This window comes from Lysinibacillus sp. FSL K6-0057, assembly GCF_038630885.1.
Lineage (GTDB): Bacteria > Bacillota > Bacilli > Bacillales_A > Planococcaceae > Lysinibacillus > Lysinibacillus fusiformis_F.
The window spans coordinates 4144136-4201806 of the sequence record NZ_CP152047.1 but is presented as its reverse complement, the minus strand read 5'-3'; the positions used below and the strand labels follow the sequence as shown (position 1 = coordinate 4201806).

58 protein-coding genes and 1 tRNA gene (1 of these 59 cut by a window edge) are annotated in these 57671 nt (G+C 38.2%); 53 read left to right on the top strand and 6 right to left on the bottom strand.

Features of this window, described 5'->3' with window-relative positions; all coding sequences use genetic code 11:
- A protein-coding gene (hemY, locus tag MHB40_RS20990) for a protoporphyrinogen oxidase (protein ID WP_342533407.1) crosses the window boundary here: on the top strand, positions 1 to 45 show its 3' portion. The gene continues 1377 nt to the left of window position 1, outside the view; the window shows 45 of its 1422 coding nt (coding positions 1378-1422); the start codon falls outside the window, past its left edge; the stop codon is at positions 43 to 45.
- 95 nt (positions 46 to 140) lie between these two features.
- Here hemY and MHB40_RS20985 read toward each other — a convergent pair whose 3' ends face one another.
- Together MHB40_RS20985 and MHB40_RS20980 are read right to left on the bottom strand one after the other, a co-directional pair.
- A complete protein-coding gene (locus MHB40_RS20985) occupies positions 141 to 1973 on the bottom strand; it encodes a collagen-like protein (RefSeq protein WP_342533406.1) in 1833 nt (610 codons plus the stop codon).
- Positions 1974 to 2152: 179 nt separating this feature from the next.
- Positions 2153 to 3238, bottom strand: a complete 1086-nt coding sequence (locus tag MHB40_RS20980; RefSeq protein WP_342533405.1) for a glycosyltransferase family 2 protein — start codon at positions 3236 to 3238, stop codon at positions 2153 to 2155.
- A gap of 159 nt (positions 3239 to 3397) precedes the next feature.
- Between MHB40_RS20980 and MHB40_RS20975 the strand changes: the two genes are divergently transcribed.
- The 6 genes from MHB40_RS20975 (at position 3398) to MHB40_RS20950 (ending at position 10003) form a co-directional block, all read left to right on the top strand.
- The gene (locus tag MHB40_RS20975; RefSeq protein ID WP_342533404.1) at positions 3398 to 4390 is read left to right on the top strand and encodes a YncE family protein; all 993 of its coding nucleotides are present in this window, start codon (positions 3398 to 3400) and stop codon (positions 4388 to 4390) included.
- A complete protein-coding gene (locus MHB40_RS20970; protein WP_205445479.1) occupies positions 4390 to 5073 on the top strand; it encodes a response regulator transcription factor in 684 nt (227 codons plus the stop codon). The genes MHB40_RS20975 and MHB40_RS20970 overlap by 1 nt, the downstream gene beginning before the upstream one ends.
- Positions 5070 to 6458, top strand: coding sequence for a HAMP domain-containing sensor histidine kinase (locus tag MHB40_RS20965; RefSeq protein ID WP_205445477.1), 1389 nt, complete (start codon positions 5070 to 5072; stop codon positions 6456 to 6458). The genes MHB40_RS20970 and MHB40_RS20965 overlap by 4 nt, the downstream gene beginning before the upstream one ends.
- A gap of 3 nt (positions 6459 to 6461) precedes the next feature.
- Complete coding sequence (locus MHB40_RS20960) at positions 6462 to 6986, top strand: FixH family protein (protein WP_342533403.1); 525 nt, start codon at positions 6462 to 6464, stop codon at positions 6984 to 6986.
- A 121-nt stretch (positions 6987 to 7107) separates the two neighbouring features.
- Complete coding sequence (locus MHB40_RS20955) at positions 7108 to 7680, top strand: TetR/AcrR family transcriptional regulator (protein ID WP_205445474.1); 573 nt, start codon at positions 7108 to 7110, stop codon at positions 7678 to 7680.
- A gap of 133 nt (positions 7681 to 7813) precedes the next feature.
- The gene (locus MHB40_RS20950; RefSeq protein ID WP_048390815.1) at positions 7814 to 10003 is read left to right on the top strand and encodes a YhgE/Pip domain-containing protein; all 2190 of its coding nucleotides are present in this window, start codon (positions 7814 to 7816) and stop codon (positions 10001 to 10003) included.
- A gap of 474 nt (positions 10004 to 10477) precedes the next feature.
- Here the strand turns inward: MHB40_RS20950 and yhfH are convergent, their stop codons facing one another.
- The gene (gene yhfH / locus MHB40_RS20945; RefSeq protein ID WP_004230455.1) at positions 10478 to 10603 is read right to left on the bottom strand and encodes a protein YhfH; all 126 of its coding nucleotides are present in this window, start codon (positions 10601 to 10603) and stop codon (positions 10478 to 10480) included.
- 144 nt (positions 10604 to 10747) lie between these two features.
- Here yhfH and MHB40_RS20940 point away from each other — a divergent pair, with 144 nt between their 5' ends.
- From MHB40_RS20940 to MHB40_RS20870, 15 genes are all read left to right on the top strand, one after another.
- On the top strand, positions 10748 to 11740 hold the full coding sequence (locus MHB40_RS20940; protein ID WP_342441547.1) for a lipoate--protein ligase: 993 nt from the start codon (positions 10748 to 10750) through the stop codon (positions 11738 to 11740).
- Between the two features lie 100 nt (positions 11741 to 11840).
- Positions 11841 to 12545 carry a response regulator transcription factor gene (locus MHB40_RS20935; protein ID WP_004230457.1) on the top strand — a complete coding sequence of 235 codons (705 nt, stop codon included), beginning with the start codon at positions 11841 to 11843 and terminating at the stop codon, positions 12543 to 12545.
- The gene (locus tag MHB40_RS20930; RefSeq protein ID WP_342441546.1) at positions 12545 to 13528 is read left to right on the top strand and encodes a sensor histidine kinase; all 984 of its coding nucleotides are present in this window, start codon (positions 12545 to 12547) and stop codon (positions 13526 to 13528) included. Before MHB40_RS20935 ends, MHB40_RS20930 begins: the two co-directional genes overlap by 1 nt.
- A gap of 11 nt (positions 13529 to 13539) precedes the next feature.
- Complete coding sequence (locus MHB40_RS20925) at positions 13540 to 13965, top strand: hypothetical protein (RefSeq protein ID WP_205445467.1); 426 nt, start codon at positions 13540 to 13542, stop codon at positions 13963 to 13965.
- Between the two features lie 12 nt (positions 13966 to 13977).
- Positions 13978 to 14754: an ABC transporter ATP-binding protein gene (locus MHB40_RS20920; RefSeq protein WP_004230460.1), complete on the top strand. Its 777-nt coding sequence runs from the start codon at positions 13978 to 13980 to the stop codon at positions 14752 to 14754.
- On the top strand, positions 14726 to 16660 hold the full coding sequence (locus MHB40_RS20915) for an ABC transporter permease (protein ID WP_342533402.1): 1935 nt from the start codon (positions 14726 to 14728) through the stop codon (positions 16658 to 16660). Before MHB40_RS20920 ends, MHB40_RS20915 begins: the two co-directional genes overlap by 29 nt.
- Positions 16661 to 16802: 142 nt before the next feature.
- Positions 16803 to 18350: a fatty acid--CoA ligase family protein gene (locus MHB40_RS20910; RefSeq protein WP_342533401.1), complete on the top strand. Its 1548-nt coding sequence runs from the start codon at positions 16803 to 16805 to the stop codon at positions 18348 to 18350.
- Between the two features lie 249 nt (positions 18351 to 18599).
- Positions 18600 to 19247 (top strand): VTT domain-containing protein, encoded by a 648-nt coding sequence (locus tag MHB40_RS20905; RefSeq protein ID WP_205445461.1) that lies wholly within the window; start codon positions 18600 to 18602, stop codon positions 19245 to 19247.
- 164 nt (positions 19248 to 19411) lie between these two features.
- Complete coding sequence (locus MHB40_RS20900) at positions 19412 to 20641, top strand: HDOD domain-containing protein (protein ID WP_342533400.1); 1230 nt, start codon at positions 19412 to 19414, stop codon at positions 20639 to 20641.
- A 164-nt stretch (positions 20642 to 20805) separates the two neighbouring features.
- A complete protein-coding gene (locus tag MHB40_RS20895; RefSeq protein WP_205445458.1) occupies positions 20806 to 21648 on the top strand; it encodes a YitT family protein in 843 nt (280 codons plus the stop codon).
- Between the two features lie 48 nt (positions 21649 to 21696).
- Complete coding sequence (gene cccB, locus MHB40_RS20890; RefSeq protein WP_205445457.1) at positions 21697 to 22014, top strand: cytochrome c551; 318 nt, start codon at positions 21697 to 21699, stop codon at positions 22012 to 22014.
- A 142-nt stretch (positions 22015 to 22156) separates the two neighbouring features.
- Positions 22157 to 23092: an HPr(Ser) kinase/phosphatase gene (gene hprK / locus MHB40_RS20885; RefSeq protein ID WP_131521124.1), complete on the top strand. Its 936-nt coding sequence runs from the start codon at positions 22157 to 22159 to the stop codon at positions 23090 to 23092.
- A gap of 47 nt (positions 23093 to 23139) precedes the next feature.
- Positions 23140 to 23961, top strand: a complete 822-nt coding sequence (gene lgt / locus MHB40_RS20880; protein WP_205445455.1) for a prolipoprotein diacylglyceryl transferase — start codon at positions 23140 to 23142, stop codon at positions 23959 to 23961.
- 13 nt (positions 23962 to 23974) lie between these two features.
- Positions 23975 to 24616, top strand: a complete 642-nt coding sequence (gene ppaX, locus MHB40_RS20875) for a pyrophosphatase PpaX (RefSeq protein WP_342441542.1) — start codon at positions 23975 to 23977, stop codon at positions 24614 to 24616.
- A 5-nt stretch (positions 24617 to 24621) separates the two neighbouring features.
- Entirely contained in the window at positions 24622 to 25164 is a 543-nt protein-coding gene (locus tag MHB40_RS20870) for an acyltransferase (RefSeq protein WP_205445451.1), read from the top strand.
- A gap of 679 nt (positions 25165 to 25843) precedes the next feature.
- Here MHB40_RS20870 and MHB40_RS20865 read toward each other — a convergent pair.
- On the bottom strand, positions 25844 to 26047 hold the full coding sequence (locus MHB40_RS20865) for a hypothetical protein (protein WP_054549571.1): 204 nt from the start codon (positions 26045 to 26047) through the stop codon (positions 25844 to 25846).
- 563 nt (positions 26048 to 26610) lie between these two features.
- Between MHB40_RS20865 and MHB40_RS20860 the strand changes: the two genes are divergently transcribed.
- From MHB40_RS20860 to MHB40_RS20795, 14 genes are all read left to right on the top strand, one after another.
- Positions 26611 to 27783 carry an ATP phosphoribosyltransferase regulatory subunit gene (locus tag MHB40_RS20860; protein WP_342533399.1) on the top strand — a complete coding sequence of 391 codons (1173 nt, stop codon included), beginning with the start codon at positions 26611 to 26613 and terminating at the stop codon, positions 27781 to 27783.
- Positions 27776 to 28411 (top strand): ATP phosphoribosyltransferase, encoded by a 636-nt coding sequence (hisG, locus tag MHB40_RS20855; protein WP_342533398.1) that lies wholly within the window; start codon positions 27776 to 27778, stop codon positions 28409 to 28411. Before MHB40_RS20860 ends, hisG begins: the two co-directional genes overlap by 8 nt.
- A 37-nt stretch (positions 28412 to 28448) precedes the next feature.
- Complete coding sequence (gene hisD / locus MHB40_RS20850) at positions 28449 to 29723, top strand: histidinol dehydrogenase (protein WP_205445445.1); 1275 nt, start codon at positions 28449 to 28451, stop codon at positions 29721 to 29723.
- Between the two features lie 4 nt (positions 29724 to 29727).
- A complete protein-coding gene (gene hisB, locus MHB40_RS20845) occupies positions 29728 to 30327 on the top strand; it encodes an imidazoleglycerol-phosphate dehydratase HisB (RefSeq protein ID WP_342441539.1) in 600 nt (199 codons plus the stop codon).
- Complete coding sequence (gene hisH, locus MHB40_RS20840; RefSeq protein ID WP_342533397.1) at positions 30324 to 30956, top strand: imidazole glycerol phosphate synthase subunit HisH; 633 nt, start codon at positions 30324 to 30326, stop codon at positions 30954 to 30956. The genes hisB and hisH overlap by 4 nt, the downstream gene beginning before the upstream one ends.
- Positions 30950 to 31711, top strand: coding sequence for an imidazole glycerol phosphate synthase subunit HisF (hisF, locus tag MHB40_RS20835; RefSeq protein WP_342533396.1), 762 nt, complete (start codon positions 30950 to 30952; stop codon positions 31709 to 31711). The genes hisH and hisF overlap by 7 nt, the downstream gene beginning before the upstream one ends.
- The gene (gene hisIE / locus MHB40_RS20830; RefSeq protein WP_342533395.1) at positions 31708 to 32325 is read left to right on the top strand and encodes a bifunctional phosphoribosyl-AMP cyclohydrolase/phosphoribosyl-ATP diphosphatase HisIE; all 618 of its coding nucleotides are present in this window, start codon (positions 31708 to 31710) and stop codon (positions 32323 to 32325) included. Before hisF ends, hisIE begins: the two co-directional genes overlap by 4 nt.
- A 90-nt stretch (positions 32326 to 32415) precedes the next feature.
- Positions 32416 to 33939, top strand: coding sequence for a tetratricopeptide repeat protein (locus tag MHB40_RS20825; protein WP_342533394.1), 1524 nt, complete (start codon positions 32416 to 32418; stop codon positions 33937 to 33939).
- A 162-nt stretch (positions 33940 to 34101) separates the two neighbouring features.
- The gene (gene trxB / locus MHB40_RS20820; RefSeq protein WP_205445435.1) at positions 34102 to 35046 is read left to right on the top strand and encodes a thioredoxin-disulfide reductase; all 945 of its coding nucleotides are present in this window, start codon (positions 34102 to 34104) and stop codon (positions 35044 to 35046) included.
- A gap of 348 nt (positions 35047 to 35394) precedes the next feature.
- A complete protein-coding gene (locus MHB40_RS20815; protein WP_342441534.1) occupies positions 35395 to 35862 on the top strand; it encodes an 8-oxo-dGTP diphosphatase in 468 nt (155 codons plus the stop codon).
- Positions 35863 to 35871: 9 nt separating this feature from the next.
- Positions 35872 to 36765: an RNase adapter RapZ gene (gene rapZ / locus MHB40_RS20810; RefSeq protein ID WP_054549566.1), complete on the top strand. Its 894-nt coding sequence runs from the start codon at positions 35872 to 35874 to the stop codon at positions 36763 to 36765.
- Between the two features lie 4 nt (positions 36766 to 36769).
- Positions 36770 to 37765, top strand: a complete 996-nt coding sequence (locus MHB40_RS20805) for a YvcK family protein (RefSeq protein WP_205445432.1) — start codon at positions 36770 to 36772, stop codon at positions 37763 to 37765.
- A gap of 65 nt (positions 37766 to 37830) precedes the next feature.
- Positions 37831 to 38778 (top strand): DNA-binding protein WhiA, encoded by a 948-nt coding sequence (gene whiA / locus MHB40_RS20800; RefSeq protein WP_004228019.1) that lies wholly within the window; start codon positions 37831 to 37833, stop codon positions 38776 to 38778.
- Positions 38779 to 38890: 112 nt separating this feature from the next.
- Positions 38891 to 39148: an HPr family phosphocarrier protein gene (locus tag MHB40_RS20795; RefSeq protein ID WP_004228023.1), complete on the top strand. Its 258-nt coding sequence runs from the start codon at positions 38891 to 38893 to the stop codon at positions 39146 to 39148.
- 54 nt (positions 39149 to 39202) lie between these two features.
- Here the strand turns inward: MHB40_RS20795 and clpP are convergent, their stop codons facing one another.
- Entirely contained in the window at positions 39203 to 39793 is a 591-nt protein-coding gene (gene clpP / locus MHB40_RS20790; RefSeq protein WP_004228025.1) for an ATP-dependent Clp endopeptidase proteolytic subunit ClpP, read from the bottom strand.
- 305 nt (positions 39794 to 40098) lie between these two features.
- On the opposite strand from clpP, the gene MHB40_RS20785 reads away from it, so the two are divergent.
- From MHB40_RS20785 to MHB40_RS20770, 4 genes are all read left to right on the top strand, one after another.
- A tRNA-Arg gene (locus MHB40_RS20785) sits at positions 40099 to 40173 on the top strand.
- A 498-nt stretch (positions 40174 to 40671) separates the two neighbouring features.
- Positions 40672 to 41469, top strand: a complete 798-nt coding sequence (locus tag MHB40_RS20780) for a basic amino acid ABC transporter substrate-binding protein (protein ID WP_205445430.1) — start codon at positions 40672 to 40674, stop codon at positions 41467 to 41469.
- 87 nt (positions 41470 to 41556) lie between these two features.
- Entirely contained in the window at positions 41557 to 42267 is a 711-nt protein-coding gene (locus MHB40_RS20775; RefSeq protein WP_205445428.1) for an amino acid ABC transporter permease, read from the top strand.
- The gene (locus tag MHB40_RS20770; protein ID WP_205445427.1) at positions 42264 to 42986 is read left to right on the top strand and encodes an amino acid ABC transporter ATP-binding protein; all 723 of its coding nucleotides are present in this window, start codon (positions 42264 to 42266) and stop codon (positions 42984 to 42986) included. The genes MHB40_RS20775 and MHB40_RS20770 overlap by 4 nt, the downstream gene beginning before the upstream one ends.
- Positions 42987 to 43073: 87 nt before the next feature.
- On the opposite strand, the gene MHB40_RS20765 is transcribed toward MHB40_RS20770, so the two are convergent.
- Positions 43074 to 43688 (bottom strand): spore coat protein, encoded by a 615-nt coding sequence (locus MHB40_RS20765; RefSeq protein ID WP_205445425.1) that lies wholly within the window; start codon positions 43686 to 43688, stop codon positions 43074 to 43076.
- Between the two features lie 133 nt (positions 43689 to 43821).
- Between MHB40_RS20765 and MHB40_RS20760 the strand changes: the two genes are divergently transcribed.
- The 13 genes from MHB40_RS20760 to MHB40_RS20700 all read left to right on the top strand — a co-directional run bounded on the left by MHB40_RS20760 (position 43822) and on the right by MHB40_RS20700 (position 57647).
- Entirely contained in the window at positions 43822 to 44403 is a 582-nt protein-coding gene (locus MHB40_RS20760) for a LemA family protein (RefSeq protein WP_342441533.1), read from the top strand.
- Positions 44403 to 45152 carry a TPM domain-containing protein gene (locus MHB40_RS20755; RefSeq protein WP_342533393.1) on the top strand — a complete coding sequence of 250 codons (750 nt, stop codon included), beginning with the start codon at positions 44403 to 44405 and terminating at the stop codon, positions 45150 to 45152. Before MHB40_RS20760 ends, MHB40_RS20755 begins: the two co-directional genes overlap by 1 nt.
- A gap of 148 nt (positions 45153 to 45300) precedes the next feature.
- Positions 45301 to 47574 (top strand): S9 family peptidase, encoded by a 2274-nt coding sequence (locus tag MHB40_RS20750; RefSeq protein ID WP_342533392.1) that lies wholly within the window; start codon positions 45301 to 45303, stop codon positions 47572 to 47574.
- 305 nt (positions 47575 to 47879) lie between these two features.
- Positions 47880 to 48113, top strand: a complete 234-nt coding sequence (locus MHB40_RS20745) for a glutaredoxin family protein (protein WP_342533391.1) — start codon at positions 47880 to 47882, stop codon at positions 48111 to 48113.
- A gap of 261 nt (positions 48114 to 48374) precedes the next feature.
- Positions 48375 to 48497, top strand: a complete 123-nt coding sequence (locus tag MHB40_RS20740) for a hypothetical protein (RefSeq protein WP_255358808.1) — start codon at positions 48375 to 48377, stop codon at positions 48495 to 48497.
- A gap of 174 nt (positions 48498 to 48671) precedes the next feature.
- Positions 48672 to 49724 (top strand): sugar-binding domain-containing protein, encoded by a 1053-nt coding sequence (locus MHB40_RS20735; protein WP_205445415.1) that lies wholly within the window; start codon positions 48672 to 48674, stop codon positions 49722 to 49724.
- 126 nt (positions 49725 to 49850) lie between these two features.
- Positions 49851 to 50867 (top strand): type I glyceraldehyde-3-phosphate dehydrogenase, encoded by a 1017-nt coding sequence (gene gap / locus MHB40_RS20730; protein WP_342533390.1) that lies wholly within the window; start codon positions 49851 to 49853, stop codon positions 50865 to 50867.
- Positions 50868 to 51414: 547 nt separating this feature from the next.
- Positions 51415 to 52599: a phosphoglycerate kinase gene (locus MHB40_RS20725; RefSeq protein WP_342533389.1), complete on the top strand. Its 1185-nt coding sequence runs from the start codon at positions 51415 to 51417 to the stop codon at positions 52597 to 52599.
- Positions 52600 to 52618: 19 nt separating this feature from the next.
- Positions 52619 to 53380, top strand: coding sequence for a triose-phosphate isomerase (gene tpiA, locus MHB40_RS20720; RefSeq protein ID WP_342534807.1), 762 nt, complete (start codon positions 52619 to 52621; stop codon positions 53378 to 53380).
- On the top strand, positions 53373 to 54914 hold the full coding sequence (gene gpmI, locus MHB40_RS20715) for a 2,3-bisphosphoglycerate-independent phosphoglycerate mutase (RefSeq protein WP_342533388.1): 1542 nt from the start codon (positions 53373 to 53375) through the stop codon (positions 54912 to 54914). Before tpiA ends, gpmI begins: the two co-directional genes overlap by 8 nt.
- Before the next feature lie 2 nt (positions 54915 to 54916).
- Positions 54917 to 56209, top strand: a complete 1293-nt coding sequence (gene eno, locus MHB40_RS20710) for a phosphopyruvate hydratase (protein WP_342441527.1) — start codon at positions 54917 to 54919, stop codon at positions 56207 to 56209.
- 220 nt (positions 56210 to 56429) lie between these two features.
- Positions 56430 to 56717 carry a site-specific integrase gene (locus tag MHB40_RS20705; RefSeq protein ID WP_342534806.1) on the top strand — a complete coding sequence of 96 codons (288 nt, stop codon included), beginning with the start codon at positions 56430 to 56432 and terminating at the stop codon, positions 56715 to 56717.
- Positions 56718 to 57119: 402 nt separating this feature from the next.
- Entirely contained in the window at positions 57120 to 57647 is a 528-nt protein-coding gene (locus MHB40_RS20700) for a DUF6241 domain-containing protein (protein WP_342533387.1), read from the top strand.
- Positions 57648 to 57671: the final 24 nt, after the last annotated feature.

Below are 57671 nucleotides of genomic sequence, written 5' to 3'. Positions count from 1 at the left end.
GGTAAACATGTTGCGGATGAAGTATTAATGGAAATACTTAAGTAATGGAAAGAAAATAGTACAAACATTTATTATCAATGTTTGTACTATTTTTTTGTATATTTCTACTAAAAACTGTATTAGCTATCAATGTCCTCGCTCTAAGAAATTCGATGACATGACCAAACGATACCACCAGAGTTAGCGCCGCCTAGTGTAAGACCGATTGTCAGGCCATTGGCTTCATAGAATAGATCAATAGTATCTCCAGCGTTTAGTTGTACCTCACCTGCCAAAGTCACAGTGCCATTTCCAAGAATTGCACGCAATGTTAATACAAGTGCAACGTTTACATTTAATACAGGGAATAATCCGCTAATTAAATTTGTTGATGTATTTCTTCGGATTGCAAATGAAGGATTTACTCCTACTCCTAAAGCAACGGTAATGGCCGCAGTAGTAGAATAGTTGATAGTTGCTTCAAAGGAATATCTACCCGTAGTTGGTACAGTGAATACGCCAGTTGTCGGATTAAAAGCAGGAGTAGTAAAGTAAGGCGATGCTATACTCCAGTTAGTGATAGACGTAGACGCACTAACAGCTAAAGTGTTTTTAAATGCTGAGAATCCTTCGGTAAAAGCTGGTCCAGTAGCGCCGGTTACGCCAGTAGAACCGGCAACCCCAGTCGGTCCAGTAACGCCAGTAGCCCCAGTAGTGCCAGTAGAACCGGCAACCCCAGTAGCACCGGTAGCCCCAGTCGCGCCAGTTACGCCAGTAGAACCAACAACCCCAGTCAGTCCAGTAACGCCGGTAGCCCCAGTAGTGCCAGTAGAACCAGTAGAACCAGTAGCCCCAGCGATCCCAGTAGGTCCAGTAGCCCCAGTAGAACCAGCAATCCCAGTCGCGCCGGTTACGCCGGTTACGCCAGTTGCGCCAGTAGAACCAACAACCCCAGTCGGTCCAGTAACGCCGGTAGCCCCAGTAGTGCCAGTAGTGCCAGTAGAACCAGTAGAACCAGTAGCCCCAGTAGGTCCAGTAGGTCCAGTCGCGCCGGTAGTCCCAGTCGGTCCAGTAACGCCGGTAGCCCCAGTAGTGCCAGTAGAACCGGCAACCCCAGTAGCACCGGTAGCCCCAGTAGGTCCAGTAGCCCCAGCAATCCCAGTAGGTCCAGTCGCGCCAGTAGCCCCAGCAATCCCAGTTGCGCCGGTAGTCCCAGTCGTGCCAGTAGAACCGGCAACCCCAGTTGGTCCAGTAACGCCGGTAGCCCCAGCAATCCCAGTAGGTCCAGTAACCCCAGTAACCCCAGTAACCCCAGTAGAGCCAGTAGCCCCAGTAGAGCCAGTAGCCCCAGTAGGTCCGATATCTCCAGTAGAGCCAGTGACCCCGGTAGGTCCGATATCTCCAGTAGAGCCAGTAACGCCGGTAGCCCCAGTCGGTCCGATATCTCCAGTAGAGCCAGTAACGCCGGTAGGTCCGATATCTCCAGTAGAGCCAGTAACGCCAGTAGGTCCGATATCTCCAGTAGAACCAGTAACACCAGTCGGCCCGGTAACCCCAGTAGAGCCAGTAACGCCGGTAGAGCCAGTAACGCCAGTCGGTCCGGTTACCCCAGTAGGTCCAGTAACGCCGGTAGAGCCAGTAACTCCAGTAATCCCAGTAACGCCGGTAGAGCCAGTAGCCCCGGTAAAGCCAGTAACGCCGGTAGCCCCAGTAGCCCCAGTAGCCCCAGTAACGCCAGTAGAGCCAGTAATGCCAGTCAGTCCGGTAACCCCAGTAACCCCAGTAGAGCCAGTAACCCCGGTAGAGCCAGTAACGCCAGTAGCCCCAGTAGCCCCAGTAGCCCCAGTACTACCTGTTGGACCAGTTATCCCACCAGTCGGTCCTGTAGGCTTTACTGGCCAAATTGGACAACTTGGAATAGGGCCAGTTTTACAACAACAAGGAAATGAATGACACTTACTGCAAACTCTATCTATAAAATTTCCAAAATGCATAATCTCACCTCCTCTCTCAAATATCGTATTCTGAATAATGATAGGGGAGGTAGACACATAACTATTAATTACTTGTAAATCGAGAGTTATTTATAGATTCGTTGCAACTGTTTTTAAGATAATTGGATGTTTATCATATGAATATGAGCTAAAACTTTTTAGATGGTTATTGAAATTTTTTAAGAGTCATTTTGATTGATTGTTAAAATACGCTTGAAATATTCTTTATTGTGTAGAATTTTTGGGTCATTTGGAATGAACGAGCCGGCTAATTCATTATGTGCATTGGCTAGTTCATATTGTTGTAAGCGGTCGTATAGCACACAGAGCTGTAAGTGAGGGAGCCATGTAGAAAAGCTTTTGTTTTGAAAAGGAGCGTTTGATTTTTGTTTAATAACAAGTGCTTGCTCGTACCAAAAAACTGCTTCGTAATTCTTGAATTGCTCCATGAAATGATAGCCTAGGCGACAGCAGGCTTCGGGGCGGGGAACATCGTATTCGAAGCTTCGTAAAATAGCATTGAAGTTGTTTTCTTTATCATTTAAATGGGAATAGCAATCTGCTAATTTTAAGCAGGCACGAATATTATCTTCTACCCAGCCTAATTTGGAGGTTAAAAATAATTCATAATGGTAAATAGCTTCCTCAAATTGACCATGATCTACTAATTCATTAGCAAAATAAAATGTATCACGTGGTGATAGTGTTTCTCCTGCTTCAATCAGTTGTCTATAAATCGTAATATTACGGGCGTGATCGTGGGTTAACGGTAAATGGCTAACGGCGACATCACTATCAAACAACACGCCACCGACTTCTAAATATTCATGAACTGCACCAATCCATTGAAATTGTTTTTCTCTTCTGACTAGACGATATCTTCTTATTAAGGCGTCTGCATTACCCTCATGATCGAAACTTAAATGATAATTCATTGAAACAGCATCTACATTAGAGGTTAGAGATGCTTTGAGTGCCTTTAATTTTTGTCGATCTTCCTCTAGAAAAACATCATCTGCATCTAGCCAGAGGATGTATTCCTTTGTTGCTTGTTGAAAGGAATAGTTTCGTGCTGCTGCAAAGTGATGTATCCATTTAAAATCAAAAACTCTGTCTGTATACTGTGCAACCACTTGTTTTGTACTATCTGTTGATCCAGTATCGACAATATTAATTTCATCTACTAGATCTTTGACGGATTCAAGACATCGACCAATAACATCTTCTTCATTTTTTACAATCATACATAAGCTAATGGAAATCATACTATATTCCTCCTTACCATTATCTTTGTAATATATGTAAGGACGGAAATATTGGTTGGATGATTGAACTGATAGAGGGATTGTGAGCCTGAAATGTGAAATGTATTTTCATGGTTTGTCATAAATTCACCTTCCAAGTTTCACCCGAATTTCACAATTGTGAAGTATAGTAAAGGGGCAGAGGTGATAAAGTTGAAAAAATGGGCATTCTTCATTTTTTCGTTACTACAAATTCTATGGTTAGCGGGTTGCGCTGAAAAGTCATATGAACCCATTGAAAGGGAACGAAGTTTTATAGCTTCATTAAACATACAAGAACCATCATTAGATTTTATTGATGAGGATGGCAATGTACTTGCAACATGGTTATTTGATAAAGCTTATTCAGGGGCCATCCTATTAGGAGATGACCAAGTTTTATTATATGGACACCAATTAAATAACATCGACGTCTATACAATATCAACTGGAGAAAAGCTCTATTCAAAAAAAGTAGAGATTGGTACGACCAATGTATACTACGATGACAACATCAAGCAATTTTTTATCACGAATAGTAAAACCAATACAGTGACAAGCTTTGATCAAGAAGGCAATCAGTTAGCTACACAACAGCTTGGCAATTACCCGATGTCAATGGCATCGTATAGGGATAAACTGTATGTTATTAATTTTAAAGATACAAAATTATCTGTGTTAAATATGAAGGATTTGACTATTGAGCAAGAGTGGCCGATTAAAAAATCTGCACATGGAATAGCTGTCCTAGAAGAAACACATGAACTATGGATAGGCGGTCATGGAGAAGGAAGTAAGCCAAATAGTTCAGTTAAAAAATATGATTTGACTACAGGCCAACTGCATGGAGAGATTGACATGCCTTTGATGCCAGTAGGGTTAAAAAAGACTAAAGATGCCGTTCTTGTTGTAAGTCATGGTCACAACGAGTTATATGTGGCTGATTTTGATGGTCATATCAAATGGCAGCAAGAGGTTGGAGCAAATCCCTTTGTAGTGAATCAGTTTAAAGATTATATTGTTGTCGCTGGCTATGACGATCATACATTGTACTTTATAAAGGATGGCCAGAAGGAAAAAACAGTTGATGTAGGGAAAGGTGCTTTTCAGCTGTTAGTAAGGGAGGAACAATGATGACAACTGTATTAATAGTTGACGATGAGCAGGATATGCGTAATTTAATTGAAATGATGCTCAATAACTCTGATATAGAGACATTTACTGCCGCTAGTGGAACTGAGGCTTACGATGTAATAGTACGTGAAAATATAGATTTAGTATTACTTGATGTAATGATGCCACATGAGGATGGTTTTGTTGTTTGTCAAAGCATTCGTGCTATGTCCAATGTACCGATTATTTTTCTGACTGCACGTGATGCGAATGAGGATAAGGTGAAAGGTCTTACACTTGGTGGGGATGATTATATTGTTAAACCATTTACACATGATGAACTGGTAGCTAGAATTTATGCTGTATTAAGAAGAAGTGGTGCGAATATTACAGAGCTACAGCAGAAGTACGTGATTTTTGGCTCTATTAAAATAGATGAAATAGCACGAAAAGTATCTGTTGATGGAAAGAGTATTCCACTTACTTTAAAGGAATTTGAGCTATTGCACTTATTTATGAAAAATCCAGGTAATGCCTATTCCAGAGAGCAATTACTAGAACGGATTTGGGATATTGATTATGTAGGTGGTACGCGCACGGTTGATACACATATTAAAACGTTACGAATAAAGCTTGGAAAGGATGCGGCTGCACATATTCAAACCGTTTGGGGAGTGGGCTACCGCTTTGATCCTGGCGAATGAAAAAGATTGCCACTCGCATTTGGTTGTTAATTTTCGCTTTTTTAATTATTACCGTTGTCTTTATGTATGTTCTCACAAATTTTTTGTATCAACGTTTATATGTACAAGATACAGAAGATACAATGGTCGAAGTCGGTTTGAAGCTACAGACAATGTATGACAATGGAAAGGTAACGGATGAATTTATCGCAGATATCGAACAATTTAATGATTATTCAAATTTGAATATATTTGCGGTAAGGAATCCACGTGAATTAAGTGCCTGTGTTCCATTTGATATAGATTATGAGACATTGATTGGTCCTGAGGAAAGACAGAAATTATTAGCAGGAAAATATGTGCAAAAAATTGGGTACGAGCCTCGTTTTGATCGACAACTTATTTCGGTGGTTGTACCACTTGTTGATCAAAATCGATTAGAAGGTATTATTTATATTTATTTCCCATTGGCCAAAATCAGTGAATTGGCAAATAGTGGCGTTATTTTATTGTTTATTAGTGCCTTCATATTTTTAGTAGTCGCTAGCTATTTAATTTATAAAGGGATTCGACATATTATGCGACCATTAAGCGATTTACAGCGTGCAGTGGAACAGATGTCCTATGGGAATTATGAGACACGTGTGCCTGTCAATTCACGAGATGAAATCGGTAAACTATCTAGTACCTTTAATAAAATGGCAGAGGCAATTCAGCAAGAGGATGAAGCACAAAAAACGTTCTTGGCAACAGTCTCACATGAATTACGAACACCCATAAGCTATGTAAAGGGCTATAGCGAAGCCATGCAAAACGGCATCATTACAGAAGGCCAAAAAGAAGAAACCATTCAGCTAATCGTCCGTGAGGCCAACCGCATGGAACGCTTAACAAACGAATTACTTCAACTGGCAAGAACAGAAAATGAACAAACCGATATTGATTTATATCCAATTCCGTTAGGTGAAACATTACGAGAGGTTCAAAAAATCTTAACACATCAAGCAAATAAAAAGAACATAACTTTATATTTAGATGTAGATGATGCACTAATTATTGAAGCGGATGAAGTGAAGCTAAAACAAATTTTTATTAACATTATTGAAAATGCGATTAATTACTCGCATGAAAATTCTAAAGTGGAAATTGTTGCGGCTGAAAAGGCTGGTAGTGCCCAAATTACTATTAGGGATTATGGAATCGGTATTCCAGCAGAGGATATATCACATGTTACAGAGCGATTTTATCGTGTTAACAAAGCACGAAGTCGAGCGGACGGTGGTAGTGGACTAGGCTTATCTATTGTTGAACAGTTACTAAAACAGTTACAAGGTACGTTAGAAATTGAAAGTGTTGTTGAAAAAGGCACAGCCGTGAAGATACGGTTGCCATTAATGGAGGATTAAAAGATGAAAAAGTGGTTATTTGCGCTAATTGCAGTCCCTACATTATTAGTAGGGTGTGGAGAAAAAAAAGAGGCTTTACCAGAACCAGAAGTACCTCAAATCCCCGAAGTTGAGATTTTAACACCAAAAGAAGTAGCACTCAATGAAACAATTGAACTGGCAGCACATGTTGAACAAGGTGGAGAAAATGTCGATGATGCTGTTGTAGAATTTGAAGTTTGGGAATCAGGGAAACGTGATGAAGGACAAATGATTGATGGGAAATTAGAGCAAGACGGTGTTTATAAAGCAACGACTACATTTGATCATGACGGTGTTTACTTTATGTATGCACATACAACAGCAAACGGTGTTCATAATATGCCAAAGCAACAAATTATTGCTGGAAACCCAGATATGACAAAGGTTGTACCAGAAGATGAAAAAGCCAATAACAGCATGGATAATAATATGATGAATCATAATTCTGAAACATCAGATGATACGGATCATGGTGACGAAAAAAAAGATGAAAAAAATCATCATTAAAGGCTTGCAATTTTTTTGAAATAGGAATATGATAATGACCAGATGACCGAAATGGTTTTCTGGTCATTTTTATTGAAGTGTACAATAGATGTACATAACCTAACAAGAAAGGATGTTACTAATGGATCGTAGGCAGGAAATTCTTGAAGCAGCTGCAAAATCTTTTACGTTGTTTGGCTACAAGGCAACAACGATGGAGCAAGTGGCGAAAATTGCCAATGTCGGTAAAGGTACGATTTATACATTCTTTGCAAATAAAGAAATTTTATTTCAAGAGATCGCTATGTCACTTGTACGAGAGATGAAAGCGGAAGCGGATGCAGTGTTGGATGCATCAGCAAGCTTTATGGATAATGCGCATAATGCTTTAATGAAAATGCTACAGTTCCGAGAAAAACATCTTTTATTTGCAAAGCTAATCGAGGAAGAAAAAGAATTACGAACACCAGCAGTTAAACAAGTGCTATTACGCATTGAGACTGAAATCTTATCGTATGTCGCAGAGTTAATACAACGACGTATTAATAAAGGTGAAATTAGAGAATGTGATGCGGAACTTGTTAGTTACTTATTGCTGAAGGCATATCTTGCTTTTGTTGTCGATTGGCATGAGTTACACGGTGATGTGATCCCTGAAGATAAGATTCTCAATCTTTTTAAGGAAACGATCTTTCGAGGTTTGATTCTAACTTGATTCGATAAAATACAGCTGTAGAAGTATCGAATCAAGTGTTCTTTTTGCAATATTGTCGAGGTTGACTATTTTTTTTGAATGAAAATGACCAAATGACGTTTTCGGTCAAATAGTTTAGGAGTGAGGATATTATATGATTAAAGCTGAGTGGCTGAAGATCTTTAAAACAAGAAAAATGCTTGTTTCCATCATTGCTGTATTATTTATTCCAGTAATGTATGCGGGTATGTTTTTATGGGCGTTTTGGGATCCTTATGCGGGGCTTCCTAATCTACCAGTAGCCGTTGTCAATGAAGATACTGGTGCTGAGATGGATGGTGTTAAATTAGACTTGGGGGATACCTTAGTCGATAAATTGATAGATAGCGAACAATTTAACTTTATAGAAGTTTCAAAGGATGAAGCTGAAAAAGGCTTAAATAGTCGTGATTATTATATGATTTTAGAAATTCCAACAAATTTCTCTGAACATGCAACAACACTATTAGATGACAAACCATCAAAATTAGTGATGAACTACATTCCAAACGAGGGATTAAACTTCCTTGGTGCTCAAATTGGTGAGACGGCAATGGATCGTGTACGTGCTGAAGTAAATTCACAAGTATCAGCGACTTATGCTGAAAAATTATTTGATTCGATTGCAACACTTGGAGATGGCTTTACAGAAGCAGCAGATGGCTCAAATAAGCTAGATGAGGGTGCGCAAAAAGTAGCGAATGGTGCAAAAGATTTAAAAGGATATCTGGAGCAGCTAGCATCAAGCACAGTTGAATTATCAAATGGTACAGATAAATTAACAAAAGGTGCTGGGGATGCAGCAAAAGGCGCAAATGACTTATCTAGTGGTTTAGTCAAACTACAAGATGGCACTGTTCAATTACAACAAGGTGCACAGCAAGCTGCAAATGGTGCAACGAGTCTTGAACAAGGGTTATCACAATATACACAAGGTGTGGCAAAAGTTGGTGCTGGTTTAAATACTTTAAACGACAAACAACAGCAAATTAGTGCAGGTGCAGCATCTATTGCTGAGAACGCTGGTGCATTGAATGGTGCAGCAACCCAATTAACAGCAGGATCTGCAAAAGTGGAGGCAGGCATTACAGCCCTATCCAACCAATTACAAACAATGATGGCTTCAATGCCTGAAGAACAAGCAGCAGCATTAAAACAAACATTAGCGGAACTACAGGCAGGTAGTGCTAGTGTGCATAATGGTTTAACATCTTTATCAGCTGGTACAGAAAAACTACAAGCTGGTGCCAATCAAGTAAGCTCTGGTGCAACTCAAATTGCAGCAGGTCAGGCAGAAGTATTAGCTGGTGCGAATGCATTAACAGCTAAAAGCAATGCTTTATTGGAAGGTGCAAAAGGTCTACAAGCAGGTAATGCTACATTAGCTGCAAAATTAGGTGAACTACATGCGGGTGTGAATACAGCTGTAACAGGCTCAAAAACATTAGCATCTGGATTAAATGAATTAGCGAATGGTACAACAACATTAAATCAAGGTACTTCTACACTTGCTTCAAAATCTGGTGAGCTAGCACAAGGTTCTGCAACACTTGCAGATGGTTCTACGGAGCTTGCAGATGGTACAGCTACTTTATCTGGTAAACTAGGTGAGGCGAGTGAAAAAGCAAATGAAGTCAAAGCAAATCAAGACACGTATGATATGGTAGGTAGTCCAGTTGAAGTTGAAAAAGAGTCTGTAAACCATGTTCCTAACTATGGAACAGGTTTTGCACCGTACTTTATTTCTTTAGGCTTATTCGTAGGTGCATTATTAATTTCGATTGTGTTCCCACTTGTTGAACCTGCAATTCGCCCTAAAAACGGAGCATCTTGGTTTACAAGTAAAGTGACTGTACTAGCAGTCGTAGGTTTAGTGCAAACATTACTAACAGTAGTCATTGTAAAATGGGGTCTAGGACTTGAAGTGAATAATATGGGCTACTTTATCTTAACAGCATTATTAACAAGCTATGTATTTTTAGCCTTAATTCAAATGCTTGTTTCGATCTTTGGTGACCCTGGACGTTTCATGGCAATTGTTGTGTTAATTTTACAATTAACAACAAGTGCAGGTACGTTCCCATTAGAATTAATTCCTTCACCATTACAAGTATTTAACAAGCTATTACCGATGACATATACAGTTCAAGCATTTAAATCAAGTATTTCTACTGGCGACACGTCATTCTTAATGCAAAACTATGGTGTTCTAGCTGGTTTCTTAGTAGCATTCTTAGCTATCACATTTGGTTATTTCATGCTACTGCACAATAAACGTTACTCTAAAGTAGCTGAAGAAAACTAATCATGAAGCACTCACCCAATGTACGGTGAGTGCTTTTTTTGTTCATAGGGGTTATGTAATAATTCTTCAGCCTCAAAGGACATAAATAAAACAAAACCATCAATAAAATTTTTGTGAAAGATGAAAATGGATTTCCGTTGCAGGCTACTTGCTTTCCTGTGGGCGAGAAGCTTCCTCGCTACCGCCTCGTGCAGGAGTCCGCCTATACTCACTAAATTAGATTTTTAAGTTCAATATTTTGAGTGCAGTTCACTCATAAGAAGCTCTTGGAAAGGACGCTGGTAGAACGGCAATCCCCCCTCAGTGACATCGTCCTTTTTCAATAACAAAAAAACAACAGCTGATATGAGCGTATCAGCTGTTGTTTTTTGTAAGTGTAAGAGATTTAATTAAGGGTTCATCAAAATATGATGAAGGGTGTCATGATTACTACGTGTGGGGCACGTATATGACTATATCAGAATAGGCAAATGCTTATAGGTGGTTACATTTTTCACAAGTGTTGCTGTAGCATTCGCTTTGTTCTTCCATTTTTTCACCGCACTCAGTACATTGCTTTGCAGGTAAATTCTTGAAAAATTCAACTACGTTTTCTAACATTGTGGACTCCTCCTTTAAGTTCATCTGTACTATTACTGTTTTGATATTCCCTAGTGTATTATAACAGATGCTTTTCGTCAACACAAAATGCCTAATTTACGGTAAAATAAATATGGATATTTTGTGAAGGAGGAAACGTGAACTATGATTTTCGTTGATAATAAAGGGATCCATGATCCACGCATTAACCTTGCTATTGAGGAGTATTTGTTAAAAACAATGGACGTTGAGAAAGAGCCAGTGCTCCTTTTCTACATTAATCAACCGTCCATCATCATTGGTAAAAACCAAAATACGATTGAAGAAATCAATACAGACTATGTAGAGGACAATGGCATTATTGTTGTGCGCCGTCTGTCAGGTGGTGGTGCTGTTTATCATGATTTAGGGAATCTTAACTTCAGCTTTATTACAAATGATGATGGCGATAGCTTTATGAACTATAAAAAGTTCACACAACCAGTAGTTGACGCTCTAGCGAAAATGGGTGTGAATGCAGAGCTATCAGGACGAAATGATATACTAGCAGAAGGTCGTAAAGTTTCTGGGAACGCCCAATTCTCTACAAAAGGGCGTATGTTCAGTCATGGTACATTGATGTTTGATACAGAAATAGATGCGGTGGTCTCTGCCCTAAAGGTCAAAAAGGATAAGATTGAATCAAAAGGTATTAAATCGATTCGCTCACGAGTAGCAAACATTTCAGAGTTTTTAACCGAGCAAATGACGGTTGAGGAATTCCGTCTTGAAATTTTGAAATCCATTTTCGATGGAGAAGAAAATATTCGTTATTATGAGTTAACTGAGGAAGATTGGACAAATATCCACAAACTATCAGAAGAGCGCTATCAAACATGGGAGTGGAATTTTGGGAAATCACCACGCTTTAATATTCAAAAAACACATCGATTCCCAACAGGAGGCATTGATATTCGCCTAGAAGTAAATCATGGTGTGATGGAAGAAGCGCATATTTTTGGAGATTTCTTTGGTGTAGGTGATATGGCTGATATAGAACAGCGCTTAGTTGGGACAAACTATGACAGAGCGGCTATTGCTAAGGCATTAGCAGACATTGATATTCCTACATATTTTGGTGGAATTTCAACTGAGGACTTTTTACAATTAATTTATTAAGGAAAATACGGTTTCGTGTAATGATTTAGCCTAAAGGTTCGCTGACAATTATGTCGTCGAACCTTTTTTTGATACAATATAGAAAGAAAGGAGTGTTGATATGGAAAAGCATCGAATATTCATAGTTGAAGATGATGTCAAGATTGCATCATTACTAGCGGAAACGCTTAGAAAATATCAATACGAAGTTGCAACAATTCAAGAATTTGATCATCTCATAGAAGAATTTACAGCATTTAATCCACATATGGTGCTGCTTGATATAAATTTACCTGCTTACGATGGCTATTATTGGTGTCGCCAGCTACGTCAGCATACAACATGCCCGATTATTTTCATTTCTGCTCGCTCAGGAGAAATGGACCAAATCTTTGCACTTGAAAATGGTGGCGACGATTTCATTACAAAGCCTTTTAACTACGAAATTGTGCTGGCTAAAATCCGTAGTCATCTACGCCGTACATATGGTGAATATGCAGCAAGGCAAGAAGAGCGGACAATCAAGCAAGGACAGCTTGTACTTCATTTAGAAAGAATGGAGCTACATAAAAATGATTTAGAAATTCCACTTCAGAAAAAAGAATGTATCATTTTAGAGCTGCTGATGGGCAATGCACCGAAAGTAGTGTCACGTGAGCAATTGTTAGAGGAACTTTGGGACGATCAGGCATTTGTCGATGAGAACACATTGAATGTGAATATGACCAGAGTTCGAAAAAAGTTAGCGGATTATCATATATCGTCCACAATCGAAACGGTACGTGGTGCAGGCTATCGATTCATATTAAGTGCAGGTGAGCTATAGTGGGCTGGAAGCTTTTTTTACGTGATTATGCATCATTTATTGTGTTTCAGCTCATATTAGTTGGCTTTATCATGATTATCTATGCGCTAGACGGTTTTCGAAATATTGATACAGCTATTTATTCCTTTTGTATTAGCCTTGTACTATTAGCCTCATTTTTACTTGTCCGCTATTTAATGCGACAACGCTACTTGCTGAAGATAACCCAGCTTCCGACAGCAATGGAGGATGTGCTACAAAAAAATGCAAAAACGCCAGAAGCTATGCAAAGCGAGAAGTATATGCATGAGTTGTATCGACTTTATCAACATGAGCTGCATGCGTTATATGCAAGTCAAAAAAGACATGATCAGTTTATGAACCAGTGGGTCCATCAAATGAAAACACCTATTTCGGTAATTGAATTATTATTACAGGATGACCGTCCACTTGATAAAAAGAATGTCCAGGAGGAAATTGATCGCTTGCGTAGGGGTTTGGACATGGTACTAGTCAATGCACGATTAGAAAATTTTGAGGATGACATGCAAGTAGAGCGAGTTGCGCTAAAAGCCATAGTAACTGCAACTGTTAATGAAAATAAACGTTTATTTATTACGAAAAGAGTTTTCCCTGAAATTCATATTGAGGATGACCTTATTGTTGCCAGTGATTCGAAATGGCTTCGCTTCATTCTTGGGCAGTTTATCACCAATGCGGTGAAATACACGTTTGAAGCCAATAAAAAAATTGTTATTTCTGCCATTGAAAAGGATGACTATGTACAGCTAGCTATTTGTGATGAGGGTATTGGGATTCCAGCTTCCGATCTTTCACGTGTTACGAAAGCCTTTTTTACTGGCGAAAATGGGCGGAAAACAGGGGAATCTACTGGGATGGGCCTTTATTTAGCCAAAGAAATCTGTGAAAAGCTAGGGCATGAGCTGGCTATTACATCAGAGGTAGGAAAAGGCACGATTGTGACAGTAACATTTACAAATTAGGGGGCATTCGGATGGTAGAAGTATGTATAGAAGATTGGAAATTAACGATTGATAAGGAGAAAACAAAAGCTCTTTATATGACGCATCTGCAAACGGGAGATCCATTAGCCTATCAAAATTTCCTCATGGCAAATGAAAAGCTAGACGAAGAGCTTCTGCATTTTTCAACTAGCCTTGGGTTAAACTTACAGCAACCAACATTATTGAATGCCTTTCCTGTCGATGGTCAACAGATCATGTACAGCGGGTATTATACTGTATGTGGGGAGATTATAGAGGGAGAAACGGATGCGTGGGATGTGATTGTTGGGGAGCATTGCTTTAGTTTAGTAGAGGAAGAGTCACTGCTGGCTTTAACAGAGCCTCATTTTCACATCGGTTTTGAGGTCGTATTACCGTGGCTTTTACCCCAATCCTTAGAATTAATGAAGAAATAAGGTGAATGAAGTATGCCTATTTTACAAATTAAAGATGTAACAAAAGTGTACGAAGGCAAAGTCACACATCGTGCATTAAATCAGTTGAGCTTTGACGTGGAAGAAGGCGAGTTTTTAGCTGTTATGGGTCCCTCAGGAAGCGGTAAAACGACATTACTGAATATTATTTCGACCATCGATGAACCAACTAGTGGAGAAATTATACTAGATGGAATGAATCCACATAAATTGAATGCAACAGAGCTTGCTTACTTTAGAAGAAGACAGCTCGGTTTTGTGTTTCAGGATTTCAATCTTTTGCATATGCTGACGGTCGAGGAAAATATCGTGTTGCCTTTAACATTAGATCAGCAGCCGCTAGAGGTAATGGAGGAGCGTCTGGCAAGTATTGTAGAAAAGCTAGACTTAACTTCTTTCCTTCATAAACGTCCAAATGAAATATCTGGAGGACAGGCACAAAGAACGGCAATTGGTCGAGCGCTTATTCATAATCCAAGTCTCATTTTAGCGGACGAGCCGACAGGTAATTTAGATTCGAATTCTTCACGTGATGTGCTTGAACTATTAACAAAAGTGAATCAGGATAAACAAACGACAATTGTGATGGTCACGCATGATCCGATTGCAGCAAGTTATTGTGATCGAGTGTTATTCATTAAAGATGGTGAATTTTTCAATGAAATTTATCGAGATGACCGTCGTCAGATGTTTTTCCAACGTATATTAAATGTTTTAAGCTTACTAGGAGGAGGGCAAGTAGGTGACCTTTCGACAATTCGCTTACCGTAATGTCGTGCGGAACAGCCGGATATATGGTGCCTTTTTCATGGCGAGCTTTTTTTCTGTGGCTGTATTTTTTATCTATTCTATGCTGATGTTTCATCCTGATATTGAACGTGGGATATTAGGAGAAATGTCTCTCATTGGGATGGTGGGGGCTGAAATTGTTCTGGTCCTCTTCACATTATTCTTTTTATATTATTCCATGAGTGCCTTTTTAGAGGCCAGATCACATGAATTTGCCATTTTATTGCACTTGGGAATGGAAAAGCGTCAGATGAATAAACTTGTTTTTTTAGAGACAATGATTATTGGCTCTGGCTCCATTATAGTAGGGATTGTCTTTGGTTTCTCATTTTCAAAATTCTTTTTTATGATTGTACGAGAAATTTTACATTTAGATGATTTACCGCTATATGTATCATGGGAGCCATTTTTACTGACGATTGGTGTTTTCACAAGTGCGTTTTTCGTTATTTCTTTTATTAGTGTGTATTTTACACGAGAGAGAAAATTACGAGATCTCATTAAAGGCAGTGATTATTTAAATAGCTTAACAACTTATTCCAAAATACGAGCTGTCTATGGTATTGCTCTAATAGTAACGACGTATATTCTAGCGTTTGTTGTCGGACATACATCATTAATCGGGCTAACGCTGTTAATACCATTTTCAGCAACATTTGGCACCTATTATTTTTTCAGTGATTCCGTCCCTTGCTTTTTAGATTTAGCGCGTGGGAAACGGAAGTATCATTGGCAACGCTACCGTCTCCTCTCACTAGCTGAACAAACTCATATTATGATGGACAACGTGAAAATGTTTTTCGTTGTGACGATGGTATCCACACTTGCATTTTTATCTGTGGGTGTTTTAGCGACGATGTCCTCTTATACAACTCAATATGATCGATTAAATCCACTCGGACTGGTTTATAAGGGGGATGTCGATAATCCATATGAACGGGAGCATATCAATTCTTTAAGGCTGCAATTAGAGGAGAAAGGTTTATCTTATCAGCTATCCCGTTTTATTGTTGTGAAGCAAACCTCTTCCTTCACTCGAAACGAAGTGGAGGTTTTTCGGGAGTCCGATATGAACGTCTTGCTGTCTTCCTATAGTTATCCATTATTGAATCTGGGAGCAGGTGAGGCAGTATTCATTCCTTATTCGGAGGATTCCCTAAAAAAATTAAAAAATCGAATTGTGCATACTGTTTTGGAAGAAAACAATATATCGCTCACCATTGATAGTGTCTATCCCAAAATAGTGTTTCCGGGTTCGATAGTAAGTGTCAATTCGATTGTCATTAGTGATGAAGACTTCGCAAAGCTTATTCATCCGATTTCCGACCAAGATATTATTCAACCAAGCTATCATCTATTTACATTTGTTATTCCTCAATGGATGGAAACAAAAGATATTGGTAAGGATATCGATCATCTAGAATCCAATTTATATTTTATTAAGAAGGATAAATTTAGCCCTTTTTACTTTGAAAATGCAGGATTAAATTATTCTTATATACTAGCTACCTACTCATTATTTACATTAGTGGGTGTCTTAGTTGCCACTGTATTTTTACTTGCGGCTGGAAGCTTTATCTATTTTAAACTGCATACATCCCTCGAACGTGAAAAGCGTAAATTTGATGTATTAAAGCGTATGGGGTTAACAGATACCGAGCTAAAAAAGCTAGTTAATCGCCATTTATTTCCCCAATTCTTTTTACCTTGGGGTGTTGCGATGATGCATAGTGCCTTTGCTTTTCTAATGGTTCAAGGTATTTTGAAAGACTTTGCAAATATTTCGATTGTAAAAGAAGTATTCTTTGCTTTTGGCTTTTTTGTATTAATACAAGTAGTTTATTTTTATTTAATTCGTTGGCGCTATATCTCTCATATTCGTTCATGATGTATTTGTTTAAAAGAGAAAAAAATGAATTATTTGACGTAATTTATGACATGAGATAAAAAGACTCATTGTTTTTTAGATATATTTCTTATATAATATTACTGAATAGCGATTCATTTTATACGATAAGGGGATGGTGTAATTGAATTTAGTTTCACGTGTTCGTCAACAGGCAACAGAACAACCTGAAAAAGTGGCGTATCATTTTATGGGGAAAGATACGACTTACGGGGAATTTGAGCATACAGTTGGCCGCTTTGCAAAGGGATTACAAGATTTAGGCGTTGAAAAAGGGGATCATGTGGCGTTTTTACTCGGCAATACGCCACACTATTTAATTGCCTTATATGCAACAATGCGCTTAGGGGCAACAGCAATACCTGTTAATCCAATCTATACACCGGATGAAATTTCTTACATTTTGCATAATGGAGATGTAAAAGCGGTTATTGCTCTGGATATGTTGCTTCCTTTGGTTGAAAAAGGTGTACAAGCATTTCCACAAGTAAAAACATTTATAGTTTGTGAAACAACACCAGATATAGCGGAAAAAGTGGGAGCTTTATCACCACAAGCACAAGAAAAAACACATTTATTTACACAGGTTATCGCCAATGCTTCTCAATCTTTACAACCTGTTGAAGTAGCAGATGATGATAATGCTATTATTTTATATACGTCAGGAACTACAGGTAGTCCAAAGGGGGCTATGCTGACACATGGCAATGTGTACTCAAATGCACGTGATGTTGCCCATTATCTAGGAATTAAAGCAGAGGACCGTGTCATTGCAACATTACCTGTGTTCCATGTTTTTGCCTTAACGGTAGTGGTTAATGCACCTTTATTAAGTGGAGCAACGGTTTTACTTGCACCACGCTTTAGCCCTAGCGAAATTTTTGCTTTAGCACGAGAGCAAAAAGCAACGGTATTTGCTGGTGTTCCTACCATGTATAATTTCTTATATCAATTACCTGAAGGCAATCCAGAAGATTTCTCGACAATTCGTTTAGCGATTTCAGGTGGTGCCTCCTTGCCTGTTGCACTATTACATAATTTCGAGCAGAAATTTAATGTGCGTGTGTCAGAGGGATACGGCTTATCCGAAGCTTCACCCGTTACATGTTTTAACCCATTAGATCGTGATCGTAAAGCGGGCTCTATCGGAACATCCATTAGCAATGTCGAGAACAAAGTTGTCGATGTCAATGGTCAGGAAGTGCCTGTTGGCGAAGTTGGAGAGCTGATTGTACATGGTCCAAATGTGATGAAGGGTTACTATAAAATGCCTGAAGAAACGGCGATGGCGATTCGCGACGGCTGGCTCTTTACAGGAGATTTAGCAAAGGTAGATGAAGAAGGGTATTTTTACATTGTCGATCGCAAAAAGGATATGATTATTGTAGGGGGCTTTAATGTTTATCCTCGTGAGGTGGAGGAAGTGCTGTTTGCCCATAATAATATTGTGGAGGCAGCAGTGGTAGGCTTCCCAGACCCGAACTTAGGAGAAGCAGTTCATGCCTATGTAGTGTTAAAAGAAGTAGCGGCTACTACGACAGATGATCTTTTATCCTATTGTGCTAAGCATATGGTGAAATACAAGGTACCGAAAGTAATTGAGATACTGGATGAACTACCAAAAAACACAACAGGAAAAATATTAAGACGTTCATTAAAAGAAAAAGTTTAAACGAGAAAAGCTACTATTGAAAAATGGTAGCTCTTTTTTTGTACATTATTCGTATAATAGTAAAATCAGTTGAGAGTAGATGTCTGTAAGTGATAAAATCAAACTTGTGAAATCTTCTACATACTTTTCAAGGGCTTGTCATATAGTGAGGAAGTAATGTAAAAAGACGTACAAAACTGGAACCCTTTGAGGTGAAGCCACGTCAAAGCTTTTAGGTAAAAATACTATTGAAAGAGAGCATACAAAAACATGTTAGAGCTCATTAAGGAGTTAATCAGTTTTATTGTGCATATCGATGTGCATTTAGAAGAAATTATTCGTGATTTTGGCAATTGGAGTTATCTTATTTTATTTGCGATTGTTTTTGTAGAAACAGGCGTTGTTATTTTCCCATTCTTACCTGGTGATTCCTTGTTATTTGCAAGTGGAACATTAGCCGCTGCAATGGGCGCGTTTGATATGTGGATTTTAATCCCTGTATTTTTAGCAGCAGCTATTTTGGGAGATACGATGAACTATCATATTGGACATAAGGTAGGGACATCTATCCCACCAAAGAGCCTCCTTGGTAGAGTTGTAAAAAAAGAGCGGATGGAAGCAGCAGAAAAATTCTTTAATACACATGGTGGGAAAACGATTGTTATTGCACGTTTCATGCCATTTATTCGTACATTTATCCCGTTTGTGGCGGGTGCAAGTAAAATGAAATATAGTTATTTCTTATTCTTTAATATTTTTGGTGCCATTTTATGGGTATTCAGTTGTACATTATTAGGTTACTTCTTTGGAAATATTCCAATTATTAAAGATAACTTCTCAGTTGTACTTATTTTGATTATCTTTATATCAGTTGTGCCTGCAGTGATTGGAGCAATCAAAGCCAAAGTGGGTAAATAATAAGGACAGTCCTAAAGTGATGAATTATCACGGGACTGTCTTTTCTTTTAAATTGTCTAAAAAAGCCAATGAGACTATGCTAAGTTAGCTTGAAGTATAAGCTTCAGGTCGTAAAAAATGTTATACTATAAATTACTAGAAAATGGAGAAATGGGGGCAACGAAATGGAAGTATTCATTGGCAGACAGCCTATATTTAATCTGCATGAGCAGGTCGTTGCATATGAATTGTTATATCGTAGCAAAAACGTAAATGCCTTTCCAATGGTTGATTCAGATGCAGCAACGATTGACGTACTTGTGAACTCATTTCTTTCAATTGGCTTTGAAGAGGTAACGAAAGGTAAGCCTGGTTTTGTTAATTTTACTGAAAACCTACTGATGAGCTCTATACATGAATTTTTAAATCCCTCACAGGTAGTGATTGAAATATTAGAGGATGTTCCACTTACCTCTCAGTTAGTGGAGCGTGTGATTGAGCTAAAAAAACATGGGTTTCAAATTGCTTTGGATGATTTTATGATGGATGATCAAGTGGAAGTTTATGATGAATTATTCGAACAAATTGATTATATTAAGGTAGATTTTTTAGCCTCTTCCATCGTAAAAAGAATGGAAATTGAAAATAAAGTAAAAGAGAAATTTCCACATATTCAATTGCTTGCTGAAAAGGTAGAGACGCGTCACCAATTTGAAGTCGCAAAATCCTCTGGCTATGTGTTATTTCAAGGTTATTTTTTTGAACAACCGCAAATAATACGAGCAACAGACATTCCAGCGAATGCGATTCAATATATTCACATTATCTCCTTACTGAAAGAGGAAGAACCGAATATTCAATTATTAGCGGAAAATATTGAACGTGATATTTCATTGACATACAAATTATTGCAAATGATTAATAACTCATCTAAACGCTCTAAATCTAAAGTGCGCTCCATCAAACAAGCGATTGTATTACTAGGCGTATCGAATTTACGAAAATGGATTTATTTATTGGCCATGCGTGAAATTGATATCGATGCCGATTCCGATCTTTTTAAAGAAGTGATGTGTACATCTTTATTCCGAGCTAAGGTTTGTGAGAAACTAGCTAAGCTATCTTATAAAAAGAATTTCTCAGAATATTTTTTAGTCGGCATGTTTTCACTTATCGATACATTACTTCAAAGACCGATGAATGTTATTTTACAGCAACTACCATTCTCAGAGGATATTACGAATACCATTTTGGGCTTTGAAACGGAAATGTCCCCTTATTTGGAGTTTAGTGTTGCGTTAAGCAAATTAGATTGGCCGCGATTAGAAGAGCTAGCTGTACAGTTGAATATTCAGTTAGTTGATATTGATCTTTTATATTATGAAGCCATCGAATGGGCAGAAAAATCATTTTAAACCAAATCAGCAAAAGCTGTCTTATTGATTACAGTAAGATAGCTTATTTTATATCTTCCTCAATAGAGTATCCCTTCATCAAGATGAAGTTCTCAAGGCTAAAAGTATTTGCTATAATCATCTCGTCTTTAAAAAATTCTGATAGTTGAAGTGGGCGTGGGGAAATGAAACATGATGTGAGAGATAGCATTGTGGAGTATGTGTATGTCATTGTAGGAGCGGCAATAATTGCTGTTGGTTTTAATGTCTTTTTATTACCAAATCAAGTCGCTTCAGGTGGGGTAAGTGGGATTAGTACGATTTTACATGGTTTATTTGGTTGGAATCCGGGAATTGTTCAATATGCATTTAACATTCCGCTTTTTATTGCTGGTGTGTTATTTCTGGGCAAAAAATTTGGGATAAAATCCTTTATTGGGACAATTACGTTACCGTTTATTGTCTTGTTAACAAATAGCTGGGAGCCTTGGACTGATAATCCTTTATTGGGTGCTCTTTTTGGCGGAATTGTTGTTGGCTTGGGGATAGGACTGGTCTTTAAGGGGAATGCTTCAACTGGTGGCACTGATTTACTAGCGCAAATCATTACGAAATATACAGGATTGTCGCTTGGAACAAGTGTGCTGTTAATAGATGGCGTTATCGCAATTAGTGCAGCAATTGTTTTTGACTTAGAAAAAGGTTTGTATGCTCTGATTGGACTTTATGTTACCACAAAAACGATTGATATTATTCAGCTAGGTTTTAGTCAATCTAAAATGGTCTATATCATTACATTGAAACAAGATGAGGTAAGGGAAGCCATATATGCTGAAATCAATCGTGGTGTAACGAAGTTACCAGCAATCGGTGGGTATACAGGAGAAGCACGACCAGTTCTGATGGTTGTTGTTTATCAAACAGAATTCACAAAGCTGAAACAACTCATTAAAAGCGTTGACCCATCAGCGTTTGTTATCGTTTCTGATGCTTATGAGGTATTAGGAGAAGGTTTCAAACGTGCATAAATTTGGTATAATGGCGGCGTAAGGTATTTATTATGAGGAGGGGTACTAATGAAAAAAGCAATGTTAACATTAGTGTTCGGATCAGCAATCTTCTTAGCTGCATGTGGTGGCGGAGATAAAACTGCAACTAATAATGAAAGTGCTACAGAGCCAGATGGCGAAGCAATTGCGATGAAATCTTGTGTTACTTGTCATGGTGGCGAGCTACAAGGTGCAAATGGTCCAGCATTAAATGATGTAGGTTCTCGTTTATCTGAATCAGAAATTTTAGATATTATTAATAATGGTAAAAACGGCATGCCTGCAGGATTAGTAAAAGGTGCAGATGCTGAGGCAGTTGCTAAGTGGTTAGCGGCTCAAAAATAATAGCTTTTTAAAAACTAGCGGGCTGGAGAGCCGCTAGTTTTTTTAGTGAAAGTAAACATTGTATTGAGAGTAAATACATTTCTTTTACACATAGACATGCTAAAATAAGGAGAACCTTATCCATTGATTGGAGGCTTTTTCATTGGTCGTAGTATTAACAAGAGATGTTATGGAGAAATTTAAGTTAGAGTTATTAGCTGGTGAAGAAGGAATTGGCAGGACCATTGTGACAAGTGATATTTCAAGACCAGGTCTTGAAATGGCAGGATACTTTACCCATTATCCTGCAAATCGTGTACAATTGCTTGGCAAGACGGAACTTTCCTTTTTTGAAATGCTACCAGCAGATGTCAAGCTTGAGCGTATGCGTTTACTTTGTTCACAGGATACGCCTGCTATTATTATTTCTAGAGATTTAGAAGTACCAGAGGAGCTTATTCAGGCCTCAAACGAAAAGCATGTACCTGTGTTTAAAACACATATGACCACAACCAAATTCTCGAGTAGATTGACGAACTACTTAGAGGGACGCTTAGCTCCAATGACAGCAGCGCATGGTGTGCTTGTCGATGTGTATGGCATCGGTGTGCTTATTATTGGTAAAAGCGGTGTAGGTAAAAGTGAAACAGCACTTGAGCTTGTAAAAAAGGGTCATCGTTTAGTAGCTGATGATTGTGTTGAAATTCGTCAAGAATCAGAAAACCTATTAATTGGAAGTCCACCTCCACTTTTAGAGCATCTATTGGAAATACGAGGCATCGGCATAATTGACATCATGACACTCTTTGGTGCAAGTGCAGTACGCCCCTATAAACGGATTACCCTCATCATTGAACTAGAAATATGGGATCCACAAAAAGTTTATGATCGATTAGGCTTAGAAGAAGAAAAAATGAAGATAATTGATACGGAACTAACAAAATTAACAATTCCGGTAAGACCAGGACGCAATGTCTCCGTTATTATCGAAGTGGCAGCAATGAATTATCGTTTAAAGAAAATGGGCGTCAATGCAGCAGAGGAATTTTCAAGACGTTTAGATGAAGTGATCACATCTAATGATGTGTTAGATGATTAAAAAAGTTACAAACAACATTGTTCATGACATATTGAGAGGAGTAGAAGATGGATTTATTACTATTACAGATTGACCCGATCGCCTTTCATTTAGGCCCCATTCCAGTTCGTTGGTACGGACTGCTAATCGTGTCGGGAATCATTTTAGCCTATATTGTTGGACAAAGAGAGACAGTTAAGCGAGGTTTGCCTGAAGACTTTCTTGCAGATTTATTATTATGGGCAGTTCCTATATCCATCATCTGTGCACGTATTTACTATGTGTCAATGCGATGGGATTACTATAGCGAAAATCCAGGAAAAATCATTGAGATATGGAATGGTGGTATTGCCATTCACGGAGCACTCATCGGGGCATTTGTTACAGCTTACATATTTACTCGTATAAAAAATGTAAGCTTTTTACGAGTAGCAGATATTGCAGCACCTAGTATTTTAATCGGGCAGATTATTGGGCGATGGGGCAACTTTATGAACCAAGAGGCTTATGGTGGTGAGGTATCGAAAGCATTTTTAGAAAACCTAATGCTACCAGATTGGATTATTAATCAAATGTATATCGAAGAATTAGGTTCTTATGTACATCCCACTTTTTTATATGAATCGGTTTGGAACCTGATTGGGCTTATCATTTTATTAGCTTTGCGTAAAGTGAACTTACATCGTGGTGAAATTTTCTTTAGCTATTTAATTTGGTATTCAATCGGTCGCTTCTATATCGAAGGGATGCGTACAGATAGCCTCTACTTAGTTGGAGATTTACGTTCAGCACAGGTTGTCTCCATTATTGGTATTGTAGTTGGTCTAGGTGCAATTATTTATCGTAGAATAAAAGTGAAACCAGCCGTGAAATACTTGGATAATAAATAAGGGGTTGTAAAAGATGGCTGTAAAGGCACTACTATTTGATTTTGATGGAACTTTACTGAATACAAATGATTTAATCATTCAAACATTTATGCATGTATTAAATGAGCGATTTCCCGGGCAATATTCGCCAAAAGATTGCCTGAAATTCATTGGTCCATCATTGAAACAGACATTTAATGACATTGCACCAGGTGAAGAAGAAGCTTTGATAGAAATGTATCGCGCTTGGAATATTGAGCACCATGATGAACTAGTCAGCCAATACCCTGATGTTGTGTCAACACTAGAGCAATTAAAAGCTCAAGGTATACGATTGGCTATTGTTTCGACGAAACGTAATGAGACCATTGATCGTGGACTTGCTATTCTTGGGGCAACGCATCTATTTGATGTGCGTATTGGTACAGATGATGTGAACAATGTGAAGCCTGATCCAGAGCCAGTATTACTTGCTTTGGAACGATTAGGAATAGAAAAAGAATACGCCATTATGATTGGTGATAATTCGCATGATATTGAAGCAGGACATCGTGCTGGTGTAAGAGCAGCTGGTGTTGCTTGGGCAATTAAAGGTGAGGCGTACTTACAGCAGTATCAACCAGAATATATGTTACAGCATATGTCAGATTTATTTGATATTGTGAAAGAGGGGTAGGGTAGATGGCGCGTAAAACAGAACGTTACCGTGTCGAAGGAGCCAATTCACTTTGGAATATATATGATACGGTGTCCTTTTGGAAGGTGATGAAGTGTTTCATTGTCATTCAGATTGGACGCTTCACACCATTTTTACGTGTGAAAAACTGGCTTTATCGTACATTTTTAAACATGACAATTGGTAAGCAAACGTCATTAGCCTTAATGGTCATGCCAGATACCATGTTTCCAGAACGAATTTTCATTGGAAACAACACCGTAATTGGATTTAATACAACCATTTTAGCGCATGAATATTTAATAGAGGAATATCGCTTAGGTGATGTTCATATTGGAAATGAAGTAATGATAGGGGCAAATTCAACCATTTTACCAGGTGTAACAATTGGAGATGGTGCCATTGTTTCAGCTGCCACTCTTGTACATAAGGATGTACCAGCAGGTTGTTTAGCAGGGGGCAATCCGATGCGAATTATTTATACTGCTGAACAAATGACAGAGCGCAAACGCAATGAGACTGTAGAGTGGTGTACACCAAAAAAATAATAGAAACTCACGCAGTATGGGTATATACTTCGTGAGTTCATGTTGTTGAAAAAAGATCATGTCACTAGCAGAAAAAGACCTTTTAGCAAGGTGAGGGGTTGATTTCCGTTCCGCCAGCGTCCTTTCCAGGGGGCGTCCGATGAGCCGCTTCACTCACTTACGTTCGCTCCAGGGTCTCCTCTGTGACGCTAAATCCCCTAGGAGTGACGCTGGCTCCACTCCAATCAACCATTCTGCAAAGTGTCTTTACTTTTTTTCATAGATCAAACAGCCCATTATCTGTATTCTTAGAGGGGATAAACTCTTATTTTCAATGTGGAGAAGTGATGCGTGACAACACCTCTTCATAAAGAGTCGTGAACACCTTCACTTTATTTGAAAACCTTTGCTAAAAAGGTAACACTTTTGTGGGTTGGAGTGGAAGGCTACTTGACTCCCGTGGGATAGCGAGACAGGCGAGCCCCTACACGGAGCGGTAGCGGAGGAAGCGGCTCGGCGCTCGCCCACAGGAAAGCAAGTAGCCTGCAACGGAAATTCATTTTCACTTTTCACAAAAATTCTATTGATTGTTTTGTTTTTCAACACTATGAACTCACGTAGTATAGGTATATACTTCGTGAGTTTTTTGCATAAAAAAGCTACTCCAAAAATCATTAGTTTTTGGAGTAGCTTTTACTGTTTATGCAAGAGCTGCGTCATAGTCTGACTTGAATTCACAAGTGTCGTGATCACCTAAGCAAGTAGTTTCAACAAAGGTTGATTTAATTGCAGTCCCATCAATGTCTTCAGTTGTATGAAGTGTTACTTTGTCACCAGGATAAAACTCGCCTTTACAAATACTAACGATCATTTGCTCACTAAGTTGTACGAATGGACATGCCATAATAAATCCCTCCAATGTGTAGTGTATATGGTTCTTTTTGTTATTAATGCTATTCTATATTAAGTTTTTTAAAATGTAAAAAGAAAAATAGAATGAGAGTAATAATCAATCAGGATATTGATAGTAAAGTATTCTTGATGATAATGAGATTGATAATCATTTTAAGTGAGAGATGAAAAATAATTATTCTGAGATAATTTATCAATTTCTATATTGAGAATAGTCTATTGATAAATCTTTATTTTTAATAATGATTTGTTAAGAGAGAATCATTATCAATTTTTTAGCGAATACTTTAAGTGATTAATAATTGATTTGTCACATTTTAGACACATTCTCATTCTCAGTAAAATATTTTGTCAAATTATAAGAGAAATGAGTCATGCTTTTTATGTAATTCTTTTCTACTTAATGTGTATAATTAACGGAATAATAAGTATTTAAAGATTTTGATAATTAATAAGGATAGCGTTGACTGTTTAATTGAAATAAGTTAAAATTCTTTCATAATCTAATTCTCTAATACTCTAGTGAGTTAAAGTGAAATGTAAGGAAGTGTCCATATGTCGTCAATAAAAATGTTTGAAAAACCACTTGGAATGCGCGATACATTTCCGCAAATCTATGAGAAAGTTGAAGCTGTTAGACATGCTGGCAGAGACTTTTTATATAAAAGGGGTTATGAGTTTATTAAAACGCCTGCTGTGGAGTATTTCGATACAGTGGGGAAGGCTTCGGCTATTGCTGATGCTCATTTATTTAAGCTAGTGGATAGCCAAGGAAACACGTTAGTGCTACGACCTGATATGACTACACCGATTGCTCGAGTAGCTACATCAAAATTATTGAAAGAAATGATTCCCCTACGTCTTGCCTATTTCGCGAGCGTTTTTCGAGCTCAGGAAGCAGAGGGTGGAAGACCAGCAGAGTTTGATCAAATGGGAATTGAGTTAATAGGTGATCAATCCGTATTTGCCGATGCAGAAGTTATTGTAACGGCAATGGAGCTATTAAAGCATTTTAAATTAGAAGAGTTTAAAATCACGATTGGACATGCTGGCATACTAAATTGCATTTTACAAGATTACACAGAGAGTATCGAACAGCAAACAATTCTTAGAACATTGCTTGTCCAACGAAATTATGTAGGGTTTGAAGAAGCGGTGGAGTCTTTTGACCTGCCAAAAGCAAAATCTGATGCCCTCTTACAATTTATTGAAGAAGCCATGAATGTTAAAGATATCCGAGATATTGAAAAATATGTCCGTAAAAATGATGCATTAGAATACATGCAACAGCTTGCTCAACTATTGGAAATGGCTGACTTAGCTGATTATGTAGCATTTGATTTCACACTTTCGAGTCATATGAGTTATTACACAGGCATGCTTTTTGAAGTATTTGCTGTAGGAAGTGGCTTTTTATTAGGAAATGGAGGCCGTTATGATGGCCTGTTAGAGGTATTTGGTTCGAAAGTTGGTGCTACAGGATTTAGTATTCGAGTAGATCGTTTATTAGAAACTTTAAATGGGCAAACAGAGAAACGACAGGAAGCAACCGTTGTACTTTTTGAGGAAGAACAATTTGAGGCGGCTTTACTAAAGGTTAAAACATTACGAGCAGCAGGAAAATTAGCTACTTTACAGTTACGTAGTAGTCTAGTCGATGAAGCGGCCTTTTTAGCATACTTTACAGAAGTGGTGGTAGTTGGACAGGAGGAAGTTGGCGGTGAATGAATTAACGATTGCAATGCCCAAAGGACGAATCTTTGAAGAGGCATATCAAATGTTGTTAGAGGCAGGCTTTAATTTACCTGAAGAAGTAGAGATGTCACGTAAATTAATGATTGAAATACCCGAGGAAAAAATTCGCTTTATTTTATCAAAGCCAATGGATGTTCCTGTCTATGTTGAACATGGTGTAGCTGATATTGGTATTGCTGGGAAGGATGTTTTGTTAGAGCAACAGCGAGAGGTGCATGAATTACTTGATTTGAAAATTAGTAATTGCTATATCGCTTCTGCAGGCTTACCAAACACTTCAATGAATGAGATTGCACCTAGAATTGCTACGAAATATCCGAATATTGCAATGAAGTACTACAAAGGCATTGGAGAGCAAGTGGAAATAATCGAGCTTAACGGTTCTATTGAATTAGCACCAATGATTGGCTTAGCTGATCGAATTGTCGATATTGTTTCTACGGGTCGTACATTAAAAGAAAATGGCTTAGTAGAATATGAATTTATTACCTCTGTCTCTTCTCGACTAATTGCAAACCCAGTAAGTTATCGTATGAAAGGTGAGCGTATTATTGACCTCGTGAAGCGATTAAAGAAATGTGTGAATGAGCAGAAAAAGTAATCATTTTTAGCTACATAGACTAAAGGGGATTCATCCTATGAAAATAACAAAACTTGAAAAAGGCATTTCCTTAAAAAGACCACTTGAAGGGGGAAATGAGGAACAGATAAAAGTTGTGCGACAGGTGCTATCAGATGTTAAGGCACAGGGTGATGCAGCATTACGTACCTATACTGAGAGATGGGATGGTTATGTACCTGAGAGCTTCCGTGTCTCTGAAGAAGAAATACAGGAAGCAGTAAATGCACTTGATCAACAACTCTATAAGGACTTAGCGGAAGCTGCGGAAAATATCCGTTTTTATCATGAACAACAGATACGTTCAGGTTATCGATTAGAACTGGGAGATGGTTCTTGGCTAGGTCAACGGGTGACAGCCTTAGATGCAGTAGGACTATATGTTCCGGGTGGCACAGCAGCCTACCCTTCATCTGTATTGATGAATGTGATACCAGCACAGGTTGCAGGGGTGAAACGTATTGTTATTACTTCCCCTGCAGGGCAGAATGGGAAGCTACCAGCAGGTGTCCTTGTGGCGGCTCACCTTTTAGGGATTGATGAAATTTATAAAGTTGGTGGAGCACAAGCCATTGCAGCTCTTGCCTATGGCACAGAAACAATTTCCCCAGTTGATAAAATTACAGGTCCAGGAAATATTTTTGTGGCACTTGCCAAACGTGAGGTATTTGGAGAAGTAGCGATTGATATGATTGCGGGACCAAGTGAAATTGCTGTGCTGGCTGATGATTCAGCCTATCCTGATGAGATTGCTGCAGATCTATTATCACAAGCAGAGCATGATCCGCTAGCCTGCGCCATCCTTGTCACAACCTCAGAGTCATTAGCCAAAAAAGTAGCTGAGGAAGTAGAGAAGCAATTGCTGAACCTACCACGTCAAGAAGTAGCTCGTGCTTCCATAGAAAATTTTGGGGTAATTTATGTAGCTGAAACGTTGTCAGATGCAGTGGAGGCCATTAATTCATTGGCACCTGAGCATTTAGAAATTGTGACAGAAAATGCAGAGGGGCTAGCTGAGCAAATAAGACATGCTGGCGGTATTTTTATAGGTCGGTATAGTTCTGAGCCAGTTGGTGATTATTTTGCAGGGACGAATCATGTGCTACCAACCAATAGTACGGCTCGTTTTGCAAGTGGCTTAAATGTCGATGATTTTGTGAAAAAATCAAGTATTGTTTACTATAGTGAAAAAACATGGAAAGACAATGCACCAAAAATTGCACGTCTAGCGCGTATGGAAGGCTTAGAGGGCCATGCCCGTGCAGTGGAATCACGTGGATGGGAGAAGGAATAGGACGATGACAGAAAAGAAACGATATGCAAAGATAGAGCGCACAACAAATGAAACGCAAATTTCAGTAGCAATTGATTTAGATGGCGAGGGTAAGGCAGATATTCAAACAGGCGTGGGGTTTATGGACCATATGCTTGACTTATTTATCAAGCATGGATTATTTAATGGCACAATACATGCAAATGGTGATACCTATATTGATGATCACCATACAACAGAGGATCTTGGTATTGTCTTAGGACAAGCTGTTCGAGAAGCACTTGGTGATAAGAAAGGCATAAAACGCTATGGTAACGCCTTTGTACCGATGGATGACGCACTCGCTCAGGTGGTGGTAGATTGCTCAAATCGCCCTCATCTAGAGTACCGTGTGCCAACATTAAAAGAAAAAGTAGGAACGTTTGATACAGAATTAGTACATGAATTTTTATGGAAATTTGCCCTTGAGGCACGAATGAATGTTCACGTAATTGTACCCTATGGACAAAATACACATCACATTATTGAGGCGATTTTCAAAGCATTAGCACGTGCGATTGATGCTGCAGTGGAAATTGACCCACGTGTGAAAGGCGTACCATCGACTAAGGGGCTGTTAACGTGAAAATAGGTGTCATTGATTATGGTATGGGCAATTTATTTAGTGTGGAACAGGCATTAAATCGTCTAGGCTGTGAAGTTATTGTAACGGCTGATGAGAAGGTGTTAGATACAACAGATGCCCTATTGTTACCAGGGGTGGGCGCATTCCCTGATGCCAGAAAGCGTTTAGCAGAAACAAAATTAGATCAATATTTACACAAGGCACAAAGCGAAAACCGTCCTCTTTTGGGAATTTGTCTAGGTATGCAATTATTGTTTGAGCAAAGTGATGAAGTAACCTCAACAAAAGGGCTAGGTTTTTTCAAGGGGTGCATTAAACGCTTTAGTGGTATCCAGGAAGGCCAAGCATACCGAGTGCCACATATGGGTTGGAATGAGCTAATTGTGACAAATCGTCCTGCCTGGTTAAATAATGAAGTATCAGCGAAGCATGTCTATTTTGTTCACTCATTTTATGCAACAGATATAGCAGAATCAGAGCTTGTTGCCTATGCGGATTACTACGGCATTAAAGTACCTGGTATTGTGACAAATGGTTCAGTGACTGGCATGCAATTCCACCCTGAAAAATCAGGAGAATTAGGTGTTTATTTATTAGAGCAATGGCTGAAAGGTGTGAAGGCATGCTAACAAAACGTATTATCCCATGTCTTGATGTGAAAGAAGGTCGTGTTGTAAAAGGTATACAATTTGTCTCTATCCGAGATGCAGGAGATCCAGTGGAGCTTGCGAGGTTCTATGATGAACAAGGAGCAGATGAGCTTGTATTTTTAGATATTTCTGCTTCACATGAAGGTCGAGAAACGATGGTAGACGTTGTTCGTCAAACAGCAGCTACGCTTGCCATACCCTTTACTGTTGGCGGAGGCATTCGTACATTGGATGATATGAAGCGTATATTACGTGCAGGTGCTGATAAAGTATCCGTGAACACGTCTGCGTTGGAGCGGCCCGCTCTTATTCAGGAAGGCTCTGATTTTTTTGGTGCACAATGTATCGTTGTTGCAATAGATGCTCGCTATAGTGAAGAAGATGGCACATGGATGGTTTATACACATGGTGGACGCAACAAAACAACTTGGTCAGCCATTGAGTGGGCAAAAGAGGCTGTACGGTTAGGAGCTGGTGAGATTTTATTAACAAGCATGAATCAAGATGGAGAAAAATCTGGCTTTGATTTAGCCTTAACTAAAGCAGTACGTGATGCTGTGACAGTCCCTGTGATTGCTAGTGGTGGAGCGGGGCATGCCGAACATTTTTACGAAGTATTAGCACATGAGGTAGATGCAGATGCTGCACTAGCAGCCTCCATTTTCCATTACAAAGAAACAAGTGTAGCGCAAGTAAAAGAATACTTACGTGAAAAAGGAGTGGCAGTAAGATGATAGAGAACATTCAATTTGATGAGAGAGGCCTTGTTACAGCTGTAGTACAAGATGCCAATACAAAAGAGGTATTAACAGTAGCTTATATGAATAAAGAGTCATTAGCTAAAACAATTGAATCAGGGGAAACTTGGTTTTACTCTCGTTCCCGTCAAGAGCTTTGGCATAAGGGCGCAACAAGTGGTCATACACAAAAAGTAGTGTCAATCAAAGCAGATTGTGATCAAGATGCGTTAGTAGTGGAGGTTCTACCGACGGGGCCAGCATGTCATAATGGTACAATTTCTTGCTTCACTGAGGTTATACAGCAAAAAGAGAAGGTCGGCTCTGTGGACATCGTTTCTAAACTTGCTCGTGTCATTGAAAAGCGAGAGCAAGAAATGCCAGAAGGAGCTTACACTACATATTTATTTGATAAGGGCATCGATAAAATCTGTAAAAAGGTTGGAGAAGAAGCAACAGAGGTAGTCATTGGTGCTAAAAACCGAGATGCAGAGGAAGTAAAATGGGAGGCAGCTGATTTAATTTATCATCTCCTAGTACTATTACAAGAACAAAAAGTAAGCATTTATGATGTTCTACATGTGTTGGAAAAACGTCACGAGGAGAAATAACAGCATATTATTGATTGTGTGGTATAATAGGAATTACTGTGTAAAGGAACGTAAAATACGTTCCTTATTTCTTGTTTCGGAGGAAATATATTGGAAAAGAAACGTCAAAATGAGACTCAATCGAATATAGTGTCGTTCATTCCAACAGGCGACTATTATTATAAGAAATCAATTCAAGCAATGAACAGTGGACAAATGAATAAAGCCTATAAATATTTACAGCGTGCGGTAGATTTAAGTCCCGACGATCCAATGATTATCTTGCAGTTAGCCATAGTAGAGTTAGAAGGTCAACGTTTTGAGGAAGCGTATGATCTGCTTCGTCGTGCCTATCAACTTGATCCAGATAATCCAGAAATCATATTTTATATGGCAGAAGTATCAGGATGTGTGGGCATCATGCATGATGCTAAACGCTTTGCAGAAGAATATTTAAAGCTAGAACCTGAGGGTGCTTATGCTGATGAAGCAGCAGAAATATTAGAGTTTGTCGCTTTTGAGCAAGATGATTTTGAAGAGCTTGAAGGATCTGGTGAGGATTTATATCGTCAGGAACAAGCTCGTCGTTGTATGGAAAAGGGAGATTTTCCAGAAGCTATTACTATTTTAGAAGATTTAATTGAAGATCGACCAGCATTTTGGTCAGCCTATAATAATCTAGCACTCGCTTATTTTTATGTTGGAGAAGAAGAGCAAGCTAAGGCGCTCTTGCATACAGTGCTACGTGAAAATAAGGGCAATCTACATGCATTATGCAATTTAACGGTGATTGCGTATTATGAAAAAAATGAAGAGGATTTACAAGAACTGTTAAATGTCCTTGTTAAAATTCAACCCTATACATGGGAGCATCGTTATAAACTTGGTGCGACATTAGCCTTAATCGGACAGTATGAATTAGCCTATAAATGGTTGCGCAGTATGCAAAAGAGAGGCTATTTAGGAGATGCAGGATTTTACTTTTGGTTGTCACATGCTGCCTATTTCTCAGGTCATGAGGAAATTTCGAAAAGTGCGTGGGATCAGCTTCTAGAGCTAGACCCAGACAAAGAGGGCTTCGAACCTTGGCGCCAACAAGAAAATGAATTTGGACTTGATGCGTTGGAGCATGACCGTGATTTTATTGTTGAAAAATTAGAGAGCACGTATACAAGTGAGCGCATTTTTGGTTTGTTTTTACTGAAAGGTACAGCGCATAAGCAAGAAATTATCGCCCATCCGAAATGGATTGATATCGAACAATTAGGCTCTTTTGAGAAATTGTTTTTGGCTTATGCACTTGGACATGAATTTGATAAGAAAAAAAAAGTAGAAGCAAGCTTTTTACGGGCAGTACAGGTCTCAGAAATTTTATTAGAACAATATGGAAAGCTATCATCATTAATTGTCCCGATGTTTCAAATGTGGTTTGTGCTATGTGAACAAGCTTTAGTAGAAAATTATCGTTTTACAAATCCAACAGCAATTGCAGGAGCAAATGATTATTTATTCAGATCTTCACAAATGCTCAAAGTGACAAAAAAGGAAATTGCACAGCAATATGGAGTATCGGTATCTACTTTATCGAAGTATATTGACGAAATCTTAACGTTTTTGCCAAACAGTCATAATTAATGTGTGAGCAACATAGTTGAATAACTTTATACTTTCACATACGATGAACATACTAACGCTATCACCAATTTTTCCTTAGCGTCATTGATCTTCTTCTATAGATGACGTTACACTTATTGGTTGAATGAAGATAAAAAGTATTCTGTTTAGGGGGAAGTATTTATGTCGGAAGAAAAAATTTATGATGTAGTAATTATTGGTGCAGGTCCTGCTGGGATGACTGCTGCTGTCTATACATCTCGTGCGAATTTGTCAACATTAATGATTGAACGTGGTATCCCTGGTGGACAAATGGCAAACACAGAAGAAGTAGAAAACTACCCAGGTTTTGAGACAATTTTAGGACCAGAGCTTTCTACAAAAATGTTTGAGCATGCTAAAAAATTTGGTGCTGAATATGCCTATGGTGATGTAACGGAAATCATCGATGGAGAAGAATATAAAACAATTAAATCAGGTGCAAAAGAATATAAAACACGTGCCATTATTATTACAACTGGTGCTGAGTATAAAAAAATGGGCGTGCCTGGTGAAAAAGAACTTGGTGGCCGCGGTGTCAGCTACTGTGCAGTATGTGACGGTGCATTCTTTAAACAAAAAAATCTAGTTGTCGTAGGTGGCGGAGATTCGGCTGTTGAAGAGGGTGTCTATTTAACTCGCTTTGCTGATAAGGTGACAATTGTCCACCGTCGTGATAAATTACGTGCACAAAAAATTCTACAGGATCGTGCCTTTGCCAATGAAAAAATTGATTTCATTTGGAATACAACTGTAAAAGAAATCAATGAAGCAAATGGTAAAGTTGGCAGTGTAACGCTACAATCAACTGTCGATGGTACGGAATCTGAATTTGCAACAGATGGTGTCTTTGTTTATATTGGTATGTTACCTTTAACTAAACCATTTGAGTCATTAGGCATTTTAAATGATGCTGGCTATATTTTGACAAACGACACGATGGAAACAAAAATCCCAGGTATCTTTGCAGCTGGAGATGTTCGTGAAAAATCACTTCGTCAAATTGTAACAGCAACTGGTGACGGTAGTATTGCCGCGCAAGCTGTTCAACATTATGTAGAAGAGTTATTAGAGAAAATTAATGCCTAACATGGCTATTTTAAGGTAAAAAATACAATTTTAATGTGGTTTTAATATTGCTGTAACTTGTATGACATATAAAAGGTGTATCATTAAAAATGTAATTAGCAATCCCCCTTTTATTTTGTTTAGTAGGTTGTTTCCGCCTCCATTAGGTGGGAGCAACCTACTTTTTTATGTGTAAAAAATCAAATAATCCTATCAGGAAAAACGTAAATTTCGCCCAAGATAAAATGGTTATCTTTGAATAAAACTAAATTGTTAATTGTCTGCGTACAAGAGTTGTAAATGAGGACAAATCTTACAAGGTCTTGTTATAATGAAGAGTAGAATGCAAAAGTGATTAGAGGTGTGCCTATGCAAAGAATTGCAAATTTAATTGCCGTAAAAGACGGTAAAGTATTATTACTTCAGAAACCAAGACGAGGCTGGTATGTAGCGCCAGGAGGGAAAATGGAGAGCGGCGAGTCAATCTTTGAGGCTGCTTTACGTGAGTTTCAAGAAGAGACAAATGTTACACCTTTACATGTTCATTTAAAGGGTGTTTATACGATGGTCATTAAAGAAAACAATGATGTAGTGGATGAATGGATGCTCTATACATTTGTTGCAAAGGATGTAGAAGGTATACCATTCGAAGAAACAAGAGAAGGCAAGCTTGCATGGCACCCAGTAGAGGATTTAGCACATTTGCCAATGGCTGAAGGAGATCGAACTAATTTACAATTTGCTGTTTCGCAATCAGGCATTCAGTATGGCACGTTTGACTATACAACGAATTTTGAATTACTTCATCAGAAAATACAAATTTCAAAAGAACAATAAAGGAGTTGCATGACAGTGGTGGTTGAAGGCCAACAAAGTACACATGAATTGGTTATTATTACAGGAATGTCTGGGGCTGGAAAAACTGTAGCTATTCAAAGCTTTGAGGATTTAGGGTATTACTGTATTGATAATTTACCACCTGCGTTACTTACAACTTTTTTAACTTTACTGAGAGATTCTGGTAAAAATAGTACCCGAATTGCGGCAGTAATGGATATGCGCGGAGGCGACTTTTTTGATGCTCTAATTGGCGCATTGGACCATATACTAAAAGAAGGCGATATTGTTGCTCGTATTTTATTTTTAGATGCAGATGATGCCACATTAGTCAGACGTTATAAAGAAACAAGACGTGCCCATCCATTAGCAGTGAACGGTTTACCTCTAGATGGAATTAAACAGGAACGAGTACTTTTATCTGAAGTAAAGGGCCGTGCTAATTTTGTTTATAACACATCTAATATGAAACCAAAGCAATTGCGTGAAAAAATTGTCAAAGAATTTGCGAGTGAGGCAGATACTATTTTTACCGTTAACATTATGTCCTTTGGCTTTAAACATGGTATGCCGATTGATGCGGACTTAGTGTTTGATGTTCGTTTTCTTAAAAACCCATATTATGTGGAGGAGCTACGTCCAAAAACGGGTCTTCAAACAGAGGTATCTTCTTATGTTTTAGCTTTGGAAGACACGCAAATCCTCATACAAAAACTAACGGATTTATTAGACTTTATGATTCCTCTCTATCGACAAGAGGGCAAATCACAGCTTGTTATTGCTTTTGGTTGTACTGGGGGCCAGCATCGCTCCGTGACATTAGCAGAATTTTTTGGGGCATATTTTGCGGGCAAGGAAAATACGGTTATTACGCATCGTGATATTAATCGTAGAAAGGAATGAGTGAATGGGGAAAAAGCAAACAAAGCTTGTGGTAATTGGTGGTGGCACAGGGCTCTCCACGTTACTTCGCGGGCTGAAGCACCACCCATTTGATATTACTGCTATTGTGACAGTAGCAGATGATGGCGGTTCTTCAGGGCGTTTACGTGATGATTATGATATTCCACCACCTGGGGATGTACGCAATGTAATTGCAGCATTATCAGATATTGAGCCCCTTGTAGAGCAAATGTTTCAATATCGTTTTTCAGCATCTGAAGATTTACGAGGTCATTCCTTAGGGAATTTAATGCTTACGGCACTCACTGACATTACTGGAGATTTCAGTCATGCTATTAGTGAGATGGGAAAGGTTTTAAAAGTTCATGGTCGAGTAATACCAGCTGCTAATAAAAAAATCGCCTTACATGCTGTGCTTGAGGACGGTTCAATTATTGAGGGCGAATCAAAAATCCCGACAGCGACAAAACGCATTAATCGCGTTTTTTTAGTACCTGAAAATGTGCAACCGTTACCAGAAGCTATTCGTGCTATACTTCGTGCCGACTATATTTTAATAGGACCAGGAAGCTTGTATACAAGCATTATTCCGAATTTGCTTGTTAAGGAGATAGGAGAAGCAGTTGTTAAGGCTAAAGGAAGAAAAATATATGTTTGTAATTTAATGACACAAAAGGGTGAAACCATTTCTTATACAGCAGGCGATCATGTAACAGCTATACATAAGCATGTTGGCCATGACTTTATCGATTCCATTTTAGTAAATGATGAAGAACTCCCTAACCCTGTAAAAGAACTGTATAAAGAAGAAAGAGCGGAACCAGTGACATTTGACGTAGCAAAGCTTGAAAGCATGGGATTAGAAGTTATTAAACGAGACATTGCTACAATTCGTCCAGATGGCACGGTTCGGCATAATGCTGCGAATGTTGCAGAATGGCTGGTAGATTATGCTGATATTTACCATCAAAAAGTAAGAGGACCAATAATAGAAACATAATGGCTTTATTGTATATGGTAAGATGAACATATACATAGAAATCAGGATTGAAAGGGGGGCGTGATATGTCTTTTGCTTCTGAAACAAAAAAAGAGTTAACACAAATAGAAGCGGACAATCATTGTATGAAAGCAGAAGTTTCTGCCCTAATTCGTATGAATGGTTCATTATCCTTTGCAAATAAACAACTAAGCTTAGACGTGCAAACCGAAAACGCTGCAATTGCCAGAAGACTATATACGATTATGAAAAAATTGTATCCGTACAATGTGGAATTACTGGTTCGTAAGAAAATGCGACTGAAAAAAAATAATGTGTATATATGCCGTGTAAGAGAAGGTGCGCGTGAGCTGTTAATTGATTTAGAAATCATCTCAGACGACTTTCAATTTAACCATACGATCTCAAGAAAGCTCATTCAAAAGAGTGGCCAAAAAAGAGCTTATTTAAGAGGTGCATTTTTAGCAGGAGGTTCTGTCAATAATCCAGAAACATCAGCTTATCATTTAGAGGTGTATTCTTTATATAAAGAGCATGGTGAAGCATTAATGGATTTGATGAATGAATTTGAACTCAATGCCAAAACAATCGAACGTAAAAAAGGTTTTGTGACTTACTTAAAGGAAGCAGAAAAAATTTCGGATTTCCTTAATATTGTTGGTGCACATCAGGCTATGATGAAATTTGAAGATGTTCGCATATTGCGAGACATGCGCAATAGTGTCAACCGTATTGTAAACTGTGAAACAGCCAACCTAAATAAAACCATTGGTGCAGCATTACGGCAGGTAGAGAATATTCGATTTATTGAAAATTCAATTGGTCTTGATCAACTACCAGAGAAGCTTCGTGAAATAGCACGTCTCCGTGTAGAATACCAAGATGTGACATTAAAAGAGCTTGGTGAAATGGTATCTAGTGGAACGGTTAGTAAATCAGGTGTCAACCATCGATTGAGAAAAATTGATGAGATTGCTGATGCATTAAGGCGCGGTGAAAAAATAGGTGGTTAAGTTATCATACTTTTCAGGTATGAATGTCATGCTAATCGCTTATTGTTCTTTTGCTAGTAAGTGAGGTAAGATAAAACTAATAGATGAACGGTAGTGAAGGGGAGTTTTGAGAATGATTGAGAGAAGAGTCCAGGTTAAATTAAAATTAGGACTACAAGCTAGACAAGCAGCACTATTTGTGCAGGAAGCAAATCGTTTTAGTGCTGATATCTTTCTAGAAAAAGATGAGAAAAAAGTAAATGCCAAATCCATTATGGGTGTCATGAGCTTAGCTGTTGCTAAAGGTACTGAAGTTACTTTAAGTAGTGAAGGTAACGATGCTGAGCAAGCGGTTACAGCATTGGCAACAATTATTGAAAATGAAGATTAACATTCATTGAACACAAAAGGCATCACAGAGCAAATCTGTGATGCCTTTTATTTTTTATTTATTATCGCTACGATGCATAATGTGGTCAATTAAGCCATATTCTTTTGCACGTTCAGCAGTCATGAAGTTATCACGATCTGTGTCTCTTGCAATGACTTCAAGTGGTTGACCTGTGCGTTCAGATAAAATGCCATTTAGTTTTTCACGTAAGAATAAAATACGTTTAGCAGCAATTTCAATTTCTGTCGCTTGACCTTGTGCACCACCTAGTGGTTGGTGAATCATCACTTCAGCATTTGGTAGAGCAAAACGTTTACCAGGTTCACCAGCTGCAAGTAGGAAAGCACCCATTGATGCAGCCATCCCAATACAAATTGTTTGTACCTGTGGTTTAATAATTTGCATTGTGTCATAAATAGCCATACCAGCCGTAATGGATCCGCCAGGTGAGTTAATGTAAAGTGAGATATCTTTATCTGGATCTTCTGCTTGTAGGAAAAGAAGCTGAGCGACAATGGAGTTAGCAACATTGTCATCAATGGCACTTCCTAAAAGGATAATACGGTCTTTAAGTAGGCGTGAATAAATGTCATATGCACGCTCACCACGACTTGTTTGTTCAATAACTGTAGGAATTAAATTCATGTTAAATCCTCCTTAAAAAGCTAAATTCGAATACCTTTACTGAAAATTTCCTTTGTATTTCAGCTGTATCCTTATCATACACATTATAGTCAGGGAAGGTCAAATATTAACCCTGCTAAAGTGAAATTAAAAAAAATAAATTGTTTTTGCATTCTATGGTTGAATTATATAGGATGGGCTTGTATAATAATTAAGGTTATAAGTTTAAAGTACAGGACACTATTTTGCAGGTATGCTTCAAATGAGGGTTATCTACATCATGCTTTTCGTAAGCCTAGAGTGAGTACTTTTTTTTTGTGTCTTTTGCCCTCGTGGTGTAATGGATAACACGTAAGATTCCGGTTCTTGCACTGGGGGTTCGATTCCCTCCGAGGGCGCCATTTTACTGATGAATTGATATACTGTAATAGCTCATCTCCTAATAAGTAGTTTAGCAGCCTGCTTACTGGAGATCGAGAGGAAGAATAACGTGAATACTGTCCTAGTTGGCATTATTCCCCTATTTATTCCTTTCAAACCTTCAAAAAAGCAATAACTCCAAATTATTTTTTAGTGAACATACTGTACGTGAGACTAGCAATAGTCGAAAAAAAGAATCCTATCTGAGGGGATTCTTTTTTTTTGCCTAAATTTATCGAAATTTGGCATGGTTCTCATTGTATATATATTAGTTTTAGGTTTAATTTCTTGTGATTTATACATGTTTTTTCAAATTATATGAATTAATTATAAATTTATATGAAAAAATATTTAGTTTTATGCGAAAAGTTGTTGTCTAAATACTATATTGTTAATATAATTGACCTAATAGTCTAACATTTCCGAATTGCGAAAAATAATACGTATTTTGGAAAATTATCGAACTAGGGGGAAATACAATGAAAAAAACAGGTTGGATGTTACTGATGATTATCGCAGCTTTAACATTAGCACTTGCAGGATGTGGTACAAAAGATGATGCTTCTTCTGGTAGTACACCTTCAGAAGACGGCGGAGATGGCAAGAAAGTATACAAAGTTGGTACTGAGGCCACTTTTGCACCATTTGAATCTGTTGACGATTCAGGGAAAATTGTAGGGATTGATGTCGATATTTTACAAGCTATTGCAGATGAAATGGACTTTGAAGTTGAGTGGAATAATATCGGGTGGGAACCAGTTTTCCAAACAATTAAAAATGGTGAAACAAATATCGGAGCTTCAGGAATCACAATTACTGAAGAGCGTAAAGAATCATTTGATTTCACAGAACCATACTATGAGTCTCAATTATTAATTGTTGTGAAAGAGGATTCAAAAATCAAATCTCTTGATGAATTAAAAGATAAAAAAGTATCAGTACAAATTAATGCTACTGGTCATATGGCGGCGAAAAAGCTACAAGGGGAAGCAAGTACAAATATTATGGCATTTGAAAGTCAGCCAATCGCGATTCAAGAGATGCTAAATGGTAATGTTGATGCAGCTATCGGAGATAATGCGGTAGTTTATGAATATATGAAAGCTCATCCAGATCAAAAACTAAAAGTAATTGAAGATGACGCATTCGATAAAGAATACTATGGCTTCATGGTTCAAAAAGGGAATAAAGAATTGTTAGATAAATTAAATGAAGGTCTTAAAAAGATTAAAGAAAACGGTAAATTAAAAGAAATTACGGGCACTGATTTTGAGTAACAAATGAATGACATGATGCTACTAACATAGTAATTTTGCTAGCGGCTCATTTATTATTCGTAATTTAAAGGGGAATGGGGTTTTCGGATGGACATCTTTGACTTACGCTGGGACATTGTCTGGAACTACCGAGATATGTTTATACGAGGTATTGGCGTAACACTTATTTTGACACTTAGTGGTTATTTTGGCGGTATTCTATTAGGGCTATTTTTAGGTCTTGGAAAATTATCGAGTAAAAAATGGATTTATTGGCCATCTAAACTATATATCGATTTATTCCGTGGAACACCGATGCTTGTACAAATCTTGTTAATTCACTTAGCAGTTATTCCAACAATTTTTGGTCATTCTTTAGGTTATATGGTATCGGGGATTACAGCGCTTATTTTAAACTGTGCTGCTTACAATGCAGAAATTTTCCGTGCAGGGATTCAAAGTATTGCAAAAGGGCAAATGGAGGCTGCACGCTCTCTTGGGTTAACACATAACCAAGCGATGCGTAAGGTCATTTTACCTCAAGCATTTAGACGTATGATCCCACCATTAGGGAATGAATTCATCGCATTATTAAAAGATTCTTCACTCGTAACAGTTATTGCCGCACCAGATATTTTATATGCTAGTAAGGTAGTAGCTGGTGCAAGCTTCCGCTTCTGGGAACCGTATATCGTTGCAGCATTATTGTATTTAGTTTTAACATATGGTGTAACGAAAGTTGTAGCATTTATCGAGAAACGATTTAGCAATAGTTATGTCCCTCGTAAAGCTAAGGTAGAAGGGCGGGAAGCAAGATGATAAAAATTGAAAACCTACACAAGTACTTTGGTAAGCTTGAAGTATTAAAAGGAATCGATTATGAAATTCAAGAAAAACAAGTTGTCTGTGTCATTGGGCCATCTGGATCAGGAAAAAGTACATTTCTACGATGCATTAATATGTTAGAAGAAGTAACAGATGGTGCTATTTATATTGAAAATGTAAAGATTAATGATCCTAAAACGAATATCAATGAAATACGTGCAGAAGTGGGCATGGTGTTTCAACAATTTAACTTATTCCCGCATATGACTGTTATCGATAATGTCACGATGGCACCTATGCAAATTCGTAAAATGAGTCGTGCAAACGCAGAAGAACTAGGACATGAGCTATTAAAAAAAGTTGGACTCGACAGCAAGGCCTATAATTATCCTGAGCAGCTATCGGGTGGTCAACAGCAGCGTGTGGCAATTGCTCGTGCCTTAGCGATGAAGCCAAAAGCTATTTTATTTGACGAGCCAACTTCAGCACTTGACCCTGAAATGGTAAAAGAGGTGCTAGATGTTATGAAAAACCTAGCGGCTGAAGGGATGACAATGGTGGTTGTGACGCATGAAATGGGCTTTGCTCGTGAAGTAGGCGATCGAGTAGTCTTTATGGATGGAGGCTATATCGTAGAAGAAGGTTCTCCAGAGGAACTATTCGGCAATCCACAAAGCGATCGAACAAAGGCGTTTTTAGGAAAAGTTTTATAAAGCTGAAAAAGCGAACGACATGCTCGTTCGCTTTTTTGTGCTAAAAAAAGCAGTCCATGATGAGTATTCACCATGGACTGTTCTTATTTAATGAAGGGGATTAGATGTTGTGTCGTATGCATTTAGCATCGTTTGCATATCCTGTTGGGAGTACTGAGGCACCTGATAATAGCCGTGTTTATTTTGATAAATGGATAATTCGTATCCCATTTCAATGCAGTTAGGAATACTATCTGCAACAACGCGACGAACAACAGGGTTTGTTGTCTCCAACGCAGCGGTTGTCATACATTTTGCTGCGCCTTTTTGAGCACCAAGTAAGAATCCAGAAATGGCTTCATCATTTATTTCATTAGCATTTTGCATTGGCTTTTTCGGTTGACCAGGATTTAAGCCATATTTGAAGTCATTTCCTGTTTCCATTTGGTAACGTCCTGTTGGAACAGATGGATCGTGCCCTGTTTTAAAGGACTCTACGATTGTATTATACATACCTAGAGTGAAATTATATTGACGATCCAAAATGTTGAGTAATTCAGGGTCTTTTACATGGGGACGCAAAATAATGGCTTGGTTCATACCTGCAATAATTTCGCCAATTGTTTCATGCATGTCCATCATTTCATGGCCACCATGATTTAGGCTATGCTGTTGGTTGAAATTTGTTTGATTGGATGATTCGTTGTAAAACGATTGTGACAAAAAAAACGCCTCCTCAATAATTTTTTGTTGCAGTATTTAGTATGTCGAGTCAATTCAATTTCATACGGTATAAATGTAAAGGTAAAAATGTAGACTAATGATAGAAGGAAAAGCAAGTCAAGGAGGCTAAAAATTGAAAAAGTTGCTTGGACCAATTGGAATAATTGTCATTATTCTTGTTGTAATCGCCTTATTATTCATACCTAAATATAATAGCCTGGTGACAGCCGAGGAAAATGTTGATTCTAAATGGGCACAAGTTGAAAATCAGCTCCAACGTCGCTATGATTTGATTCCCAATCTGGTGGAATCTGTGAAAGGCTATGCCAATCATGAGCAAGAGGTGATAACGAGTATTACGGAGGCGCGTGCCCAAATGGGGAGTGCAAGCTCACCAGAGGAGCAAGCTGTCGCCAATGATGCATTAACGGGCGCTCTTAGTCGTTTACTAGTCGTTGTGGAAAATTATCCAAACTTAAAAGCAGATGCAAACTTCCGTCAGTTAATGGATGAGCTAGCAGGTACTGAAAATCGCCTGGCGGTAGCACGTGAGGATTACAATAATGAGGTGCAGCAATTCAATAAACATGTTAAACGTTTTCCTGGTAATTTGATGGCAGGGATGTTTGGCTTCGAACAAAAAGAATACTTTAAAGCCGCAGCAGGAGCTGACAAAGCACCATCTATCAACTTTAGTCAATCAGGTACACATTAATGAAACGTTGCATTGTACAGATGATCATCGTTTGTTCGGTGCTTCTTTTTTTCTCGGATATAACGAAAGCAGCTATGCCGTCACCCATGAAAAATACGTATATACATGACTTTGCCAATGTAATTTCAGCGAATGTCAAAGAAGAGTTAAATCATTATTCAGAGCAATTGGATCAAGGTACGGGTGCTGAAATCATGGTAGTCACAGTTGATAGTCTTCATGGACAAGAGCCAAAGATGTATGCAACAAAATTGATTCGGTCATGGGGCATAGGTGATAAGGAGAAAAATAACGGTGTCTTGATTTTAGCTACTTTTGGTCAAGGGGAAGGGAATAACGACGTTGTAATCGCTGTGGGCCAGGGCTTAGAAGGAGCATTACCAGATGGTAAATTAGGACGCATTTTAGATAATGCCTTTTATCCTTCGGCAAGTACGGGTAATTTAGATCAAGCTTTTCAAGCGACCTATACTGAAGTTTTTCGAGCTGTTGCCCAAGAGTATAATTGGAACGGTGAATTACCAGCACATACAACCGAAGGGGAAGACATGCCCACTTGGTTAATTATCTTAATCATTATCGTTGTCATTATTATTTATTCGTTCTTTTCGAAAGGCGGCGGAGGTCCTCGCAGTGGAGGCTATGGAGGCTATCCAGGTGGCTTTGGTGGAGGGCGTTCAAGTAGAGGTGGCTTTGGCGGATTTGGTGGAGGATCTTCCGCCGGCGGAGGAGCAAGCCGGAAATTTTAATAGGGGTAGTGGCGAACTAATTAGTTTAGTTCGCTTTCATTATGAATCAATTAAATTCTCTCAATTATTGACAATAATGCTAGAATTGTTATAATTTAAATATATCGACAATCGATATAACGTAAACTGATATAGGGAGGAATCATTTTTGAAAAAAAGATTTTTATCCGCATCGTTAGCAATTATTTTAACAACCTCTGTCGTTATACCTGCAACAATGCAAGAAGTTCGTGCTGCCAACGAAACAACTAGCACCGTGATAGCACAAGAAGAACGATTGACAGCGCAGGAATTTTTGAATTTAGCTGTAACAACTTTAACATTCCAGCACGGCTCAGATTCAATGCGTCAACAAATTATTGATAAATGGGTAAAGGCTGGGGAATTCACAGATTTAAGTTTGACGATTAAACATGATGAAGCGGCTCGAATTTTAGTAAGAGCGTTAAATAAAGAAGAAAAGGAGGCTTCACTTGCTGAGTATTTAGAGAAAGCCAATAAAATTGGTTTATTTAATGGCTTATCATTAAGTAGTGAAGCAATATCAAAACAAGATGCAGTAAAAATTTTAAACAATGCAAAACAAGAAAAAAATGGTTCCAATCATGAAGGTGTAAAGGAAATTTCAGTTGAAGACTTTATGAAGAATCCTGGGAACTTTGGTTATGAACTTTCACCTGATGGCAATTACATTACTTTTTCCTCTGCTTGGGAGAACAGATCCAATGTTTTCGTGAAAAAGATGAATGATGATAGTGAGCCCGTTCGTGTTTCTAATTCAAAAGATCGTGATGTTGCAGGATTTTTCTGGAAAGATAATAATTTACTATATTTAAAGGATAAAGGTGGAGATGAAAACTTCCATATTTATTCTACAACATTTAATGGCGCTGAGGAAAAAGATTTAACACCATATCCAAACGTCACAGTTGGCATATTAAGTGGTCTGCAAGGTGTTAAAGATGAAATACTTATCATGATGAATAAGGAAGATGCAACAGTTTTTGATGTCTACAAGCTGAATGTAAAGACTGGTGAAACAACTCATGTTGCAAAAAATCCTGGTAATATTACGAGCTGGCTAGCAGATCGCAATGGAAATGTGCGAATTGCCGTAGCTTCAGATGGTGTGGAAGGAACGATTCTTTATAGAGATTCGGAAAAGGATGAATTCAAGCCATTTATTGAAATGGAAGCTGGCGATGAAGTAATGCCACTAGCATTTTCTAAAGACAATCAATACATTTATGCTACATCAAATAAAGGTAGAGACAAAGTAGAAGTGGTGAAATACGACTTAAAAGGTAATGAAGAAGTCATTATGTCTAATGATCAAGTAGATGTTTCGGGTGTCTTATATAGTGCTGAACACGATAAATTGCTATATGGTGCATATATAACAGATAAACCACATTATCAATTCTTTGACGAGAACTTTGAAAAGCTTTTCCGTAAAATTCAAAGCAAGCTGAATGTGCATGAAAGTGAGCTTGGTATCAACGATTACAATAAAGAAATGACAAAATTTATTGTGAGTGTTTCAAGTGATACTGTCTATGGAAAATATTATTACTACGATTCAACAACAGATGAATTAACAGAATTGGCCACTTTAAGTCCTTGGTTAAATCCGAATGAACTTGCTGAAATGCATCCAATTTCTTATAAGAGCCGAGATGGTTTAACAATTAATGGCTATTTAACTTTACCGAAAAATAAAGAAGTGAAAGATCTCCCTCTTATTGTCAATCCACATGGTGGACCATGGGCACGTGATATGTGGGGCTTCAATCCAGAAGTACAATTGTTAGCTAATCGTGGCTATGCAGTGCTACAGGTGAATTTCCGTTCATCAACTGGATATGGTAAAGAGTTCCTTCAAGCTGGAAATAAGCAATGGGGTCTGAAAATTCAAGATGATATTACAGATGGTGTCCAATGGGCAATTGACCAAGGCATTGCAGACCCTGATCGCATCGGTATTTATGGTGCATCATTTGGAGGTTATGCAACATTAGCTGGTATTACGTATACGCCTGATTTATATGCTGCAGCAGTTGATTATGTAGGGGTATCTAACATATTCACGTTATTAAATACCATCCCACCTTACTGGGAAACTATGCGTAACATGTTTTATGAGCGCGTAGGTCACCCAGAGAAGGACAAAGAATTATTAACAGCTGTTTCACCTGTTTTCCATGCAGATAAAATCAAAACACCATTATTTGTCGCTCAAGGTGCAAATGACCCACGTGTGAACAAAGCAGAATCCGATCAAATTGTGGAAGCCTTACGTGCTAGAGGTGTGGATGTAGAATACATGCTAAAAGATAATGAAGGACATGGCTTCGCTAACGAAGAAAATAGAATTGAATTCTATAATGCCATGGTGAAATTTTTCGATAGTCATTTAAATTAATCTGAAACGAAAGGCATTGATGTGTAGCTTGCTCACAATCAATGCCTTTTTAATTACATAAGGTGAATAGAGTTTGTCTAGCGTTTCTTACGATCAAATGGAGAAATATACAGAGCCTGTTTCTCAATACCATTATAAATTTATTGTTCATCCACTTGAGAAATACTGAAACGAATAAGATTATGCTTTTTAAATTCTGGTAAAAACATTCTAGAGGCGTCATCCATCAAAATATAAATCGTCAATGAATAGTAGCCATAACTTCATTGTACTTTCGTTTATAATAAAGATGGGAGGTGCTATCTATGAAGATTAAATTTTTTAGTCGGGCAAATTGTCCTTTATGTGTAGAAGGATTACAGACATTAAAGCTTGTTCAGGAAGATGTTCCCTTTGAAATTGATGTGATTGATATTGAGCAAAATGATCGCATACATGAAAAATATATGCTAATGATTCCTGTAGTTGAAAAGGATGGTGTCGTAATCCAGTATGGTAATTTAGATTATGCCACCTTGATGGAGCAATTAGGCAGTTAATTTACTGAATGTATAAAAGGTTATTAACGGAAAAAATGACTCTATTGTTAGCTGTAATTCACACAATTCACAAATTGTTCAATGAAAGCGTTTTGAATTTGAACAGTTTGTGAAGACCTTCACATTAGACTTTCTTTTCATAAAAAACGGAGTAGAATAGGTATCAAGTAAGAAGTTGTTATAAAACAGTTCAGCGAATGTATCACAAATTTTAGTGGTTGTTATATTACAAAAATGAATGATGTGAAGGGAGATTTTACAATGTGGGTTATTACAGTATTTGAGAAAAAGGATGTTCGTATTTTTGAATTTACAAATAAAAGTGAAGCAACAAAAGCTTTAGAAGGTTTTAAAAAGAACGCGATTTTATCTTTCACCAAATAAGTACAAAAAAGTCTCGTAGCCATGTTGATGGCTATGAGGCTTTTTTGAATATAAACAATTCAACTACTTGCACTTTAAAACAATGCATATTATAATAAAAGCATAAGTGGGACGCAAAATAATTGAGTGGGATAAAAATAAACCCACAACTATTAATTAAGGGAGTAGATAGATATGTTAACTGTTCCAGAGGCACAGCAAAGGCTACTTCCTGAAATGTATCCGCTTCTGCAATCAAGATATCGAATTTTGCAAGCCGTTCAACTTATGCAACCAATCGGACGACGTGCGCTAGCCGATTCACTGAAAATGACAGAAAGAGAAATACGTAAAGAAACTGATATTTTACGTGAACAAGGGTTATTAGATGCGCAAAAGTCGGGTATGGTATGTACAGATGATGGTGAAATAGTCATTGAAAAATTAAGAGTCATCGTTTACGAATGGTCTGGTTTAACACAGCTTGCAAAAGTGCTCGAAAACCATTTTGGCATCCAGCGTGTAGTCGTAGTTCCTGGTGATTACAATGAGGATCATACAATCCTGACCATGCTAGGCAAAGAAGCAGCATTGCAATTTATGTCGACTGCTTTTGATGAGCAAGTAGTAGCTGTCACTGGTGGAAAATCTGTTGCCTCTCTTGCACAGTTTTTACATCCTCTAGATGGACAAAAGGATATCACTTTTGTAGCTGCACGCGGTGGGATTGGACATGAAATGCAAATGCAGGCCAATACACTTGTTGCAACATTTGCCATGCAGATGGAGGCACAGTACCGTACTTTATTTTTACCAGAGCATTTAAGTGAGCAAGCTTATCAAGCGATGTTAACAGAGCCGATGGTAACAGAAATGATGGCATTCTACGATCAAGCAGATTGCGTCATTCACGGGATTGGCTCCGCAGAGGAAATGGCGATTCGTCGTAATTCATCTCCAGAGGATTTGCGAATTCTTGAGGAGAAAGGCGCTGTAAGTGAAGCATTTGGCTATTATTTTAATGCTAATGGTGAAATTGTTCATCGTATACGTACGATTGGTATTCAACTTGAGCAGGTACAAAATAGCCAGCAAGTCATTGCAGTTGCAGCAGGAAAACAAAAGGTCAATGCAATGCTTTCTTATTTCAAAGTAGCGCCTAAGCAAACCATATTTGTAACAGATGAAGCAGCAGCCAAAGCAATTGCTGCCCAATTATCTTCTATAGAAAATAAGCATCTTGAATGATGGTAAAGTATCAAACATGTCACTCGATCTCAGAAAGTGCTAGAACACTTTTTGAATGAGCATAAAGTAAATTTTGATGTCTCTATTCATAGAGACAGACAATACACATTATTGGAGGAATTAACAATGGCATTAAAATTAGCGATTAATGGATTTGGACGTATTGGACGTTTAGTATTTCGTGAGGCAATGAAGCATGATGAAATTGAAGTAGTAGCCGTAAACGACTTAACAGATGCTGGTCAGCTTGCGCACTTATTGAAATATGATTCAGTACACGGTATCTATGATGCTGAAGTCAATGCAGATGAAGATTCTTTCGTAGTAAATGGCCAACGTGTAAAAGTATATGCTGAAAAAGATCCTACACAATTACCATGGGGCGAATTAGGCGTAGACGTAGTGCTTGAATGTACTGGTCGATTCCGTTCAATGGAAGAAGTAGGCAAGCATATTGAAGCAGGCGCGAAAAAAGCCATTCTATCGGCACCAGCAAAAGGGGCAATGCCTACATTTGTTATGGGTGTAAACCATGAGGATTATAACCCAGCAACTGATGATGTAATCTCCAATGCTTCTTGTACAACAAACTGTCTTGCACCAGTAGCTAAAGTGCTTGATGAGAAATTTGGCATTGAACGCGGTATGATGACAACAATTCACTCTTATACAAATGACCAACGAATTCTAGACTTCCCACACTCTGATCCACGTCGTGCACGTGCTGGGGCGGTTTCTATGATTCCAACAACAACGGGTGCAGCAGTAGCAGTTTCAAAAGTATTACCACAATTAAAAGGTAAGCTAGATGGCTTCTCTATGCGTGTGCCAACACCTAACGTATCATGTGTTGACTTAGTTGTGGAGCTAAAAGCAGATGTATCGAAAGAAACGATTAATGCAGCATTAAAAGAAGCTTCTGAAAATGAATTAAAAGGCATTTTAGATTACAATGAGCTACCATTAGTATCAATCGATTATAACGGTAACCATCATTCTTCTACTGTAGATGGTCTTTCAACAATGGTATTAGAAAACAAAATGGTGAAGGTTTTAGCTTGGTACGATAACGAAATTGGTTACTCTACTCGCTTAATGGACCTAGCTTTATACATTGCCGAACAAGGATTAAACCATAAATAAGTATCATATTTCGACATTTTGAGTAAAAAGTGTGACATATTACTGCTTTTTATGCACAAAAAGTATAGCCTTTATAATATCGAATAGATATAATATACAAGGGTATTGGGAGTAAGGGATAACCCTTACTCCTTTTTTAACTAAATTCAGCAGAAAACGCCCACCTCTATAAGTGGTGAGATGAATACACAAATTGCTCTCTTTGATTCAGTGAGTGTCCAAACACAGACTGAATCAAGATAAAAGCCCCAGCAGATGTCACAGATTTTGAAGAGGAGCTTTTAGAGCAAGTTCGAAAAAAATCTGGACGCAATTACGCTAAGGCGTAATTGATACATGGTGATTGCAAGACATAGAAGGTAACTTTTGCTACTATAAAAACAAGTATTAGGGTTCATTATCAAAAGTTGGAGAATCATAATCACACTAGATAGTGACCCTGAAAAAGTACCAAAATGACTTTTCAATTTAGTAAGCATGGTGTAGAGCCAAGATGGGTAAAACACAAGGGTGTAAGACTAAAACAAATTTTGAAGGGAGTTTCTTCATGTTAAATAAGAAAACAATGAAAGATATTGATGTAAAGGGTCAACGCGTTTTTGTACGTGTAGATTTTAATGTGCCAATGGCAGATGGTGCTATTACGGATGAGACACGTATTCGTGCAGCTATTCCTACAATTGAGTATTTAGTAGAGCAGGGTGCTAAAGTTATTCTAGCTTCTCACTTAGGTCGTCCAAAGGGTGAAGTAAAAGAAGACATGCGTTTAACAGCTGTTGGCATTCGCTTAGCTGAATTAATGGGCAAGCCTGTTACGAAGCTTGATGAATCCATTGGGCAAGTGGTGGAAGAAGCCGTTGCAAACATGCAAGATGGAGATATTCTACTGCTTGAAAATGTACGCTTCCATGCTGGTGAAGAGAAAAATGACCCGACATTAGCACAGCAATTTGCTCAGTTAGCAGATATTTATGTCAATGATGCTTTTGGTGCAGCCCACCGAGCACATGCTTCTACAGAAGGAATTGCTAAGCATATTCCAGCTGTATCTGGATTCCTAATGCAAAAGGAATTAGATGTACTAGGTAAAGCCTTGTCTAACCCTGAGCATCCATTTACAGCCATTATTGGTGGTGCCAAAGTAAAAGATAAAATTGGTGTTATTGAAAGCCTGTTAGAGAAAGTAGATCACTTAATTATCGGTGGAGGTTTATCCTTTACATTTATTAAGGCACAAGGCCATGATATCGGTAAATCATTGTTAGAAGAAGATAAAATTGAACTAGCAAAGTCATTTATTGAAAAGGCAAAAGTAAAAGGCGTGCAATTACATATGCCAGTCGATGCTGTTGTGGCAAATGAATTTTCACAGGATGCTGAAACACAAATCGTTGATGTAGATGCTATTCCAGCTGATTGGATGGGTCTAGATATTGGACCAAAAACAGCTGCAAACTATGCAGAAGTTATTAAAAACTCTAAATTAATCATTTGGAATGGGCCAATGGGTGTCTTTGAAATGGACAAATTTGCAAACGGCACAAAAACAGTTGCTGATGCAATGGCAACAACTGCAGGCTACACGGTAATCGGTGGCGGTGATTCGGCAGCGGCAGTTGAAAAATTTGAAGTAGCAGATAAGATGGATCATATTTCTACAGGTGGAGGTGCTTCCTTAGAATTAATGGAAGGCAAAGAGCTTCCAGGGATTGTAGCACTAAACGATAAATAAGCTAATCGGAGGCAAAATGATGCGTAAACCAATTATTGCAGGTAACTGGAAAATGTTTAAAACATTTGAAGAAGCTATTCAGTTTGTAGATGCTGTACAGGAAAAACTTCCTTCCAATGACAAAGTAGATGCTGTTATTTGCGCACCAGCTCTTTACCTACCTACACTTGTGCAAGTTGCTAGTGAATCAGAGCTGGCGATTGGTGCACAAACAATGCACTATGAAAATGAAGGTGCTTTTACTGGTGAAATTAGTCCAGCACAGCTAGCAAGTGTAGATGTTGACTATGTCATTTTAGGGCACTCAGAACGTCGCGAATACTACAATGAGACAGACGAAGCGATTAATAAAAAGGTAGCAGCAGCACTTGCACATACTATCGTACCTATTATTTGCTGTGGTGAAACGCTAGAGGAACGTGAAGCTGGCACAACAGAGCAAAAGGTTGCTGGTCAAATTAAAGCGGCACTTGCTGGGTTTGAAGCACAGCAAGTAGAGCATATGGTCATTGCATATGAGCCGATTTGGGCGATTGGTACTGGTAAAACCGCTACGGCAGACGATGCAAACCAAGTATGTGGAGCGATTCGAGCAGTAATCGAAGAGCTATATAATGCTGAAACTGCGAATGTTGTGCGCATTCAATATGGCGGTAGTGTGAAGCCTGATAACATTCAGGAGCTTTTATCGAAAGAACATATTGATGGTGCTTTAGTTGGTGGAGCAAGCTTACAACCAGAATCTTATTTAACATTATTGGAGGCGGCAGCAAATGCCTAAAAAGCCAGTAGCATTAATTATTTTAGATGGCTTTGCATTTCGAGATGAAACATTCGGGAATGCAGTAGCACAGGCGAATAAGCCAAATTTCGATCGATATTGGAGCCAATTCCCTCATGCGACATTAACAGCAGCGGGAGAAGCCGTTGGATTACCTGAAGGACAGATGGGAAATTCCGAGGTGGGGCACTTAAACATCGGTGCTGGACGTATTGTTTACCAAAGTTTAACACGCTTAAATAAATCCATTCGTGATGGAGATTTCTTTACGAATCAAGCCTTTTTAGATGCAGTAGCACATGTTAAAGCTCATCAGTCAAAGCTACATGTTATGGGCTTATTGTCAGACGGTGGTGTTCATAGTCATTATGAGCATATGTTTGCGCTATTAAAACTAGCTAAACAGCAGGGATTAGATGAAGTTTATATACATGGCTTCTTAGATGGTCGTGATGTTGGTCCAACAACGGCATTAGACTATATCGAAGAAACAGAAAAGCAAATGGCTGAAATAGGCATAGGGCAATTTGCTTCGATTCATGGACGTTACTATGCAATGGATCGTGATAAACGTTGGGATCGTGTTGCACTGACTTATAATGTACTGGTGGATGGCGTTGGTCAAACAGCAGAAAGTGCCAAAAGTGGTGTAGCAGCATCCTATGAGCGTGAAGTAACAGATGAATTCGTCATTCCATTTAGCATTCAAGAGCATGGTGAGCCAGTAGCAACAATTGGCGATCATGATGCAGTGATTTTCTTTAACTTCCGTCCTGATCGTGCGATTCAGCTATCAAAAGTGTTTACAAATGAAGCATTCGATGGTTTTGCAATATCTGCAAAGCATCCAAAGAATTTAAAATTTGTGTCCTTCACACATTATAGTGATGAAGTCAACGCACAGGTTGCTTATGAAAATGATAACTTGAAAAATACAATTGGTGAAGTATTAGCGACGAATGGGAAAACACAGTTGCGCATTGCGGAAACTGAAAAATATCCACATGTTACATTCTTTATGAGTGGTGGACGTGAGGAAAAATTCCCAGGTGAAGAACGAATTTTAATTGCTTCTCCAAAGGTGGCGACATACGATTTAAAACCTGAAATGTCTGCTTATGAGGTGACAGCAGCCTTACTTGCAGAAATTGCGGCTGAAAAATTTGATGGCATTATTCTTAACTTTGCCAACCCTGATATGGTTGGTCATAGTGGAATGCTGGAGCCAACAATTAAAGCCATTGAAGCAGTAGATGAATGCTTAGGGAAAGTAGTAGATGCGCTCCTTGCAAAAGGTGGAGCAGCTATTATTACAGCTGACCATGGCAACTCTGATGAAGTGTTAACTTTAGCAGGTGAGCCAATGACAGCTCATACAACAAATCCTGTTCCAGTAATTGTGACAAAACCAAATATAATGTTAAGAAATGATGGTATTTTAGCCGATTTAGCGCCAACCATGTTAGAATTATTACAGGTGTCACAGCCTACTGAAATGACAGGACAATCATTAATTGAAAAAGAGGAGAATTAATTATGCCATTTATTACACAAGTTTATGCGCGCGAAGTTTTAGACTCACGTGGGAACCCAACAGTAGAGGTTGAAGTATTTACAGAATCAGGCGCATTTGGCCGCGCAATCGTACCATCAGGTGCATCAACAGGTGAATACGAAGCGGTAGAATTACGCGATGGTGACAAATCTCGTTACCTAGGCAAAGGTGTATTAAAAGCAGTTGAAAATGTAAACACAATTATTGCGGAAGAATTAGAAGGTAACTATTCTGTTCTTGATCAAGTGGTCATTGACAAAGCTTTAATCGAGCTAGATGGCACAGAAAACAAAGGCAAGCTAGGTGCCAACGCAATTCTAGGTGTATCCATGGCAGTCGCACATGCTGCGGCAGATTATTTAGATGTACCTCTTTATCAATATCTTGGTGGGTTCAACTCTAAACAATTACCAGTACCAATGATGAACATCCTAAATGGTGGTGCTCACGCAGATAACAATGTAGACATTCAGGAATTCATGGTTATGCCTGTTGGTGCAGAATCTTTCCGTCATGCAGTACGCATCGGTGCTGAAATTTTCCATAGCTTAAAGGCTGTTCTAAAAGCAAAAGGCTACAACACAGCAGTAGGTGATGAAGGTGGTTTCGCACCAAACCTTGGCTCTAACGAAGAAGCGATTACAGTGATCTTAGAAGCGATTGAAAAAGCGGGCTACAAACCAGGTGAAGAAGTAAAACTTGCAATGGACGTAGCATCCTCTGAACTATTCAATAAAGAAGATGGCAAATACCACTTAGATGGTGAAGGCGTTGTGAAAACTTCTGAAGAAATGGTTGATTGGTACGAAGAGTTAACAGACAAATATCCAATCATTTCAATTGAAGATGGCTTAGACGAAAACGACTGGGCTGGACACAAGCTATTAACAGACCGTATCGGCAGTCGCGTACAATTAGTAGGTGATGATCTATTTGTAACAAATACGAAAAAATTATCAGCTGGTATTGAGCAAGGCGTAGGAAATGCGATCCTGATCAAAGTAAACCAAATCGGTACGTTAACTGAAACATTTGAAGCAATTGAAATGGCGAAACGTGCAGGCTACACAGCGGTTATTTCTCACCGTTCTGGTGAATCAGAAGATGCAACAATTGCTGATATCGCTGTTGCAACAAATGCTGGTCAAATTAAAACAGGTGCTCCATCACGTACAGACCGTGTAGCTAAATACAACCAACTTCTTCGCATTGAAGATCAACTTGGTTCAACAGCAGAGTATCTTGGTTTAAATTCATTCTATAATATAAAATAAGCATTTGATTTAAGAAAAAATGCTTTGAACTTAGTAATACACAACCTTTTTATACAATTTGAACTATGTTGTACATTTAGGTGAATTTAGCAATACGTATGTATTGTTTCAACCTCTGATTTATAAGTGTGATAAACACTTGTAGATTGGGGGTTTTTTATTTGCTTATCAAAGATTGATTAAAAGAATTTACATGCTAATTACAGATTAAAATTATTCAATTAGAACAACAGAAACTTATAACTACAATACAACTCACTTCATTCAATATCTGGACGAGTTTCATGAGGTGAATGAAATTGAAGACGTTTCTACAGTTCATGTGAAAAAATATATTCAACATCAATTAAATCTTGGTAAAAAGGCGACTTACATTAACACTGTAATTAAATCGTTGAGGTCGTTTGACACGTATTTGGTGGCGGAAGAATATGTCACATTAAACATCATGGCACGCACCGAATCGTTGTGTGATGAAAGGTATGCACATTACGCACACCCTTGGTGAAAAGGATACGAATAGTAATTAGAAGGTTCGTAACATTATTCAGACCCTTGGAGGGAGTCGCAAAACACGACCCCCTTGTAAAAACGTTATGTACCTAGCAAAATGCTATATACCTCAGCAATGTTTACGCATTGAGGTACTCTCCTCTATAGAGAGCACCTATGATGGACTTACCTATATTAACGCATACAAAATTGTATCAGTTGTATTTAATCAACGAACGCAATTTTGCGTTGGTTAACATGCTGTATACAATGTATATACCATTATCTAAGAATAGTGTTTGTACTATAGTTTTTCATTGAACCTTGTTTCAACATTCTGTTATTATTATCCTAATTACATAATATAAACCAATACATAATTGCATAATGATATAAATTACAAGGAGGAGTTAATAACATGAAGAGAAAAACAAAATCTGCAATTGTTATCACTGCAGTATTGGTCATTTTTGGAGGGATTTTTGGTTACATTAAATCCACCGAACAAATGGAAAAACCTGTTGCCAAAAAAGAAAGAGCCACTATAACTGTTGACGGAGTAGCGCTTGAAGATAAAAAAGTTACAAAAGAAGAATTGCTTTATCCTGATAATTTAATGGAAATGAAAGTAAATGAAACCATCCATAGCATGTCTCACCAAAAAGTGAAAGCTGCTTCTCAATGGGGTCGTGAGCGAATAACACAAGAAAAAGTTGACCGATTGTTAACTGTAGTTAAAATGAACGATTATAAATATAAAGATCTTTACATTTCAATATTGGAAAGATGGTCGAAAGGTGATTTTTCAAACGCCGTTGACGACCATAACAAAATTTGGGAAATGCAAGGTGGCGATGACACAACAAATTCAGGAAGAGCAACTCGTTTATTATCGCCCGAGGAAGAAGAGCAGTATATTGAACAATTTTACACAGATGAAAAATAGGTGAACCTTTGAATTGTATGTAAA

What these genes read in the sequence shown, in the direction of transcription:
- MHB40_RS20985 (WP_342533406.1), bottom strand. Translation starts at nt 1,973, where the DNA reads ATGCATTTTGGAAATTTTATAGATAGAGTTTGCAGTAAGTGTCATTCA.
- MHB40_RS20980 (WP_342533405.1), bottom strand. Translation starts at nt 3,238, where the DNA reads ATGATTTCCATTAGCTTATGTATGATTGTAAAAAATGAAGAAGATGTT.
- MHB40_RS20970 (WP_205445479.1), top strand. Translation starts at nt 4,390, where the DNA reads ATGACAACTGTATTAATAGTTGACGATGAGCAGGATATGCGTAATTTA.
- MHB40_RS20965 (WP_205445477.1), top strand. Translation starts at nt 5,070, where the DNA reads ATGAAAAAGATTGCCACTCGCATTTGGTTGTTAATTTTCGCTTTTTTA.
- MHB40_RS20960 (WP_342533403.1), top strand. Translation starts at nt 6,462, where the DNA reads ATGAAAAAGTGGTTATTTGCGCTAATTGCAGTCCCTACATTATTAGTA.
- MHB40_RS20955 (WP_205445474.1), top strand. Translation starts at nt 7,108, where the DNA reads ATGGATCGTAGGCAGGAAATTCTTGAAGCAGCTGCAAAATCTTTTACG.
- MHB40_RS20950 (WP_048390815.1), top strand. Translation starts at nt 7,814, where the DNA reads ATGATTAAAGCTGAGTGGCTGAAGATCTTTAAAACAAGAAAAATGCTT.
- yhfH (WP_004230455.1), bottom strand. Translation starts at nt 10,603, where the DNA reads ATGTTAGAAAACGTAGTTGAATTTTTCAAGAATTTACCTGCAAAGCAA.
- MHB40_RS20940 (WP_342441547.1), top strand. Translation starts at nt 10,748, where the DNA reads ATGATTTTCGTTGATAATAAAGGGATCCATGATCCACGCATTAACCTT.
- MHB40_RS20935 (WP_004230457.1), top strand. Translation starts at nt 11,841, where the DNA reads ATGGAAAAGCATCGAATATTCATAGTTGAAGATGATGTCAAGATTGCA.
- MHB40_RS20925 (WP_205445467.1), top strand. Translation starts at nt 13,540, where the DNA reads ATGGTAGAAGTATGTATAGAAGATTGGAAATTAACGATTGATAAGGAG.
- MHB40_RS20920 (WP_004230460.1), top strand. Translation starts at nt 13,978, where the DNA reads ATGCCTATTTTACAAATTAAAGATGTAACAAAAGTGTACGAAGGCAAA.
- MHB40_RS20905 (WP_205445461.1), top strand. Translation starts at nt 18,600, where the DNA reads ATGTTAGAGCTCATTAAGGAGTTAATCAGTTTTATTGTGCATATCGAT.
- MHB40_RS20900 (WP_342533400.1), top strand. Translation starts at nt 19,412, where the DNA reads ATGGAAGTATTCATTGGCAGACAGCCTATATTTAATCTGCATGAGCAG.
- MHB40_RS20895 (WP_205445458.1), top strand. Translation starts at nt 20,806, where the DNA reads ATGAAACATGATGTGAGAGATAGCATTGTGGAGTATGTGTATGTCATT.
- cccB (WP_205445457.1), top strand. Translation starts at nt 21,697, where the DNA reads ATGAAAAAAGCAATGTTAACATTAGTGTTCGGATCAGCAATCTTCTTA.
- lgt (WP_205445455.1), top strand. Translation starts at nt 23,140, where the DNA reads ATGGATTTATTACTATTACAGATTGACCCGATCGCCTTTCATTTAGGC.
- ppaX (WP_342441542.1), top strand. Translation starts at nt 23,975, where the DNA reads ATGGCTGTAAAGGCACTACTATTTGATTTTGATGGAACTTTACTGAAT.
- MHB40_RS20870 (WP_205445451.1), top strand. Translation starts at nt 24,622, where the DNA reads ATGGCGCGTAAAACAGAACGTTACCGTGTCGAAGGAGCCAATTCACTT.
- MHB40_RS20865 (WP_054549571.1), bottom strand. Translation starts at nt 26,047, where the DNA reads ATGGCATGTCCATTCGTACAACTTAGTGAGCAAATGATCGTTAGTATT.
- MHB40_RS20860 (WP_342533399.1), top strand. Translation starts at nt 26,611, where the DNA reads ATGTCGTCAATAAAAATGTTTGAAAAACCACTTGGAATGCGCGATACA.
- hisD (WP_205445445.1), top strand. Translation starts at nt 28,449, where the DNA reads ATGAAAATAACAAAACTTGAAAAAGGCATTTCCTTAAAAAGACCACTT.
- hisB (WP_342441539.1), top strand. Translation starts at nt 29,728, where the DNA reads ATGACAGAAAAGAAACGATATGCAAAGATAGAGCGCACAACAAATGAA.
- hisF (WP_342533396.1), top strand. Translation starts at nt 30,950, where the DNA reads ATGCTAACAAAACGTATTATCCCATGTCTTGATGTGAAAGAAGGTCGT.
- hisIE (WP_342533395.1), top strand. Translation starts at nt 31,708, where the DNA reads ATGATAGAGAACATTCAATTTGATGAGAGAGGCCTTGTTACAGCTGTA.
- trxB (WP_205445435.1), top strand. Translation starts at nt 34,102, where the DNA reads ATGTCGGAAGAAAAAATTTATGATGTAGTAATTATTGGTGCAGGTCCT.
- MHB40_RS20815 (WP_342441534.1), top strand. Translation starts at nt 35,395, where the DNA reads ATGCAAAGAATTGCAAATTTAATTGCCGTAAAAGACGGTAAAGTATTA.
- rapZ (WP_054549566.1), top strand. Translation starts at nt 35,872, where the DNA reads ATGACAGTGGTGGTTGAAGGCCAACAAAGTACACATGAATTGGTTATT.
- MHB40_RS20805 (WP_205445432.1), top strand. Translation starts at nt 36,770, where the DNA reads ATGGGGAAAAAGCAAACAAAGCTTGTGGTAATTGGTGGTGGCACAGGG.
- whiA (WP_004228019.1), top strand. Translation starts at nt 37,831, where the DNA reads ATGTCTTTTGCTTCTGAAACAAAAAAAGAGTTAACACAAATAGAAGCG.
- MHB40_RS20795 (WP_004228023.1), top strand. Translation starts at nt 38,891, where the DNA reads ATGATTGAGAGAAGAGTCCAGGTTAAATTAAAATTAGGACTACAAGCT.
- clpP (WP_004228025.1), bottom strand. Translation starts at nt 39,793, where the DNA reads ATGAATTTAATTCCTACAGTTATTGAACAAACAAGTCGTGGTGAGCGT.
- MHB40_RS20780 (WP_205445430.1), top strand. Translation starts at nt 40,672, where the DNA reads ATGAAAAAAACAGGTTGGATGTTACTGATGATTATCGCAGCTTTAACA.
- MHB40_RS20775 (WP_205445428.1), top strand. Translation starts at nt 41,557, where the DNA reads ATGGACATCTTTGACTTACGCTGGGACATTGTCTGGAACTACCGAGAT.
- MHB40_RS20770 (WP_205445427.1), top strand. Translation starts at nt 42,264, where the DNA reads ATGATAAAAATTGAAAACCTACACAAGTACTTTGGTAAGCTTGAAGTA.
- MHB40_RS20755 (WP_342533393.1), top strand. Translation starts at nt 44,403, where the DNA reads ATGAAACGTTGCATTGTACAGATGATCATCGTTTGTTCGGTGCTTCTT.
- MHB40_RS20745 (WP_342533391.1), top strand. Translation starts at nt 47,880, where the DNA reads ATGAAGATTAAATTTTTTAGTCGGGCAAATTGTCCTTTATGTGTAGAA.
- MHB40_RS20740 (WP_255358808.1), top strand. Translation starts at nt 48,375, where the DNA reads ATGTGGGTTATTACAGTATTTGAGAAAAAGGATGTTCGTATTTTTGAA.
- MHB40_RS20735 (WP_205445415.1), top strand. Translation starts at nt 48,672, where the DNA reads ATGTTAACTGTTCCAGAGGCACAGCAAAGGCTACTTCCTGAAATGTAT.
- gap (WP_342533390.1), top strand. Translation starts at nt 49,851, where the DNA reads ATGGCATTAAAATTAGCGATTAATGGATTTGGACGTATTGGACGTTTA.
- MHB40_RS20725 (WP_342533389.1), top strand. Translation starts at nt 51,415, where the DNA reads ATGTTAAATAAGAAAACAATGAAAGATATTGATGTAAAGGGTCAACGC.
- tpiA (WP_342534807.1), top strand. Translation starts at nt 52,619, where the DNA reads ATGCGTAAACCAATTATTGCAGGTAACTGGAAAATGTTTAAAACATTT.
- gpmI (WP_342533388.1), top strand. Translation starts at nt 53,373, where the DNA reads ATGCCTAAAAAGCCAGTAGCATTAATTATTTTAGATGGCTTTGCATTT.
- eno (WP_342441527.1), top strand. Translation starts at nt 54,917, where the DNA reads ATGCCATTTATTACACAAGTTTATGCGCGCGAAGTTTTAGACTCACGT.
- MHB40_RS20700 (WP_342533387.1), top strand. Translation starts at nt 57,120, where the DNA reads ATGAAGAGAAAAACAAAATCTGCAATTGTTATCACTGCAGTATTGGTC.